54 protein-coding genes and 2 tRNA genes (1 of these 56 running past the window's edge) are annotated in these 54,758 nt (G+C 60.3%); 31 read left to right on the plus strand and 25 right to left on the minus strand.

The window, feature by feature from the left end:
• Window positions 1–328: 328 nt before the first annotated feature.
• Window positions 329–405 (plus strand) — tRNA-Met (locus JJQ51_RS31510).
• Window positions 406–421: 16 nt separating this feature from the next.
• Here JJQ51_RS31510 and JJQ51_RS31515 read toward each other — a convergent pair.
• Window positions 422–1,261 carry a class I SAM-dependent methyltransferase gene (locus tag JJQ51_RS31515; protein ID WP_269245801.1) on the minus strand — a complete coding sequence of 280 codons (840 nt, stop codon included), beginning with the start codon at window positions 1,259–1,261 and terminating at the stop codon, window positions 422–424.
• A gap of 205 nt (window positions 1,262–1,466) precedes the next feature.
• On the opposite strand from JJQ51_RS31515, the gene JJQ51_RS31520 reads away from it, so the two are divergent.
• Complete coding sequence (locus tag JJQ51_RS31520; RefSeq protein WP_269245749.1) at window positions 1,467–2,330, plus strand: alpha/beta fold hydrolase; 864 nt, start codon at window positions 1,467–1,469, stop codon at window positions 2,328–2,330.
• Between the two features lie 65 nt (window positions 2,331–2,395).
• Here JJQ51_RS31520 and JJQ51_RS31525 read toward each other — a convergent pair whose 3' ends face one another.
• From JJQ51_RS31525 to JJQ51_RS31535, 3 genes are all read right to left on the minus strand, one after another.
• Entirely contained in the window at window positions 2,396–4,957 is a 2,562-nt protein-coding gene (locus JJQ51_RS31525) for a GcvT family protein (RefSeq protein WP_269245750.1), read from the minus strand.
• A gap of 200 nt (window positions 4,958–5,157) precedes the next feature.
• The gene (locus JJQ51_RS31530; protein WP_269245751.1) at window positions 5,158–6,048 is read right to left on the minus strand and encodes an amino acid ABC transporter substrate-binding protein; all 891 of its coding nucleotides are present in this window, start codon (window positions 6,046–6,048) and stop codon (window positions 5,158–5,160) included.
• 144 nt (window positions 6,049–6,192) lie between these two features.
• A complete protein-coding gene (locus tag JJQ51_RS31535; RefSeq protein WP_269245752.1) occupies window positions 6,193–7,056 on the minus strand; it encodes a haloalkane dehalogenase in 864 nt (287 codons plus the stop codon).
• 76 nt (window positions 7,057–7,132) lie between these two features.
• On the opposite strand from JJQ51_RS31535, the gene JJQ51_RS31540 reads away from it, so the two are divergent.
• Window positions 7,133–7,615 (plus strand): MarR family winged helix-turn-helix transcriptional regulator, encoded by a 483-nt coding sequence (locus JJQ51_RS31540; RefSeq protein ID WP_269245753.1) that lies wholly within the window; start codon window positions 7,133–7,135, stop codon window positions 7,613–7,615.
• Between the two features lie 218 nt (window positions 7,616–7,833).
• Window positions 7,834–8,538: a cysteine hydrolase family protein gene (locus JJQ51_RS31545; RefSeq protein ID WP_269245754.1), complete on the plus strand. Its 705-nt coding sequence runs from the start codon at window positions 7,834–7,836 to the stop codon at window positions 8,536–8,538.
• Window positions 8,539–8,598: 60 nt separating this feature from the next.
• On the opposite strand, the gene JJQ51_RS31550 is transcribed toward JJQ51_RS31545, so the two are convergent.
• Window positions 8,599–9,330, minus strand: a complete 732-nt coding sequence (locus JJQ51_RS31550; protein ID WP_269245755.1) for a dienelactone hydrolase family protein — start codon at window positions 9,328–9,330, stop codon at window positions 8,599–8,601.
• Between the two features lie 208 nt (window positions 9,331–9,538).
• Here JJQ51_RS31550 and JJQ51_RS31555 point away from each other — a divergent pair, with 208 nt between their 5' ends.
• Window positions 9,539–11,068, plus strand: a complete 1,530-nt coding sequence (locus JJQ51_RS31555; protein ID WP_269245756.1) for a S10 family peptidase — start codon at window positions 9,539–9,541, stop codon at window positions 11,066–11,068.
• Between the two features lie 46 nt (window positions 11,069–11,114).
• On the opposite strand, the gene JJQ51_RS31560 is transcribed toward JJQ51_RS31555, so the two are convergent.
• On the minus strand, window positions 11,115–11,720 hold the full coding sequence (locus JJQ51_RS31560; protein WP_269245757.1) for a TetR/AcrR family transcriptional regulator: 606 nt from the start codon (window positions 11,718–11,720) through the stop codon (window positions 11,115–11,117).
• Window positions 11,721–11,799: 79 nt separating this feature from the next.
• Between JJQ51_RS31560 and JJQ51_RS31565 the strand changes: the two genes are divergently transcribed.
• A complete protein-coding gene (locus JJQ51_RS31565) occupies window positions 11,800–12,417 on the plus strand; it encodes an NAD(P)H-dependent oxidoreductase (protein WP_269245758.1) in 618 nt (205 codons plus the stop codon).
• On the opposite strand, the gene JJQ51_RS31570 is transcribed toward JJQ51_RS31565, so the two are convergent.
• A complete protein-coding gene (locus tag JJQ51_RS31570) occupies window positions 12,414–13,928 on the minus strand; it encodes a mechanosensitive ion channel family protein (protein ID WP_269245759.1) in 1,515 nt (504 codons plus the stop codon). The two genes, JJQ51_RS31565 and JJQ51_RS31570, sit on opposite strands and share 4 nt — an antisense overlap.
• A 222-nt stretch (window positions 13,929–14,150) precedes the next feature.
• Here JJQ51_RS31570 and JJQ51_RS31575 point away from each other — a divergent pair, with 222 nt between their 5' ends.
• Window positions 14,151–15,731, plus strand: a complete 1,581-nt coding sequence (locus JJQ51_RS31575) for an aldehyde dehydrogenase (NADP(+)) (protein WP_269245760.1) — start codon at window positions 14,151–14,153, stop codon at window positions 15,729–15,731.
• A gap of 243 nt (window positions 15,732–15,974) precedes the next feature.
• On the opposite strand, the gene JJQ51_RS31580 is transcribed toward JJQ51_RS31575, so the two are convergent.
• Complete coding sequence (locus JJQ51_RS31580; RefSeq protein WP_113389325.1) at window positions 15,975–16,889, minus strand: YncE family protein; 915 nt, start codon at window positions 16,887–16,889, stop codon at window positions 15,975–15,977.
• 251 nt (window positions 16,890–17,140) lie between these two features.
• Between JJQ51_RS31580 and JJQ51_RS31585 the strand changes: the two genes are divergently transcribed.
• On the plus strand, window positions 17,141–18,124 hold the full coding sequence (locus JJQ51_RS31585) for a LacI family DNA-binding transcriptional regulator (RefSeq protein ID WP_269245761.1): 984 nt from the start codon (window positions 17,141–17,143) through the stop codon (window positions 18,122–18,124).
• 71 nt (window positions 18,125–18,195) lie between these two features.
• On the opposite strand, the gene JJQ51_RS31590 is transcribed toward JJQ51_RS31585, so the two are convergent.
• Genes JJQ51_RS31590 through JJQ51_RS31610 form a run of 5 tightly spaced genes read right to left on the minus strand, consistent with a single transcriptional unit; the run spans window position 18,196 to window position 23,236 of the window.
• On the minus strand, window positions 18,196–19,461 hold the full coding sequence (locus JJQ51_RS31590) for an ABC transporter substrate-binding protein (RefSeq protein ID WP_145636584.1): 1,266 nt from the start codon (window positions 19,459–19,461) through the stop codon (window positions 18,196–18,198).
• A 32-nt stretch (window positions 19,462–19,493) separates the two neighbouring features.
• Window positions 19,494–20,330: a carbohydrate ABC transporter permease gene (locus tag JJQ51_RS31595; protein WP_113396080.1), complete on the minus strand. Its 837-nt coding sequence runs from the start codon at window positions 20,328–20,330 to the stop codon at window positions 19,494–19,496.
• Complete coding sequence (locus JJQ51_RS31600; RefSeq protein ID WP_269245762.1) at window positions 20,327–21,250, minus strand: carbohydrate ABC transporter permease; 924 nt, start codon at window positions 21,248–21,250, stop codon at window positions 20,327–20,329. The genes JJQ51_RS31595 and JJQ51_RS31600 overlap by 4 nt, the downstream gene beginning before the upstream one ends.
• Window positions 21,243–22,406 (minus strand): ABC transporter ATP-binding protein, encoded by a 1,164-nt coding sequence (locus JJQ51_RS31605; RefSeq protein WP_269245763.1) that lies wholly within the window; start codon window positions 22,404–22,406, stop codon window positions 21,243–21,245. The genes JJQ51_RS31600 and JJQ51_RS31605 overlap by 8 nt, the downstream gene beginning before the upstream one ends.
• Window positions 22,403–23,236, minus strand: a complete 834-nt coding sequence (locus tag JJQ51_RS31610) for a metallophosphoesterase family protein (protein WP_113389273.1) — start codon at window positions 23,234–23,236, stop codon at window positions 22,403–22,405. Before JJQ51_RS31610 ends, JJQ51_RS31605 begins: the two co-directional genes overlap by 4 nt.
• 234 nt (window positions 23,237–23,470) lie before the next feature.
• Between JJQ51_RS31610 and JJQ51_RS31615 the strand changes: the two genes are divergently transcribed.
• The 6 genes from JJQ51_RS31615 to JJQ51_RS31640 all read left to right on the plus strand — a co-directional run bounded on the left by JJQ51_RS31615 (window position 23,471) and on the right by JJQ51_RS31640 (window position 27,704).
• Complete coding sequence (locus JJQ51_RS31615) at window positions 23,471–23,680, plus strand: SlyX family protein (protein WP_069615920.1); 210 nt, start codon at window positions 23,471–23,473, stop codon at window positions 23,678–23,680.
• Between the two features lie 120 nt (window positions 23,681–23,800).
• Window positions 23,801–24,550 carry a peptide-methionine (S)-S-oxide reductase MsrA gene (gene msrA, locus JJQ51_RS31620; RefSeq protein WP_113389272.1) on the plus strand — a complete coding sequence of 250 codons (750 nt, stop codon included), beginning with the start codon at window positions 23,801–23,803 and terminating at the stop codon, window positions 24,548–24,550.
• 130 nt (window positions 24,551–24,680) lie between these two features.
• Complete coding sequence (locus tag JJQ51_RS31625; RefSeq protein WP_269245764.1) at window positions 24,681–25,604, plus strand: bestrophin family protein; 924 nt, start codon at window positions 24,681–24,683, stop codon at window positions 25,602–25,604.
• Between the two features lie 64 nt (window positions 25,605–25,668).
• On the plus strand, window positions 25,669–26,208 hold the full coding sequence (locus JJQ51_RS31630; RefSeq protein ID WP_269245765.1) for a sigma-70 family RNA polymerase sigma factor: 540 nt from the start codon (window positions 25,669–25,671) through the stop codon (window positions 26,206–26,208).
• A complete protein-coding gene (locus JJQ51_RS31635; RefSeq protein WP_269245766.1) occupies window positions 26,195–26,965 on the plus strand; it encodes an anti-sigma factor family protein in 771 nt (256 codons plus the stop codon). The genes JJQ51_RS31630 and JJQ51_RS31635 overlap by 14 nt, the downstream gene beginning before the upstream one ends.
• A gap of 22 nt (window positions 26,966–26,987) precedes the next feature.
• On the plus strand, window positions 26,988–27,704 hold the full coding sequence (locus JJQ51_RS31640; protein WP_112341769.1) for a Bax inhibitor-1/YccA family protein: 717 nt from the start codon (window positions 26,988–26,990) through the stop codon (window positions 27,702–27,704).
• Between the two features lie 325 nt (window positions 27,705–28,029).
• On the opposite strand, the gene dgoD is transcribed toward JJQ51_RS31640, so the two are convergent.
• Both dgoD and JJQ51_RS31650 read right to left on the minus strand, forming a co-directional pair.
• Window positions 28,030–29,178, minus strand: coding sequence for a galactonate dehydratase (gene dgoD, locus JJQ51_RS31645; RefSeq protein WP_112722531.1), 1,149 nt, complete (start codon window positions 29,176–29,178; stop codon window positions 28,030–28,032).
• A gap of 30 nt (window positions 29,179–29,208) precedes the next feature.
• Window positions 29,209–30,003, minus strand: a complete 795-nt coding sequence (locus JJQ51_RS31650; RefSeq protein ID WP_269245767.1) for a FadR/GntR family transcriptional regulator — start codon at window positions 30,001–30,003, stop codon at window positions 29,209–29,211.
• Window positions 30,004–30,359: 356 nt separating this feature from the next.
• Here JJQ51_RS31650 and JJQ51_RS31655 point away from each other — a divergent pair, with 356 nt between their 5' ends.
• The 5 genes from JJQ51_RS31655 to JJQ51_RS31675 all read left to right on the plus strand — a co-directional run bounded on the left by JJQ51_RS31655 (window position 30,360) and on the right by JJQ51_RS31675 (window position 36,616).
• Window positions 30,360–30,791: an OsmC family protein gene (locus tag JJQ51_RS31655; RefSeq protein ID WP_004117925.1), complete on the plus strand. Its 432-nt coding sequence runs from the start codon at window positions 30,360–30,362 to the stop codon at window positions 30,789–30,791.
• Window positions 30,792–30,908: 117 nt separating this feature from the next.
• Window positions 30,909–31,388: a hypothetical protein gene (locus JJQ51_RS31660; RefSeq protein ID WP_113389269.1), complete on the plus strand. Its 480-nt coding sequence runs from the start codon at window positions 30,909–30,911 to the stop codon at window positions 31,386–31,388.
• A 228-nt stretch (window positions 31,389–31,616) separates the two neighbouring features.
• The gene (locus tag JJQ51_RS31665) at window positions 31,617–32,225 is read left to right on the plus strand and encodes a TetR family transcriptional regulator (protein WP_113389268.1); all 609 of its coding nucleotides are present in this window, start codon (window positions 31,617–31,619) and stop codon (window positions 32,223–32,225) included.
• Between the two features lie 60 nt (window positions 32,226–32,285).
• Window positions 32,286–33,434 carry an efflux RND transporter periplasmic adaptor subunit gene (locus tag JJQ51_RS31670; RefSeq protein WP_113332468.1) on the plus strand — a complete coding sequence of 383 codons (1,149 nt, stop codon included), beginning with the start codon at window positions 32,286–32,288 and terminating at the stop codon, window positions 33,432–33,434.
• A 23-nt stretch (window positions 33,435–33,457) separates the two neighbouring features.
• A complete protein-coding gene (locus JJQ51_RS31675) occupies window positions 33,458–36,616 on the plus strand; it encodes an efflux RND transporter permease subunit (protein WP_269245768.1) in 3,159 nt (1,052 codons plus the stop codon).
• Window positions 36,617–36,672: 56 nt separating this feature from the next.
• Here JJQ51_RS31675 and JJQ51_RS31680 read toward each other — a convergent pair whose 3' ends face one another.
• From JJQ51_RS31680 to JJQ51_RS31690, 3 genes are all read right to left on the minus strand, one after another.
• A complete protein-coding gene (locus tag JJQ51_RS31680; protein ID WP_269245769.1) occupies window positions 36,673–37,416 on the minus strand; it encodes a metallophosphoesterase family protein in 744 nt (247 codons plus the stop codon).
• Between the two features lie 228 nt (window positions 37,417–37,644).
• Window positions 37,645–38,118 (minus strand): VOC family protein, encoded by a 474-nt coding sequence (locus tag JJQ51_RS31685; RefSeq protein WP_269245770.1) that lies wholly within the window; start codon window positions 38,116–38,118, stop codon window positions 37,645–37,647.
• Window positions 38,119–38,217: 99 nt separating this feature from the next.
• The gene (locus JJQ51_RS31690; RefSeq protein ID WP_269245771.1) at window positions 38,218–38,964 is read right to left on the minus strand and encodes an SDR family oxidoreductase; all 747 of its coding nucleotides are present in this window, start codon (window positions 38,962–38,964) and stop codon (window positions 38,218–38,220) included.
• 112 nt (window positions 38,965–39,076) lie between these two features.
• Here JJQ51_RS31690 and JJQ51_RS31695 point away from each other — a divergent pair, with 112 nt between their 5' ends.
• Window positions 39,077–39,991 carry a LysR family transcriptional regulator gene (locus JJQ51_RS31695; protein WP_269245772.1) on the plus strand — a complete coding sequence of 305 codons (915 nt, stop codon included), beginning with the start codon at window positions 39,077–39,079 and terminating at the stop codon, window positions 39,989–39,991.
• Between the two features lie 8 nt (window positions 39,992–39,999).
• On the opposite strand, the gene pdxA is transcribed toward JJQ51_RS31695, so the two are convergent.
• The 3 genes from pdxA to JJQ51_RS31710 form a co-directional block, all read right to left on the minus strand.
• Entirely contained in the window at window positions 40,000–41,013 is a 1,014-nt protein-coding gene (gene pdxA, locus JJQ51_RS31700; RefSeq protein WP_269245773.1) for a 4-hydroxythreonine-4-phosphate dehydrogenase PdxA, read from the minus strand.
• Complete coding sequence (locus JJQ51_RS31705) at window positions 41,010–42,194, minus strand: four-carbon acid sugar kinase family protein (RefSeq protein ID WP_269245774.1); 1,185 nt, start codon at window positions 42,192–42,194, stop codon at window positions 41,010–41,012. The genes pdxA and JJQ51_RS31705 overlap by 4 nt, the downstream gene beginning before the upstream one ends.
• 199 nt (window positions 42,195–42,393) lie before the next feature.
• Window positions 42,394–43,245 carry an oxidoreductase gene (locus JJQ51_RS31710; protein ID WP_269245775.1) on the minus strand — a complete coding sequence of 284 codons (852 nt, stop codon included), beginning with the start codon at window positions 43,243–43,245 and terminating at the stop codon, window positions 42,394–42,396.
• A 182-nt stretch (window positions 43,246–43,427) separates the two neighbouring features.
• Between JJQ51_RS31710 and JJQ51_RS31715 the strand changes: the two genes are divergently transcribed.
• Together JJQ51_RS31715 and JJQ51_RS31720 are read left to right on the plus strand one after the other, a co-directional pair.
• The gene (locus JJQ51_RS31715) at window positions 43,428–44,306 is read left to right on the plus strand and encodes an AraC family transcriptional regulator (protein ID WP_269245776.1); all 879 of its coding nucleotides are present in this window, start codon (window positions 43,428–43,430) and stop codon (window positions 44,304–44,306) included.
• 119 nt (window positions 44,307–44,425) lie between these two features.
• Window positions 44,426–44,773: a CAP-Gly domain protein gene (locus tag JJQ51_RS31720; protein WP_113332530.1), complete on the plus strand. Its 348-nt coding sequence runs from the start codon at window positions 44,426–44,428 to the stop codon at window positions 44,771–44,773.
• 35 nt (window positions 44,774–44,808) lie between these two features.
• Here the strand turns inward: JJQ51_RS31720 and JJQ51_RS31725 are convergent, their stop codons facing one another.
• The 3 genes from JJQ51_RS31725 to JJQ51_RS31735 all read right to left on the minus strand — a co-directional run bounded on the left by JJQ51_RS31725 (window position 44,809) and on the right by JJQ51_RS31735 (window position 47,116).
• Window positions 44,809–45,873: a D-alanine--D-alanine ligase family protein gene (locus tag JJQ51_RS31725; RefSeq protein ID WP_269245777.1), complete on the minus strand. Its 1,065-nt coding sequence runs from the start codon at window positions 45,871–45,873 to the stop codon at window positions 44,809–44,811.
• 126 nt (window positions 45,874–45,999) lie between these two features.
• Entirely contained in the window at window positions 46,000–46,554 is a 555-nt protein-coding gene (locus tag JJQ51_RS31730) for a hypothetical protein (protein WP_269245778.1), read from the minus strand.
• Window positions 46,555–46,921: 367 nt separating this feature from the next.
• Window positions 46,922–47,116 (minus strand): hypothetical protein, encoded by a 195-nt coding sequence (locus JJQ51_RS31735; RefSeq protein WP_331275834.1) that lies wholly within the window; start codon window positions 47,114–47,116, stop codon window positions 46,922–46,924.
• Window positions 47,117–47,376: 260 nt separating this feature from the next.
• On the opposite strand from JJQ51_RS31735, the gene JJQ51_RS31740 reads away from it, so the two are divergent.
• Window positions 47,377–48,444, plus strand: a complete 1,068-nt coding sequence (locus tag JJQ51_RS31740; protein ID WP_269245779.1) for an SDH family Clp fold serine proteinase — start codon at window positions 47,377–47,379, stop codon at window positions 48,442–48,444.
• Between the two features lie 446 nt (window positions 48,445–48,890).
• Here JJQ51_RS31740 and JJQ51_RS31745 read toward each other — a convergent pair.
• Window positions 48,891–48,965 (minus strand) — tRNA-Thr (locus JJQ51_RS31745).
• Window positions 48,966–49,120: 155 nt separating this feature from the next.
• Between JJQ51_RS31745 and JJQ51_RS31750 the strand changes: the two genes are divergently transcribed.
• From JJQ51_RS31750 to JJQ51_RS31785, 8 genes are all read left to right on the plus strand, one after another.
• Window positions 49,121–49,405 (plus strand): hypothetical protein, encoded by a 285-nt coding sequence (locus JJQ51_RS31750; protein WP_269245780.1) that lies wholly within the window; start codon window positions 49,121–49,123, stop codon window positions 49,403–49,405.
• Window positions 49,406–49,545: 140 nt separating this feature from the next.
• Window positions 49,546–50,838 carry a UDP-N-acetylglucosamine 1-carboxyvinyltransferase gene (gene murA, locus JJQ51_RS31755; protein WP_269245781.1) on the plus strand — a complete coding sequence of 431 codons (1,293 nt, stop codon included), beginning with the start codon at window positions 49,546–49,548 and terminating at the stop codon, window positions 50,836–50,838.
• A gap of 443 nt (window positions 50,839–51,281) precedes the next feature.
• Window positions 51,282–51,725, plus strand: coding sequence for a DUF2948 family protein (locus JJQ51_RS31760; protein ID WP_269245782.1), 444 nt, complete (start codon window positions 51,282–51,284; stop codon window positions 51,723–51,725).
• 58 nt (window positions 51,726–51,783) lie between these two features.
• Complete coding sequence (hisD, locus tag JJQ51_RS31765; RefSeq protein ID WP_269245783.1) at window positions 51,784–53,082, plus strand: histidinol dehydrogenase; 1,299 nt, start codon at window positions 51,784–51,786, stop codon at window positions 53,080–53,082.
• Window positions 53,083–53,085: 3 nt separating this feature from the next.
• Window positions 53,086–53,559 carry a UPF0262 family protein gene (locus tag JJQ51_RS31770; protein WP_106998999.1) on the plus strand — a complete coding sequence of 158 codons (474 nt, stop codon included), beginning with the start codon at window positions 53,086–53,088 and terminating at the stop codon, window positions 53,557–53,559.
• Between the two features lie 5 nt (window positions 53,560–53,564).
• Window positions 53,565–54,047 (plus strand): arsenate-mycothiol transferase ArsC, encoded by a 483-nt coding sequence (locus JJQ51_RS31775; protein ID WP_269245784.1) that lies wholly within the window; start codon window positions 53,565–53,567, stop codon window positions 54,045–54,047.
• Window positions 54,048–54,189: 142 nt separating this feature from the next.
• Entirely contained in the window at window positions 54,190–54,408 is a 219-nt protein-coding gene (gene infA / locus JJQ51_RS31780; protein WP_004117876.1) for a translation initiation factor IF-1, read from the plus strand.
• An 89-nt stretch (window positions 54,409–54,497) separates the two neighbouring features.
• A protein-coding gene (locus JJQ51_RS31785) for a Maf-like protein (protein ID WP_095435914.1) crosses the window boundary here: on the plus strand, window positions 54,498–54,758 show its beginning. The gene runs 360 nt beyond the window's last position; only the first 261 of its 621 coding nucleotides appear in the window; its start codon is at window positions 54,498–54,500; the stop codon falls past the right edge of the window.

Here is a 54,758-nt window from a genome sequence, read left to right on the forward strand (position 1 = left end):
CTGCTAATCGCAACTCCACGCTAAACCGCTTCAGCGGCTTATGCCTCACAAAATCTTCTCGTCACACTCCGAAATACGGCCAGGCCGTGTTACAATAGGCCGCTAACGCGGCCTTTGTCGCTTCTGATAACGACTTCTTCTTCGAGAACCTGGAATAACAGGCATCTCGAAAGCAGGTGCGCTCCAAAAGGTGCCCACCTAACACGCGATAAACCCCTCGGGTTTACGCTGGAAACACACGATAAACCGCTCCGCGGTTTACGTGGATGACGCAAGTCGGCTCCGCCGGCTTGCTACTCGCGACAAACCGCGCAGCGGTTTGCGATGGCGCGGGGTGGAGCAGCCCGGTAGCTCGTCAGGCTCATAACCTGAAGGCCGCAGGTTCAAATCCTGCCCCCGCAACCAATCTCTCCAAAATACATTAGATAGCGCTCGCGCGAAGACTGCTGCTCAGTGAACGGACTCGCTCGGCAGTGATGATCCATGCGCGGGAGTCGAAGAGCACGCCTTCGCAGGTCATGTGCGCTTCCAGCAAATTACGCAGCCGCTGCAGTGGTTGGTCGGGTGCCTCGTTGGTGTACATGAGTGCGTCCTTGACCATATAGAGGCCGGCAAGGGCATCGAGGGCGGCCTCGACATTTGCTCCATAAAACACTGGTTCCTTCACCTCGGTGAAGTCGATCGAGGTGAAGCCGGCGGCGTTTAGCAGCTCTTTGGCCATGGTGGGATCGCCAAGCGAGAACGGCTTGCCGGCATTTTCTGGAATTGCGCTTCCCGGAGCCAGCGCATGCCTGATGGCGCCAGACCATTCGTTGCGCTCCTGGCTTTGCCATACCATCCAGGCGATGCGTCCACCCGGGCGGATTGCTTGGGCGATGTTGGCGAATGCCACCGGCGGATCGGCAAAGAACATAACGCCGAACCGGCTGATGCATAGGTCGAAGCCGGCTGCTGGGAAGTTGTGGTTTTGTGCGTCACCCAGCTCGAAGCTGACGTTGCGCAACCCTGCCTCAGCGCTACGTTGGCGGGCAATCTCCAGCATCTCGGCGGAGGTGTCCACGCCGACCGCGCTGCCTTGTGTTGCGGCAAGAGCTGCTTCGCGGGTAGTCTGCCCAGCGCCGCAGCCGATATCGAGTATCCGCTCATGCGTCCGGACGCGGGCGGCGGCTCGCAAATGCCGGTTATGCCGTGATAGTTCAGCGTCGTAAAAATCAGCACATTGCAGCACTACAAGCCCCCCCTGTCTCGCCTCGATCTCCATCGGGCGCAGTTCTTGCAAGATCTTCCAACAGCTCCAACGGCATTATTCCCACGCAATTCCGAATGGAAAACTGCTGAGCGCTTTTCTGGAACTGTTCTGACGGACGTCGATGACCGTGTTGCAGCTTCCTCATAAACTGATTGCATAATAATATCAGTTATGCAATATCAATCCAGTTGCGATTTGCAATCGGATGGATTCTGTCATGGAAGAAACGAGATCATTCATCGCCACCGAGACGTCAATCGAGGTCAAGGGAGCGAAACTTCAGACCCAGGCTTTCGGTGATCCCTCCAGCCCGCCCATCATATTGATCATGGGGATGATGGCTTCGATGCTGTGGTGGCCGGACAGGTTCTGCGAGGCGCTTGCCGCCCGTCAACGCTATGTGATCCGATATGACCAGCGCGATACAGGCCTTTCGACGCATTATCCGCAAGGTGAGCCGTCTTATTTGTTCAGCGACCTTGCCGACGATGCCATCGCCATTCTCGACGGCTATGGATTGGAAACAGCGCATGTGGTGGGCAAGTCGATGGGCGGCGTCGTTGCGCAGGAAGTCTCGTTGCGCCACCCTCGACGTGTTCGGACCCTCACGCTGATCAGCACATCACCGCTCGGCGTCGAGGGCTTGCCTTCCTCGACAAAGGCCTATCAAGAGCATTCCAGGTCTGCCGAAGCAATCGACTGGTCGAACCTCGAGGCCATTGCCGATTTTTTGCGTCGCGATACGGCCATGCTTGCCGGCACCCGGCACCCGCATGATCATGACGCTGCAAATGCCCTGATCGCCCGTGACATGGCCCGGGCACCGTCATTTGCGAGTGCCACGAACCATTTCACGCTCGTGAGCGAGGAAAGGCCCGAAAGACTTCAAGCTTCCGATATCAAGCTGCCGGTGCTTGCGATCCATGGCACGGCCGATCCGCTGTTTCCTATAGGACACGGTGAGGCCTTCACCAAGGTCGTGCGAGATGCCCGGCTGCACCGGGTCGAGGGTGGCGGGCACGAAATCCACGAGCGCGATATTGACGAGATTGCGCAGGCCATCATCGATCACACGGCCTGACGGACGTCCGGCCCGACAGACAACCGGAAAGCGAGGCATGACCTCGCTTTCCGGTCTGTTGGAGATCAGCTTCTCGGCTTCACATTCTCCGCGTCGTAAAGCGGCTTGTAGCCGACGCCGGCGACTTCTACCGGGTAGGTCTCGCCGAAATATTCGACCTGCAGCTTACGGCCTTCCTGGGCATAGGACCAGGGGAGATAGGCGAGGGCGATGTTCTTGCCGATGGTCGGGCCGTAGGCGATCGAAGTGGTGAAGGAGCGGCGGCCGAGCTCGTCGATCAGGGTTTCGCCGGTTTCGGGATCCATGACCGGCAAGATGCCGACGGGGTAGCGGGCAACGCCGCTGGAGTCGATATTGTCGGTCATCACAAGCGTGCAGAGCATGGCCGGTTGGTGCTCGCGGGCGCGGTATTCGAGGTGCTTCGCCTTGCCCCGGAAATCGGCGTCCTTGACTTTCGGGCGGGCGAGATCGGCTTCGAGCAGATTATATTCCGTCAGTAGGTCGGCATTCTGCAGGCGCAGGCTTTTTTCCATGCGGCGGCTGTTTGCATAGGTCTCGACGCCGACGGCAATGGCGCCCGTCGAACGCAGCGCATCCCAGACTGCCAGCGCGTCGCCATAGGCCATGTGCAGTTCCCAACCCTGTTCGCCGACATAGGAGATGCGGAATGCGGTGACGTTCTTGCCGGCGATGCGGATCTGCTTGATTGCGGCGAAGGGGAAGTTTTCGTGCGAAAGGCTTTCCGGGTTTTCGACGACCTTCTGCAGGTTGGTGCGGGCATTCGGTCCCCAGATACCGATCGTGACATAGCGTTCGGTGACGTCGGTGATGGTGACGTCAAAGCCCTTGTCCTCGGCAACGCGGCGCATGTAGTGGAAATCGCGCGGGCCGGCATCGGCGCCGTCGATCAGGCGGCAACGGTCGGCCATGCGGATGACGGTAAAATCGGCCCGCACCATGCCCTCGTCGTCGAGGAAGTGGGTGTAGATGCCCTTGCCGATATTGGCATCGCCACCGATCTTGGCCGCACAGAGCCATTCCAGCAGCTCGACATGATCGGGGCCTTCGATGTCGTACATTGCGAAATGCGAGAGGTTGATGATGCCGCAATCTTCGCTGAGCGCCAGATGCTCGGCATTGGAGACGCGCCAGAAATGGCGGTTATCCCATTCGTTTTCGCGCACGGGGATGCGATCGCCATATTTTTCCAGCAGGTGCTCGTTGGCGGCATAGCCATGCGCACGCTCCCAGCCGCCAAGCTCCATGAAGTAGCCGCCGAGCTCCTTTTCGCGCTCATAGAAGGGCGAGCGGCGGATGTTGCGGCCGGTCGCGTAGGGCTCGCGCGGATGGACAGCGGGATTGTAGATCTTCTGCGCGGCCTCGGTGCAGCGGCCTTCGATGAATTTCTCTTCCAGCATATGCGGGTAGAAGCGGGAATAATCGATCCTGTTGTGATCGATCGGCGTGCGGCCGTCGGTCATCCAGTCGGCGACCAGTTTGCCGAAGCCCGGGCCGTCCTTCACCCAGATGGCGACGCAATACCAGAGGCCGCGGACCTTCTGGCTTTCGCCGACAGATGGGCCGCCATCGGTCGTGACCTGCAGGAGGCCGTTGAAGGAATGGCCCTCATTATAGCCGAGTTCGCCGAGGATTGGCGTCAGTTCCATGGCGCGCTCGAGCGGCTCGATGATCTGCTCCATGTCGAGATCGCGTTGTGAAGGGGAGAGGCGGGCCTCGTGCTTTTCAAGGAGATCGCGGGGATGGCAGAGGCGCGGGTTCTTCTCTTCGTAGTAGCCCCATTCGATCTGGCCGCCTTCGGCGGTCTTCGGGTCGCCGGTGTCGCGCATATAGGCGGAGTTGCCCTGGTCGCGCATCAGCGGGAAGCCGATTTCCTTGCCGGTATTGGCGAATTCATTGTAGGGGCCGAAGAAGGTCAGCGGATGGTCGACCGGCATGACCGGCAGGTCCTCGCCGACCATTTCGGCGATCAGGCGGCCCCAGAGACCGGCGCAGACGATCACATATTCGGCTTCGATCGTGCCGCGATGGGTGACGACGCCGCTGATGCGGCCATCCTTAACGATCAGTGACTGGGCCGGCGTATTGGCGAAGGATTGCAGCTTACCGCTCTTCTCGCCCTGGTCGATCAGCTTGCCGGCAACGGTCTGCGAACGGGGAATGACGAGGCCGGCATCCGGGTCCCACATGCCGCCCTGAACCATGCTTTCCTCGATCAGCGGGAATTTTTCCTTGATCTCGGCAGGCTCGATCAGGCGGGCGCGTGTGCCGAAGGCCTTGCCCGAGGTGACCTTGCGCTTGATTTCGGCCATGCGGTCATCATCGCCGACGCGCGCAACTTCCAGGCCGCCGACGCGGGCATAGTGGCCGAGCTTATCGTAGAAATCGATGGAATAGAGGGTCGTCCAGCAGGAAAGGAAATCATGGCTCGTCGTGTAGCAGAAGTCGGAGGCGTGCGCCGTCGAGCCGATATCCGTCGGGATGCCTGATTTGTCGATGCCGACAATATCGTCCCAGCCGCGCTCGATCAGATGGTGGGCGATCGATGCGCCGACGATACCGCCGAGACCGATGATGACGACCTTCGCCTTTTGAGGAAATACTGCCATTGCGTGCGACCCTGATTGATATTGAAGACGGATTTTATGACGTGTGCGGCGGCGACCAGAGCCTGTCTACGACATATTGAAGATGCTTGCACGACGACCGTCACGCTGTCCCGTCCGGAATGGTTGGGTTTGTTGGCGACATGTGATCAGGAGAATTGTCGCAAAGGCGACTTTGTGACAACCGGAGAGTTGTTGCCGCATTATTGCGGGATCGATTGCATCATGATCTCGCGGCGCAGGATCGGGCCTTCCTGGCCGAAATAGCTGGTCAGCAGCTTGGCGAAATCATCCGACTGGTAGGTCTCGGTCAGCGTCTGGTCGACGAGCAGGCGGAAGGCGGAGTCATCCTGCCGGAGTGCGATGCCATAGGGCTCATGCGTGAAGAGGCGGTTGCCGATGGCAAGCGTGGACGGATCATGCGCATGGGAAGCGAGATCGAAGAGCAGGGCGCGATCGGCGAAATAGGCATCAATTTTGTGGTTTTCGAGCGCGACCAGACCGTCCTGATGCGTGGCGAACTCGGCGATCCGCGTCTTCGGCACATCGGAGCCTAGCGCCTCGCGCAGGGTCGCGCCCGTTGTCGTGTCGGCGCGAACACCGATCGTGCTCGTTGCAGGGGCGGGCTTGGCGGAGACTTGCGCCAGCCGCTTGTCGAGGAACAAAGCCATCAGATAATCGGGCGAATCCTTGCGCAGCAGGGCGCTTGCGCCGGTGATGAAGATCGGCTGCGAGAAATCGACGCTTTGGCGTCGCCCGAGATTGATGGTGATGGCGCCGCAGAGAAGATCGACCTGGCCGTTTTTGACTGCATCGAAGCCATCGGCAAGCGTGGTTTCGACATAGTCCCGCTTCAGATTGGCGACCTTGGTACCGACAGCATCGGCAATCTTGCCGCAGAGGTCGATGGCATATCCCGTGGGGTTGCCGTCCTTCTTCTTGAAGGAGAAGGGTTCTTCGTCGCTAATATAGCCGATGCGGATCGTGCCCTTTTGCGCGATAGCGTCGAGTGTCTGTGCGGCGGCTGTCGTATAGGCAGATATGCCTAGGAGAATGCCTGCCAGAACCAGTCGTCTCATGCAGTTTGCCGGCATGATCCCGATCTCCAAAAGAAAAATGGGCAATCGCAAGGGCTTAGGCGCAGATTATGGGCTGGCAGGTTTTTGTCAACGATGGATTGTTCCCGATGGTTAGCGATCGAGCAGGAGTGGCGCAAGGCTCTCGCTCGATTACAAGGCCTATCTGGAGAAGGCGTGACGATCCGCCCACTCGGAAATCGCTGACGCGATGGCCTCCGGCTGATCTTCCGGCGCATTGTGCCTGGCCGGCCCGCAATTCCTGATCTCGAGGCCGGCTATGTTCTCCCGGCACCAGGCGGTCATCACCTCGCCGATCAGCAATGTCTCTGCCGGTCCTTCGAAGGTCAGCAGCAGCTTCGGGACATCAGCGCTTTCTGCCAGCCAGGCGTCATAGGCTTCGATGCGCATGATCACGTCGGCCGGTTCTCCTTCGATTGGCATCGAGCGGGGCCAGGCGAGCAGCGGCCGTCGGCTGTCGCGCGTCAGATAGGGTGCCGCGTAGACGGTATGATCCTCTTCGCTGAGGCCGTTGAGAACGGTAACCTTCAATGCCTGCTCGATGAAGAAATTCTCGTCCAGCACTTTGGTCTCACCGATACCAGGCGACCGGAGAGCTTCAAAGCGAGGACGCGCGCCCGGAAAATCGTCCCAGGTCATCGGCCGGACGATCGTTTCCATGAAGGCGATGCCGCGCACACGCTCTGGATGGCGAGCTGCCCAATCGAAGCCGAGCGCGCCGCCCCAATCGTGGCCGACGAGCACGACATCGTTCAGCGCCAGGGCGTCGAACCAGGCGTCGAGATAGCGGGCGTGATCGTGGAAGCTGTAGGTAATATCCGGTTTGCCGGAGCGGCCCATGCCGATGAGGTCAGGCGCCAGACGACGGCCCGACGTGGTGACGCCAGGCGACACATTTCGCCAGAGGTAAGATGAGGTGGGATTACCATGTAGGAAGACGAAAGGCGTTCCCGTTCCCGTGTCCTGATAGAAAATGGTTGAATCCAGCACGTTAAGCGAGGGCATGTGGATATCCTTTCCTTGGTAAGAATGGTAAGGTACCTGTCTATCTACCATAATAGTCAGGCGCCTGTCTATATTCATGAAAGAACCTATTTCCCCCCATCTGTCGCTGGGCCTGCTTTTGCGGCTCGTTCATCAGCATTATGCGCAAGCTGTCGATGCCGCGCTGGAGGAGGCCGGCTTTCGTGACATCCGCCCGCCGCATTCCAACGTCTTCACCTTCGCGCGTCCGGAAGGCATCCAGGTGAGCGAACTCACCAAGCTCGCCCATGTGCGCAAGCAGACGATGACCCAGGCGGTGGAGGAGCTGGAGCGCCTGGGTTATGTCGAACGGCAACCGGATCCGAACGACCGGCGTGCGCGGCTGGTGTTTCTGACCGAGCGCGGCAAGGGTGTGCGGCCGGTCGCCATGGCCGCCGGCAAGATGGTGGAGCAGCGTTGGTCCGACATGGCCGGTTCGGGCGAAATCGAAGTGATCAGGCAGGGATTGCAAAATCTGCTGGAGACGCTGCGTGGTGGCGAAAAAGGTAGCGAACAGCCGTCCGACGATGCCGGCGCCTAAAGCAATTGCGGGAAAAGTGCGCAGCGGTTTTCCGTCCGGGATTGCGTGAAAACAAAGGGATAGAGCGGCTCAGAGATTCCGTGGAAAACTGAACCGCTCTAGCGGCTCCCTGTCGCTCGCCGTGATCTGGGCGGGCAGCGCATCACGAAGAGTTTCGGTGCCCTGTCGGAATTTATGGCCTATCTCTCTTCCACCACCGTCAATCCAAGAGGACGTCGATGCAGGAGAGGAACTCGATCAGAAAAACAAGCGGCAGGGTTGGCAAGACAAGCTTTGCATTCGGTGCGGGTTTTGCAATCCTATGCATAGGCTTCAGTTCTGCGCTGGCCTCGCCGGCAGCCGCCCAGACGATCATCGATGACTGGCAGAAGGTGAAGCCGCCGGCGGCGCCGGAGCTGAAGGAGGTTACCGTCGATCCGAAGACGACGGCGCTTCTGATCCTTGATTTCAATGGCGCACAGGACCCGACCAAAGGGCCGTGCAATGCAAAAATCAAGCCGCGTTGTCTGGCGTCCGTCCCCAAGGTCAAAACTCTGCTCGATCAGGCGCGCGCCAAGGAGATGCTCGTCGTCTTCAGTCTGGCCGGCGCTGGCGAGGCGCAGGATATCGCAACGGCGCTGGCGCCTCTGGCGAGCGAACCGATCGTCAAATCCGGCCCGGACAAGTTTATCGGCACCAACCTGCGCAGCATTCTTTCCGACAAAGGCATGAAGACCGTCATCGTCACGGGTACGGCCTCTGAGGGCGCGGTGCTCGATACGGCAACGGATGCCGCATTGAATGGTATGAATATCGTGCTGCCCGTCGACGGCATGTCATCGACAGAGCTCTATGGCGAGCAATATGTGGCCTGGCACATGGTCAATGCGCCCGGCGTCTCCCAGAAGACGACGCTGACCAGCATCGACAGGATCAAGTTCTGATCTCTGGATCGGATAGCGGCATCCCGCTCGTGATGCCAACGGGATGCCGTCATCGATCGATTACACCAGGGCTTCCTCGAACAGGTTCAGCAGCCGCTTCCAATGCCTTTCGGCGCCGGTCTCGTCATAGACGCCATGATCCGGCACGGTCCATCCATGCGCCATTCCGACATAGTTTTCGATGGTGTGATCGACGCCGCCAGTGCGGAGCGCCTCGGCAAGACGCGCCGATTGTTCCGGCGGAAAGCTGTTGTCGACGCCGGCGACACCGATATAGGCGCGCGCCTTGATATTGGCGGCGAGCCGGTGCGGGCTGTCTTCCGCGTCGCTCGCAAGATTGCCGCCGTGGAAGCTTGCGGCTGCCGCGATGCGATCGGGATAAGAGGCAGCGGCAGTCAGCGCGCGGCCCCCGCCCATGCAATAGCCTACAACGCCGGCCGCGCCTTTGGCTCCGGCAGCTGAGAGAGCGTCGAGGAAGGTGGCACTATCGACTTTGGTCATTTCCTGCGTCGTGCCGCGCAGCATCGTCATGATCGTTTCACGGGAGGCCGGATTGCCAAAGGCACCGCCGTCGAAGGGGCCATAGGCGCCGAAGCGATAGAAGAGATCGGGAAGCAGCACGATATAGCCGGCATCAGCCAGCCGCTGCGCCATGCCATCGAGCGCCGCGCGCGGACCCATGGCATCCATATAGAGTATCACGCCATGCTCGGCTGACGCGCCATTCTCGGGGCGGAATATGGCGGCTTTGGCGGTGCCGTCGGCCGTCTTGATTTCGATATCCTGTTTCATCGTCGTTTCCCTTGCGATCTCATTATGGGCTGATGTCCCCGCGGCACATACCACTTTGGCAAACGATATATAGACCCTCAAGATCATGGTTCTTCGAAAAGGCTGAGACCATCAATCAACATCTCTTGAGTTTCGGCGCTTGTCGTCTGTGACATAGTATCGCCAGTAATGACGTCTATGCGACGATCCCCTTGGAGGATGTGATTTCATGTCTTTTCGCCAGATGGTTCCCGGCCTGGCGCTGGCCCTTTCGCTGCTATCGGCAACAGCGTCCGCCGCTCCGCCCGAGCAAGGTCATGGCACGCCTGCAAGCGCCGGTGGCGTGCTCTCGCTCCTGCCGCCTGATGCGGTGAGCGATCATGTGCTGAATGCCGATGGCAAGACCATTCCCTACACGGCGACAGCCGGAACGCTCGATCTTTTCGGCCAGGATGGTCAGCGCAGTGCCGCGATCTTCTACACTGCCTATGTCGCCAAGAACCGGGATACGAGCCGCCCCGTGACCTTCGTGTTCAATGGCGGGCCGGGCGCGGCTTCGGCCTTCCTCAATCTCGGGCTCGTCGGCCCACGCATCGTCGATTTCGGCGCGGACGGGCGCGATGGCGCCCATGCCAAGCTGGTCGACAATCCGCAAAGCTGGCTCGAATTTACCGATCTCGTGCTGATCGATCCGATCGGTACCGGTTGGAGCCGCACTGCCAAGCCCGATGATCAGAATGATTTCTATAGCGTCGACAGCGATGCCGAAAGCCTTGCCAAGGCGATTGCCCTCTACGTCGCCCATAACAGCCGGGCGGCATCGCCGAAATATATTCTCGGGGAGAGCTATGGCGGATTTCGTTCGATTAAGGTTGCCAACAGCCTGCGCGAGGATCAGGGCATTCTGATTTCCGGCGTCGTGATGCTGTCGCCCCTGCTGGAGGGCCGGTTTGTCTTTGGCGGCGGTGAGGATGCGCTTGGCGCAGCCTTGCAACTGCCGTCGCTGGCGGCGGCCGAGCTGGAACGGCAAAATGCCTTCAGCGAGAAGGCGGTTCAGGATGCCGAGGCGTTTGCCCTAAACGAATATCTGCCAATTCTTGCAGGGCGTCCGCCCTCGGGAGATGCCGGCCAAGCCTTCTACGGGCGCGTGGCGAAGCTGACCGGCATACAGCAGGATGTCGTCGCCAAGAACCAGGGCTTTCTCGGCGGGGTCTATCGCAAGCATTCCGATGGCGATGGGGCGGATGTGGCGAGCGCTTATGATGCTTCCTTCCTGGCGCCCGACCCCTATCCGCAGTCGGAGGCCGAGCATGGCGGCGATCCGGTTCTGGATGGCTTCGTCCGCGCCTATGGTGGTGCCTTTTCCGGCTATGCCCGTGACGAGTTGGGCTTCCATACCGACATGACCTACACACTGCTGTCCTCATCCGTGAACAGGGAATGGAAATGGGGTGGGCGCAATGGCGGCTCGCGCGGGACCGCCGGTGTTGGCGACGATCTCAAGGAGCTGCTGTCGCTCTCGCCATCATTCCGGGTGATGATTGGGCAGGGTTACAGCGATCTCGTCATTCCCTTCGGCGTGAACAAATATGTGCTCGACCATATGCCACCCGCTTTTGCGGATCGCATGGAGATGAAGCTCTATCGCGGCGGCCATATGTTCTACACGCGGCCAGCGTCGCGCGAGCAGTTCACGGGCGATGCCAAGTCGTTTTATACGGGGCAGGTCAAGGCGGTGCCGACACCGCAATCGAACTGACCGCCATGCGGGGCTCTACCTGGAATGCGGCGGCGTTGGCTGGCCTTCATCTGTTTCTCGCAACCATGGCCTTGATGGTTTCAAAGAGTTCGTCCTTTGCCTGCTGCGGGCTGATATCCCCCGTCGTCGCGGCATAGGACAGGGCTTCGGCCGCACCCAGCATCGCCCAGAGGCCTGCCGATGCAATGGAACCGGTAGTAGCGAAGGGAGCAAGCAACGCACGGCACTTCTCGAGGAAGGCCGTTTCATATTCGCGCTTGATTTTTTCAAGCTCCGGCGAGCCCGCGAGCGCGGCGATAATGCCGGGTATTTCGCGCCCCTGCAGCAGCACGCAATCGACATAGGAGGCCGCTATCACCTCCGCCCGACCTGCCAGTGTCGGGGTACTTGCATCAAGCGCCTTGTCCATCACCTCCGTCTGCCTGATATCGAACTCGCGATAGAGCGCAGCCAGCAGGCCGGAACGGGTCGCGAAGTGGTCGTAGACCACAGGTTTCGTCACGCCGGCACGCTCAGAAAGCCGGCCCAATGTCAGGGCTTCCGTTCCCTCTTCGCCGATGATTTGCCAGGCAACCTGAATGAGCTGCCGGTAGCGCTCCTCCCGCGTCAGCCGGCTGCGGGACTCCGGTTTCTTTGTCTGCATGCTTGACATCGCTATATACCAAAAGTAACTTACTAAAAGTATATAAAACTGAGCCGCCGCTCACAATGTGTCAGCAGGAGTTTTTCACATGCACGCGCTTATCGTCGTCTCCAATCCGAATTCGGCTTCGGCTTCTTTCAGCCACTGCGTCGCGGCCAAAGTCGCCGAGGGTGTAACGGCTTCGGGCGCTACATTCGAAATCGCGGATCTTACGGCGGAAGGTTTTGATCCGAGGTTCAGCGCTGCCGATATCGCAGCCCATCTCAGAGAAGGTCCATCGCCCGAGGATGTCGTTGCCGAGCAGGCGCGGATCGATCGTGCGGATGCACTGGTACTCGTCTATCCCGTCTATTGGTGGTCCATGCCCGGACTTCTCAAGGGATGGATCGACCGGGTGTTCAGCAATGGCTGGGCCTATGACGACATACCGGGTAACGGAACGATCAAAAGGTTAGGCCATCTCCGCGTCCATCTGATCGCCATCGGCGGTGCGACCATGCGCACCTATGCGCGCCACGGCTATTTCGGCGCCATGAGGACGCAGATCGATCATGGAATTTTCGGTTATTGCGGCGCTCCCGTCGCGACCTCCGAATTGTTGCTGACGGAGACGCAGGATATGAGTTCCCATCTCGACACCGCCCGCGCCATCGGGCGAAATCTCTTTGCTGTTTCGCGATCGACGAAGGCAGCGGACGCGGCCTAATCGTGCTGCTGCAGTTGAAAGAGATGCTTGATGCGCGAGCTTAGCGAGGTCACGTGAGTGCCATGGCCGAGCATATCGGCATTGGCGAAGAGATGCTGCTCCGCCTCGATGCGTTTTGCTAGAATGGCGCCGAGCTCTTCGGCAAGGGTCGGCCGATCGTGCAATAGCGGCGCCAGACATTCCTCGCCGATTTCGTAGGTGACGACGAAGGTCAGGGCGCGAACCGTCCCGACTTCACCCGACCCCATCAGCAGCCCGTTCTCCCCGAAATAATCCCCTGGCGCAAGGCGCGTCAGCTCGATCTGGCGATGTCCTTCGCGGCGGGTGATGCTGACGACGCCCGAGCGGACGATCGTGAGTGCCCTCATGCGGGCATCCTGTTCGGCGATGACGGCATCCTTGCGATAGGTCCGGCGCTGCATATGTGACGCCAGATGTTCCTTTTCATCCTCGGTCAGCGAAGAGAACAGGGGGATATTGCTGACCAATCGCCAGGGCGTTCCGGGTGCATGTTGCTTCTCGTCGGCCGCCTCGGGTTTTTGCTCCATCGGAAGCATGATCGTGCCGGGGGGATCGGCGAATTTCAAGTTTGCCGCCTTGGCGTGACGAAATAGCAGATCATAGATCTCGTTCTTCGCGGCTTGGGTCAGCGACATGTCGCGCACGCGAAAAGACAGCTGCAGTTCGATCGCTTGCCCATCGATGGAATTGATGGCGACATTGGGTTCCGGGTTCTTCTGGATCGAATTGCAGCTGATCAAGACGTTCTGCATCACATCCGCGATGATGCGCGGTAGAGTGGTGGGCTGAATCCGAACGGTGACGGTGGCGCCATGGCTCTCATCGGGCGCGGAAAGATTGGTCAGCCGCGTCTTGGCAAGGATACTGTTCGGAATGACGACCAGATCGTTGGTGCCGCTCAGCAATTGCGTGGCGCGCCAATTGGTTTCGACGACGCGGCCCTGGACATCATTTTCGAGCACGATCCAGTCGCCGACGGAGTAGGGGCGGCCGAGATTGAGAGCGATGCCGGAGAAGACGTCGCTCAGGGTGCTCTGCAAGGCAAGGCCGAGAATGATGGCGAAGACGCCCGATGTCGCGATCAAGGTGCCGATGGGCACACTGAAAACATCGCCGACGATGGAGAGAATGGCCCCGAGATAGATGACACCGACGATCAGATCCTGCAGCAGCCGGCCTTCGCGGGGCTTGCGCTCGAAAATCAGGAACAGCCGCACGCAGGCGATCAGTACCCAGGCACCATTGACCCACCAGACGATCTTGGCAAAGCCCGTGAAGGTGCGCAGCGTCACCGAGTCCTGTGGCGGGCTCGGCTCATAGGGCACGATGCCGTGATAGAACAAAAGTGCGGTCAGGCAGACGAAAAAGGCGACCTGACCGATCAGGCGGCCGGCCCGCTGACGACGCAGCATGACGCGGCTGACGAACGTGCCGACGACAACCAGAATGAAGAACTGGACGATCGGATCGCCAAGAAGTGCAATGGACATGGGGACTTGGTCGCACTCGGTCTTTCGGATGGGCGCTAAATTGGCACGAAAGAGGCCGCAGCGCCATATCTGGAAAAAGTATGATTAATTGACGCAGACGCCTTGATCTCAGGACTTGTACCTTGATAATTAGATGACGATTATCATCTTATATCTGTCATCCCGTCCTGCTATCTGCTCTCGCAGCGCCACCTAGCGCTCCGACATCGTTAAGGAATACCCATGACACAGTCTTTCGAGATTCGCGGCGATCTGCTGATCGGCTCAGATTCTACCGGCGGCAACAGAACCGTGCGTGCCATCAACCCGGCAACCGGCGCAAGCCTGGAGCCGGCTTTTGCGATCGCCGGCGAGAGCGACGTTGCCAAAGCGTGCGAACTGGCGGCGCAGGCATTTGACGTTTACCGTGCGACCAGCCCCGAGCAGCGCGCAGTATTCCTCGAAAAGATTGCCGACAATATCATGGAAATCGGCGATGCACTGATTGAGCGGGCGACGGAAGAGACCGGCCTGCCGGTGGCGCGTCTGCAGGGTGAGCGCGCCCGCACCGTCGGCCAGTTGCGGCTCTTCGCACAGGTGGTCCGTGCCGGCGAGTGGCTCGATCTGCGCGTCGATCCGGCCTTGCCGGAGCGCAAGCCGCTGCCTCGGCCGGACCTGCGCCTGCGCCAGATCCCGCTTGGCCCGGTCGCCGTTTTCGGCGCCAGCAATTTCCCGCTCGCCTTCTCGGTTGCCGGTGGTGATACGGCTTCGGCTCTTGCCGCCGGTTGCCCCGTCGTCGTCAAGGGCCATCTTGCCCATCCGGGGACGGGCGAGCTTGTCGGCCGCGCCATTCGCGCCGCCGTCGCCGCTTGTGGTCTGCCGGAAGGCACATTCTCGCTGCTGACCGGCGCCAACGAGACGGGTGCGGCGCTGGTGCGCGATCCCCGCATCAAGGCAGTCGGCTTCACCGGCTCGCGCGGCGGCGGTCTGGCGCTTGGCGCCATTGCCGCTGCCCGGCCGGAACCTATCCCGGTCTATGCCGAGATGAGCAGCGTCAATCCCGTCTTCCTCTTCCCGGCAGCACTTGCCGCGCGCGCCGAGGCGATCGGCACAGGTTTCATCGATTCCCTGACACTCGGTGCCGGTCAGTTCTGCACCAATCCTGGTCTGCTTTTCGCGATCGAAAGCCCCGATCTCGACCGCTTCGTCCAGGCCGCCGGCGATGCGCTGAGCGGCCGTGCGCCCGCACCGATGCTGACACCAGGCATTCACGCCGCCTTCGACAAGGGCGTTGCGGCATTGGCAGAACATGAGGCTGTCAAGACCGTCGCTCACGGTGCCCCGACCGAAGGCGTCAACCGGAGCCCGGGCATCTTCTTCGAGACAGAAGCGGAGGAGTTCCTCGCCGACGAGCGTCTGGGCCACGAAGTTTTCGGCGCAGCAAGCCTTCTCGTGCGTTGCAAAGACGTCGATCAGATGATCGCCGTTGCGGAAAAGCTCGAGGGCCAGCTGACCGCGACGCTGCAGGTCGAAGCGGAAGATTATGCGACGGCCGCCAAGCTGGTGCCGGTGCTGGAGCGCAAGGCTGGGCGCATCCTCGCCAATGGCTGGCCGACCGGTGTCGAAGTCTCCCATGCCATGGTGCATGGCGGGCCTTTCCCGGCGACCTCGGACAGCCGCACGACCTCGGTCGGCACGCTCGCCATCCGCCGCTTCCTGCGCCCGGTCTCCTATCAGGATCTGCCAGAAGGATTGCTGCCGGCTGAGCTGTGTGACGATGGAGTAAAGTCGCTGCCGCATCTGCTGGATGGCGTGCGCAAGTAACTGATCAGAGCCTCATCCGCCCTCGCCCTTCGAGGGGTCCTTCGGACCCTCCTCAGGGTGAGGGCTACTCTCTTCCACCAAACGCACCAAATAAAAATAGCTTCAGCATCATTGCTTCAGGCGAGCGGCTTGTTCCGCCCTCATCCTGAGGCGGGAGCGACTGAGCTTGGCGAAGGAGTGCCCCTCGAAGGACGAGGGTCGGCCCCAAAGCGCCACGCTAGGCACACAAAGCATATTCCAACCTCAAATCTCCGCGTAAACAATCCCTGTGAACGAGCCGGCATGATGCAGCAGTTCTCGCTCGCCCGAACCATCGAGGCTGGCGGAATAGAGATTGCCGCCGATGTCCGTGAAGAACATGCGGTTGTTGGGGAGATCGAGCGAAAGGCCGATGCCTTCGTCCAGGCCCTCGAGGACGACTTCGGAGGTTGCGGCGATATCGTTCATCGCTGCGCGGTTGACGGTATTGCCGCGGGGGAGATTGCCACGGTCGGTCCAGTAGATCGTGCGGGTGGCGAGATCCAGTTCTAGGTCGATCGGTTCCGGCAGTTTGTCGAGCAGGGTTTCGATGTCGCTGCGGCTTGTTGCGGTTTCGCCGGCGGGAATATTGATGCCGGCACGGAAGATGCGGCCGAGACCGGCATCCGGCGGTCCTTTCTGGGTCCAATAGATCTGCCCGAGTGGCAGATCGAGGGCAATGCCGACGCACCAGCGTTCAATATCGGCACTATCTTCCGGGCTGTCGCCGTTCTGCACAAGGGTTTCGATATCGCTGCCGTCGATATTGGCGCGCATGACGCGCATGCCTTCGCGGTCGCACCAATAGAGCTTGCCGTTGTCGCGGTCGAGCTGGATCTGCTTCGGCGTGACGAGCGTGCTGCCCGGCGGGATCAGCGTGATGTGGTTGCCGCCGTCGAGGTCCATGCGCTCAATGGAGCCATCATGGGCGTTGTAGTCGTTGCCCATCTCCGTCCAGTAGATCCAGCCGTTCTCGCTGTCGACGAGAATGCCGTCTGGGCTGCGGCCCTGCCGCTGGACGATGAGCTTCAAATCGGTGCCGTCGATGGCGGAGGAGAGGATTCGTCCGTCGTTGATATCGAGGAAAAACAGTCTTTCGATCTTGTCGGTGGTGGAGGCAGGCGTCCGTGCTTCTGACATGAGAGCATCCTTTCGAGGGGCGGATCTGCGGATCACAGCGCGGCAATCATGGCATCGGTTGATGACAGCATCATTGGCGGCTGCGAGCGGGACGAGCATCTGCTGCGCTGCAGCAAAGATCAAGGGCCGGATTGTCGCGGTGCGCGCGGAGGGCTGTCAAATAAGTGTCATCGGCCTGATATAAATCCCCGACATTCCCTTAGGGCTGCAGCAGTCGAGAGCTGACACCGAAGCCGGAGGTGATTGATATCATGTCGACGCTCCAGCAGGTCGCCTTTCGCGCCGGTTGTTCCGTTGCGACCGCCAGCCGGGTGATGAATCGCACCGGTCCGGTCAGCGACGAGATGGTACGGCGCGTGCGCCGGGCGGCGGCAGAGCTTGGCTATCGCGCCGGCAGTCGCAGCGCCAATGGCCGGCCGGCGATCGGCGTGCTCATTCCCAGCATCACCAATCCGGTTTTCGCAGCTTCGCTCTCGAGTATCCAGAACCGAGCCCTTCACGCGGGGCATAGTGTGTTGATCGCGCAATCGAACTACGATCCAGCACAGGAGGTCGATGCCGTCGCCTCGCTGCTCCAACAGCAGCCGACTGGGTTGATCCTCACGCTCTGCGATCCCGAACGCAGTCTGGTCCTGTCATCCGCCCTCCCGCCGACCGTGCTGCTCGGAAATCTTCCGACCAGCCGCTTCACAGCTGCGGTCGCGACCGATAATTTCGGTGCAGGCCGGGACCTGACCGAGCACCTCCTGCAAAGGGGGCACCGCCGTATCCTGTTCATATCAGGCCACTTCGCGGCATCGGATCGAGCCAAGCTACGCTATCTCGGCTATATCAGGGCGATGGAGGCGGCGGGGCAACAGCCTCTCGATGCCTTGGAGATTTCCTTCGTGAATAGTCTGGAACAGCTCGATCTTTCGGATGCCGTTTCCCGGTTCGGTCCGACGGCGATCATTGCCTCCAACGATCTTCTGGCGCTCGGCGTCATGGGCGCGCTCCGGCGTCAGGGTCTTTCGATCCCGCGCGATATTTCCGTCGCCGGCTTCGACGGGATTTCCCTCGGTTTTCTGGGTGAGGTGTCCCTGACGACGGTGGAAATTCCGGATGGAACCATGGGTGCCGCTGCCGCCTCGCTGCTGCTCGATATGGCTGAGAATGCCGCGCCGCCGCGTCATCTGACCGTGCCCTATCGGCTGCGTTCCGGCGGAACGGTGCGCAATCTCCCCCTCCAATCCTGACATACCTTTGCATATGAAAACGCCGCCTCTCGTTAAGAGGCGGCGCGGATGTTTCAGATGGGTTCGAAAGATCAGCTGCGTGGCAGCAGGCCCTCGACGTCGGAAGCGGCGTCGTCGAGCGCTTCCTTCGGCTCTGCCGAGCCATCGACGATGCGCGAGAGGTTGTCGACGATAGTCTGCGTGACCTTGACGCCGTTGGAGCCCGGGAAGGCGTACCAGGGAACCATGATCGACATCTGGCTGAGGCCGGCCTGGAACAGCGGGTTCTTCTTGTAGAAGTCGCCGAGATATTCGGCCGACTTGGCAGCAAGCTCATTGTTCGGAACATAGCCGGTACCGGGAACGACGACAGAGGCGCCATAGGGGCCAGCGGCAAACTTGGCGAATTTCCAGGCAGCTTCTTCCTTGACCGGATCATGGGTCAGGATGACGACGGCGTTGCCGCCCGTCGGCAGGCGGCCGTTGACCGGGTCGATCAGCGGCAGCTTGGCGGTGCGCAGGTCGAACTTGGCGCCGACATTCTTGATGGTGTTGACGAGAGCACCGGTCGTCTGGAATTCGAAGCCGACCTTGCCGGCTGCAAAGGCCTGTTCGCCGGCAGCCTTGGTGAAGACCGGCATGCCGCCTTCCTTGACGAAGCGCTGGATCAGTTCGACGGCCTTCTGGCCCTCGGGACCGTTGAAGGCGACCTTCGTCTCGTCGTCGCTCAGCATCTTGCCGCCGGCGCCGAAGAGGAGGGCGGAGAACATCCAGTCGTCACCCTGCCAGCGGAAGTCCATGCCGTCGACGCCATTGCCGAGCGCCTTGATCTTGCCGGCAAGCGCGATGACCTCGTCCCAGGTCTTCGGCGGGTTGTCCGGGTTGCCGCCGGCAGCCTTCACCAGGTCGGCGTTGTAATACATGATCGGGTTGGACGTCGCGAAGGCGAGGCCGACCTGCTTGCCCTTGACCTGGGCGAGCTTCAGGATCGTGTCCGAAAAGCCTTGCTCGGCCATATTGCCCTCTTTCTTGACGAGGGGACCGAGGTCGACGGCGACATTGCGCTCGTCGATCATGCGCAGGCGGTTGAGGCCGATGAAGGTGACATCGGGCATCTCGCTGGTGCCGGCCTGGCGCAGGATGGTCTGGATGCCTTCCTCATAGGTGGCCGAAGGAGCGGCGAACTGGATCTTGATGTCGGGATTTTCTTCCATGAACTTCTTCGAGATCGTGTCCATCACGTTCTTGAAGAAGCCCGGCATGGGATAGTGAACCGTCAGGGTTGTTTCGGCGTAGGCCGGGACCGACACGACCATCGAAATGACCGCGGCGGCGAGAATCTGGGTGATATGCTTCATCGCTCGTTCTCCGTTTTCGAATTTCGAACCGGTCAGCCTTTGAGACCGGTCATGGTGATGCCCTCGACGAAACGCTTCTGTGCCAGAAGGAATGCCGCGACGAGGGGAAGGGTGATGATGAGGGTTGCAGCCATCAGCGCGCCGTAGTCGTCGCCGGCTTCGGCGGCGCGGAAATACATGAGACCCAGCGGCGGCGTGAAATATTCCTGCTTGGTGATGACGATCAGCGGCCAGTAGAGATCGTTCCAGTGCGCGACCACCGAAAAGATCGCGAAAGCCGTGACTGCCGGCCAGGCATTCGGCACGATGACGCGGGCGACGATGCCGATTTCAGACATGCCATCGAGGCGGGCGGCATGGATCAGATCGTCAGGCATGGCGCGGAAGAACTGCAGGAACATGAAGATCGCGAAGACCGAGATCGAGAAGGGTGCGACCAGGGCGGCATAGCTGTTCAGCAGCGACAGGCTGTTGAAGCCGACATAGAGCGGCAGCGCCGTCGCATGGATCGGGATCAGCAGCCCGAGCATGACCAGCACCATCATGGTGCGTGCGGCCGGGAATTTCAGCTTCGCCATGGCATAGGCGCAGGGGATGGCGATCAGCACCTGGAAGAAGAAGATCAGGCCGCAGACCAGGACGCCGTTGAACAGCAGCGTGCCCATCGAAACCTTGCTCAGCGCCTTCGCGATATTCTCGACGTAATAGAAATGCGTCGGGATCAGCTTCAGCGCCGAGGTGAAGATATCGTCCTGCGCCTTGCCGGCGGTCGAGATCATGAAGATGTAGGGCGCCAGGAAGATGAGCGAACCAAGGATCAGGATCGCGAGGCGCAGGATGCGGCCGGGAGTGAAGCCTGTCGAGGTCATGTGTAATGCACCTGCCGGTCTTGGACGCGATATTGCAGGAAGGTCAGCACCACGAGGATGGCGAGGAAGACCGTGGTCATCGCCGAGGCGTAGCCGACGCGCAGATAGACGAAGCCTTCCTGGTAGATGGTGAAGAGCAGGACCTCGGAGGCATGGTTCGGACCGCCGTCGGTCAGGGCCTTTACGGTGTCGAAGACCTTCACCGCATTGATGATGCTGATTGTGGTCACAAACAGCGTCGTCGGTCCGAGCATCGGCCAGGTGACGAGCCAAAAGCGGTCGAAGGACGATTTCGCACCATCGACTTCGGCTGCGGCGTAGAGTTCTCGCGGGATGGCGGTGAGGCCTGCGAGAAACAGCACCATGTTGAAGCCGACCGATTGCCAGACGCCGATGATCGACAGGCTGTAGAGCGCGGTCGCCGAGGCGCCGAGCCAGTTCGGGCCACGCACGCCGATCTCGCCGAGCAGCGCGTTGATCGGGCCGATCGTCGGGTGGAAGAGATATTGCCAAACGGTCGCCATCGCGACGATCAGCGAGGCGACGGGAAGGAAGTAGGCCGTGCGGAAGAAGCTGCGGCCGATGCCTTCGCTCTCGATCAGCAGCGCGACGCCGAGGCCGAGCACGATCGAGACGGGTGCCACGATGGCGGTATAGGTCGCCGTATTCCAGAGCGATTTCTGGAAGGCGCGGTCGCGAAGCAGATGCGCGTAGTTCTCAAAAGCCACGAAACGCAGGCTCTTGTCGCCGAGCTGGAAATCCGTGAAGCCGAGTACGACGACGGCGACGATCGGCACGATGATGAAGAGCACGATCAGGATGATGGCGGGCAGGGCGAAGAGCAGCGCAGTTCGGGCTTCGCTGCGTTCGCGTGCCGCGGCCGTCCTCATCGGTACGGATGTGGCGGCAATGCTAGCCATGCGCCTTCTCCCGTGTGGCGTCGACGGTCGTTGGGCTCGCGCGCAGGCGGCGGCCATCTTCGGCGAAGACCATGGCCTGTTCGGCTGCAAGCGTCAGCGCAACCGGCATGCCGGCGGATAGGCCTGCAACTTCTGCCGGTGCGAGCTTGACGACCATGGTTTCGCCGATGGCGTCGAGCTTGGCATAGAGGATGACTTCGGAGCCGAGGAATTCCATGCGCTCGATATGGGCGGCGAGCGCATCCTGGCGGTCCTGGGAGAGCTGCACGAATTCCGGGCGAATGCCGAGGGTCACATTCCTGCCGGCAAAGCTGCTGTCGTCGAGCGCCAGCCGGATGCCACCGAAGGCGACGGTGCCGTTTTCGGCGAGCGCCGGCAGCAGATTGATGCGCGGCTGCCCGACAAAACGGGCGACTTCCACATGGGCCGGGTCGTCATAGATCGTCTGGGGAGAGGCGAGCTGCAGCAGCTGGCCGCCGATCATGACGGCGACGCGGTCGGCCATCGACAGCGCCTCGGCCTGGTCATGCGTGACGTAGACAGTCGGCACGCCCGCGCGGCGGTGCAGATCGACGATCTCGCCGCGGGCATGGACACGCAAATTGGCATCGAGATTGGAAAGCGGCTCGTCCATGAGGAAGACGGCGGGACGGCGGACCATGGCGCGGGCCAGCGCCACGCGCTGGCGCTGGCCGCCCGACATCTGGCCCGGCTTGCGGTCGAGCAGGTGATCGATCTTCAGCGAGACGGCCATGTCGCGGACATCGCGGATGATGCCGGCGCGAGCTGCGCGCTGGCCGGGGATGAGCGAGCCGATGAAGGGCAGGCGCTGGACGCGCGACAGGCGGCGCATGGCGAGCGGCACGGCGATGTTTTCCGAGGCTGTCAGATGCGGATAGAGCGCGTAGGACTGAAAGACCATGGCGATGTTGCGGTCTGCTGCCGCTACGCCGGAAACGTCGCTACCGCCGAGGATGATTTCGCCGTTGTCGGCATGGTGGAGGCCGGCGAGGATGCGCAAGAGCGTGCTCTTGCCGCAGCCCGAGGGGCCGACGAGGGCGATGAATTCGCCGGGCTGGACGTCGAGATCGACGCCCTTGAGGATGGCGTTGCCGCCGAAGGATTTGGCGATGCCGCGAAGCGAAAGCGCACTCATTCGGTCGGCTCCTTTGCCTTGGGGGCGGCCTGCGGATAGACTTCCATGACGACATCATCGAGGAAGTAGGCAGTCATGCCGGGTACGGCGACGAGCTCCGTCGAGACCGTTTCGCCAAGTTCATGGATCGCTGCGCCGATCAGCCGTTCGCCGGGCATTTCGCGCTCCATCTTGTCGAGGATGAAGGCGCCGGGCGGCGCCCAGACTAGGTTGGTGTCGTTGAAGCGGCCTCCCCAGCTCCAGTGCAGGTGGCCACTGCCGAAGAGAGCCACGTCATGGGCTGCGATCAGATCGTAGAGCCTGCGGCGCTGGGCCGGGCGTACGCTCCAGTAGCCGGTATCGCCCTCATCGGGCGTATCCACGAAGAGCGGCTTGTGGGCAAAGAGGGCAATGCGACGCTCGCCACGGCTTTCGAGCATCTCCTGCAGCCAGTCGAACTGCTTCTGCTCCTCGGCATCCTCGAAGCCCATCAGCAGGCTGTTGAGGCCGATCAGCCGCCAGTTGCCGACATCCTTCGCCCAATAATCCGGGCCGACGAGGCGGCGCCAGCGGTCCAGCCGTTCGGGATTGACGGGCTGATAGGAGCCGGGCAGGTGGCCGACATCGTGGTTGCCGGGGACGATGAGCATTGGCACGGAGACCTGCCGCATCATCTCCATGGAGAAGACGAGATCTTCATCCCTATCGGCGCCGTCAACGCTGAGATCGCCGGTATGAACGACGAGATCGGCGCCGCTTGCCTCGATCCATTTCGCCAGCGGCTCCCAATTGCCGTTGAAATGTGGCTTGTTGGGGCTCAAATGGGTGTCGGTGATCTGGATGATCTTCACGGCGCTTCTCCGAGGTCTTCAGAATGGTGCGCCTGTGGAAGGGATTGCCTTCAAATGGGCGCGTCTATGCGCTCTCTTTAGAAGGCGTCCATGTCAGTCAGGTAACAGGTCTTTTCAGCTGTTTTTCAGTTTTGTCATATCGCCGTCAAACGGCGCCGGTGTTCGCTTCGTGCCAAATGGAAGCACTGTACGCGGCGATGTCGGTGCTATAGATCCTTGCGAAAGGGGTCCGCTATGTCAGACGAAGAGAGCCGCATCACCAAACTCGAGGAGACGGTCGCCCATCAGGCCAAGACGATCGAGGAGCTGTCCGACCAGATTGCCGAGCAATGGAAGGTCGTCGAACAGACCAGGCAGAAGCTTGACCGGCTGACCGAACGGTTTTTGACGCTGGAGGAACAATCGCTCGAAGCGCCGGCCATTACCAAGCCGCCGCATTATTGAATCAGGTCACAGCGTCATTCACGTTTCGGTGTTACACGCGGGCGTGTGTAACAAAAGAGCCTGTCTTCCCGTATTTCTTTGTGACCGGAGCATTTGCATCGCGGTCGAGAGGAAATCACCATGAAGATTTTATCGACGGACATGATCCGATTCCGTTCAGCACGCTTTGTTCGTTTCGCCGGCCTGACGGCGGCAGTGTTGCTTGGCGGCGTTGCGTTGCAATTTGTCGGCCGTGCTTCGGCCGAGGACGCACGTGTCATTCCCGCGCCGAGCATGGACGAGAAGGCAGCCTCCGCCAACACGGAGACGGCGGTGCTTGCCGGCGGCTGCTTCTGGGGCGTGCAGGGCGTCTTCCAGCACGTCAATGGCGTCATCAGCGCGACGTCGGGCTATACCGGTGGCAGCAAGGATGCTGCGCATTATGAAATGGTGAGCGGTGGCGACACTGGCCATGCCGAATCCGTGCGCATCGTTTTCGATCCGCACAAGATCAGCTATGGCCATCTGCTGCAGATCTATTTCTCAGTGGCGCATGATCCGACGGAGCTGAACTATCAGGGGCCGGATACCGGGACGCAATATCGTTCGGCTATCTTCCCGACCAGCCAGTCACAGGCCGATATCGCCAAGGCCTATATCGATCAGCTCAACCATGCCAAGGTCTTCGACGCCATGATCGTCACCAAGATCGAGCCGGCGCGGCAATTCTATGCCGCCGAGAGCTATCATCAGGATTTTCTGACGACGCATCCGACGTATCCGTACATCGTCATCAACGATCTGCCGAAGATTAAGAACCTCGAGCATCTCTTTCCTAGGGATTATCGCCCCGACCCGGTTCTGGTGACCGCGAGCGTCGGCGCGAACTGACCGATAGCCGATGAGCTAACCGGCGAGCGATGCCCGCCGGTCACGGCCGCCTTGCAAGAAATGCTCATTACTCTCAGCGCGTCTGGTGTATTGCTGCGCCACCTGACATTCATCGAGAGTGCGCTTCGCCATGATCGTCCGCGACCGGCCGAATCTTTTCCAGCTTTTCTTCATCCTTCGTGGGTCGATCATCCGGCGTATCCTGCCACAGATCATTGCCATCTTTCTGCTGTCAGCATTGATCGTCTGGGGCCATGAGGAGCGGCCGAACCTCATCGTCTCCTTCAACGGCTCGGCGCTATCGCTGCTCGGTATCGCGCTTTCGATCTTCCTCGGTTTTCGCAACAATGCCTGCTACGACCGTTGGTGGGAGGGGCGGCGCGACTGGGGGCAGCTCGTCAATCTCGCGCGTGGCTTCGCCCGGCAGACGCTGGTGCTGGAGAGCGCGGGCGAGCCGGGCGCCGAGGCGCGCAAGAACCTGCTGCGCCTGACCATGGCGTTTGCACAGGCGCTGGTCTGTCTTCTGCGGCCCGGCAGCGACGAGGCCAAGGTGCTCCGCCTGCTCACTCCGAGCGAGGCGGAGTTTTACCATGCGGCCCGCAACAAGCCCGATCTCATTCTGCGCCTCATGTCTGCCGATCTGGCGCGATTGAAGGCACTGGGCACGATTTCGGATATCCAGTATCAGATGCTGGATATCAGCATCGGGCAGATGGGCGCGGCCCAGGCCGCTTGCGAGCGGCTGCGCAATACGCCGCTGCCTTTCGGCTATACGCTGCTTCTGCATCGGACCGCCTATCTCTTCTGCTTCCTGCTGCCTTTCGGCTATGTCGATACGCTCGGCTGGGGCTCGCCCTTCGTGACGGCCCTGATCGCCTATACCTTCTTTGGCCTGGATGCGCTGGGCGACGAACTGGAAGACCCTTTCGGCCATCGCCCCAATGCGCTCGCCATCGGTGCGCTTGCGGATACGATCGAGATCAATCTGCGCGAAGCGCTGGGAGAAACCGACCTGCCGCCGCTACCGCAGCCCAAGGATTTCCTGCTGATGTGAAAATCGGCAAAAAATATTCGCTGGGCGATGGAATAGAATCCGGAGTGCTTCCGTATATAGGTGTATGGAACGCAAAGGACGCACATTCGATGTTTTAGGGCAGCTCGGTTCGCTGAGACGTTATGCCCGCTCGCTCGTGCGCAATGCGGACGAGGCCGAGGATCTGGTGCACGACGCGCTGGTCAAGGCCTATGAGCGCAAGGCTTCTTTCAGGCGCGACGGCAATCTGCGCACCTGGCTGCTATCGATCCTGCACAATGTGCATATCGACCGCCTGCGCCAGAAGAAGTCGTTGAACCGCCGTCACGAGGAGGCTGCGGCCGACCTCGAAACGGCATTGCCGGCATCGCAGGATCACACGGTTCGCCTGAACCAGGTCCGCGAAGCCTTCTTCAGCCTGCCCGAAGAGCAGCGTGAGGCGCTGCATCTCGTCGCGATCGAGGATCTCTCCTATCAGGAGGCGGCTTCAGCGCTTGGCATTCCCGTGGGCACGCTGATGTCCCGCATTGCCCGGGCAAGGGCGAGCCTGCGCAATTTCGAGGAGGCGACCTCCAAGGTTTCACATCTCAGGCTTATCGAGGGAGGCGGCAATGAAAATCGTTGATCCGATCATCGATACCGATCTCGACGCCTATGTCGACGGCGAACTGACGCTTGCGCGCCGTGTCGAGGTGGAATCCTATCTCTCGGAGCATCCGGAGATCGCCGCCAAGGTAATGGCCGATATGAGCATCCGCGGTGAGCTGCGCATGGCCCTGGCCGGAGAAGGCCATGTGGTTCGGGTGGAAACGCGTGAGGCCGCACGGCGGCTGGAGCGCGGGCTGGTCTGCGGCCGTATGCTGGGTTCTTTCCAGCGTGTTGCGGCCGTTGCCGTGCTGGTCACGACCGGCTGGGTTGCGCATACGTCCTTCGGCGCCTTTACGGCGAGCGAGGTCAGCGCGTCGACACGGCCGCCAGCCTTCGTCGACGATGCGGTGCGCGCCTACAAGACCACGGCCGTGCGCGAAGAAATCAAGCCGCAGTCGGCGGCTGCAAATTACAATCCGGATGAAATCCGCGCATCGACGGCAATCATTTTGCCGCAGCTGCCGGGCGACTGGCGTGTCACCGATGCGCAAATCTATCCGTCCGAATTCGGTCCGAGCGTCGAAATGATGGTCGATGCCGGCGAAGACGGACATTTGTCACTGTTTGCCGTCCGTCCGGGCAATTTCGCCGTGCAGGATGTCAGTCACATCAAGCGTGACGATGTCCAGGCTGCCTATTGGCAGATCGGGGAAGTCGCCTATGCGCTGATCGGCAACGGCAAGGCCGGTCAACTTGACGGCGATGCCGAAAAGCTTGCCCGCAGCCTCTACTAGTTTGGATTAAAGGAGAACGACCATGAACCCGACCAATCCGCGATACGGCTACGGAGCCGCCGCCGGCTCTCAGGCGCTCTTCGACGAGGGGCTGCGCCGGCACATGCTGCGCGTCTACAACTACATGGGTATCGGCCTTGTCGTGACGGGTATCGTCGCGCTGATCGTCGGCACGACGCCGGCGCTCTATGTGCCGATCTTCCAGAGCCCGCTGAAGTGGGTCGTCATGCTGGCGCCGCTTGCCTTCGTGTTCTTCTTCTCGTTCCGCATCCAGTCGATGTCGGCCAGCACGGCGCAGATGATGTTCTGGGCCTTCTGTGCCGTCATGGGCCTGTCGCTGGCCTCCGTCTTCCTGGTTTTCACCGGCACGAGCATCGCGCGTACCTTCTTCATCGCCGCGACCATGTTCGGCGCGACCAGCCTCTACGGCTATACGACGAAGCGTGATCTCTCGAACATCGGCTCGTTCCTGATGATGGGTCTGTTCGGTGTCATCATCGCCAGCATCGTCAATATCTTTCTGGGTTCGAGCGCACTGCAGTTCGCCATCTCGATCATCGGTATCGTCGTCTTCGTCGGCCTGACCGCCTGGGATACGCAGAACATCAAGGAGCAGTATGCCGAAAACTACGATCAGGAATCGCAGCAGAAGCTCGCCGTCTTCGGTGCCCTGTCGCTCTACCTGAACTTCGTCAACATCTTCCAGCTGCTGCTGAACTTCACCGGCGAGCGGGAGTAGTTTGAAATTGCCTGCTTGAGCATGGTCAGAGCTAAAGGGCACTCCACGCCTTTGGTGATCATGCTCCGGTAATGCGTCTCCCTGGGGGCTTGTTGAGACGCATGACGCGCCTGCAGTATCTGCGCCGATACTGCAGGCGCAACTTTTTTTGGGAGAACGGCACACGGGATGTGCAGCGATATTCGCCGCCACGCGGCAAAGGGGAAGGTGCCGGATTAAGAGAGCACCGTCTAAAGAAAAGGCCCGATAGCGCAGATCTGCTGCCATCGGGCCTTTCATCATTGGAGATATGCGGTTTCTCGTCCGTCAGGTGACGAGCGTGGTCTTACCACTCAGCGACACTGCCATCTTCATGGCGCCAGACGGGGTTGCGCCAGCGATGGCCTTCCTTGGCACGCTCGATGACATAGGCTTCGTCGACTTCGATGCCGAGGCCGGGACCTTGCGGGATCGAAACGAAGCCGTCGGCATATTGGAACACTTCCTTGTTGGAGATGTAGTCGAGGATGTCGTTGCCCTTGTTGTAGTGGATGCCGAGGCTCTGTTCCTGGATGAAGGCATTGTAGCTGACGGCGTCGACCTGCAGGCAGGCGGCAAGCGCGATCGGGCCGAGCGGGCAATGCGGGGCGAGGGCCACGTCATAGGCTTCGGCCATGGCCGCGATCTTGCGGCATTCGGTGATGCCGCCTGCGTGGGAGAGATCGGGCTGAAGAATGTCGACATAACCGTCAGACAGGACCGACTTGAAGTCCCAGCGCGAATAGAGACGCTCACCCAAGGCGATCGGCGTCGAGCAATGATTGGCGATTTCCTTCAGCGCCTCGCGGTTTTCCGACAGCACCGGCTCTTCGATGAACAGCAGCTTATAGGGTTCCAGCTCCTTGGCAAGCACCTTGGCCATCGGACGATGGACGCGGCCGTGGAAATCGACGCCGATGCCGATATAGGGGCCGATTGCCTCGCGGATGGTGGCGATGGTCTCAACGGCCTTCTCCACTTTGTCATAGGTATCGACGATCTGCATTTCCTCGCAGCCGTTGAGCTTGATCGCCTTGAAGCCGCGGGCAACCACATCCTTGGCATTGTTGGCGACGTCGGAGGGGCGGTCGCCGCCGATCCAGGAATAGACTTTGATCTTGTCACGCACCTGACCGCCGAGCAGCGAATGGATCGGCTGACCCAGCGCCTTACCCTTGATGTCCCAGAGAGCCTGGTCGATGCCGGCCAGCGCCGACATGTGAACGGCGCCGCCGCGGTAGAAACCGGCGCGGTACATGACGGTCCAGTGATCCTCGATCAGGAAGGGGTCTTTGCCGATCAGATAGTCTTCCAGTTCGTGCACGGCGGCCTGTACGGTCAGCGCACGGCCCTCGACCACGGGCTCACCCCAGCCGACGATGCCTTCATCGGTCTCGATCTTCAGGAACAGCCAGCGCGGGGGAACGATATAGGTCGTCAGCTTGGTGATTTTCATGGGAATAATTCCGTTTGGCTTTGGGTTGTGTCAGCGGCGCGAGGCCGCAGATCTCCGGGTTTCGAGATTGGTTATCCGGCCTTCGTCCAGCCGTCGTTCGACAGCGAGATCGCGGGCGGCAAGATCGAGCATGCGATGGGCACAGGCACGTGCGGCATCGCGGTCGCGCAGGCGCAGTGCCTCGACAAGTTCGCCGTGAACGGCAATCGCTTCGTCGCGGCTATCGGCGGCGACGTTGGAGGCGTGCAGAGCATATTTCAGGCCGGCATGCATGGCGCTGGAGAGGCGCCGGAACACCTGGTTGTGACTGGCGCTCAGAAGTACGCTGTGGAAGGTCACGTCGGCTTCGGTAAAGCCTTCCGGATCATCGCCGCTGTCGCGCATCTGCTGCCATGCACTCTCCAGGTCGGCAATTTCGCGGGCCGTGGCGCGCTCGGCCGCATATTCTGCAGCGGCGGGCTCTATGGTGCGGCGCGCTTCGAGAATGGAGCCGAGAATATCGAAATCGGCGATATAGGGACCCATCCATGCCAGCACGTCCTGGTCAAGAATGTTCCAATCGTCCTTGTCGCAAACGGTGGTGCCGATGCGCGGCTTGCCACGCACGAGCCCCTTGGACTCCAGCACCTTGAGGGATTCGCGGATGACCGTGCGGCTGACGCCGTATATTTCGCAGAGATCGTTTTCGCGCGGCAGGGTCGAGCCGGAAGGATAGCGTTCGGCGCAGATGTCTTCGGCGATCGCCGCCGTCACGTTTCTGCGCACGCGCGGACGACGCCCGGGCTGAGCCGATGAGTCGTGCCCCTGTCTTTCGAGCGATTCCACCCTATCTCCTCCACACCGTTTCGCATGTTTTCCCGAACACCTTCTCTTTCGACGAGAGGGGCTTCCATGCGGGCGATGCCTTATCGCGCTTCGCGACCATGTGAACGCGATGATATGGCAATCATCATACATTGGCAATATGCTTGTATGATGATTTAAAAAGGCTTCGATGAGGCTATCCGGGAACAATCCCTCGTCCCATGCTTTTCGAAATCGGCCTCGCTGCTGTTACGGCGGCGTCGTCTTGGGCGGATAGAAGGACTATGGTGACGATGCAGGCGGTCAAGCCGCTTGCCGTCGATCATCAACGGGAGGCGGTTCCGCTCCCGAATTCATTCAACGACAAGGAGGACGACATGCAGATCAATCGCACAGGTTCGGCTCAATGGTCCGGTGGCTTGAAGGACGGCAAGGGTCAGATCTCGACGCAGAGCGGCGCGCTCAATCACTATCCTTACGGTTTTGCCAGCCGCTTCGAAGGCGTTGCCGGCACCAATCCGGAAGAGCTGATCGGCGCGGCGCATGCCGGCTGCTTCACCATGGCCCTGTCGCTGATCCTCAATGAAGCCGGTTTCACCGCCGAAAGCATGGAGACGACGGCCAAGGTGACGCTTGAAAGCGTCGAAGGCGGCTTCGCCATCACCGCAATCCACCTGACGCTGACCGGCAAGGTGCCCGGCGCCGATGAAGCGACCTTCACCGAGCTTGCCAATAAGGCGAAAGCCGGCTGCCCGGTTTCCAAGGCGCTTGCCTCCGTTCCGATCTCTCTGGAAGTTCACGCCGCCTAAGCGGCCTCTAAGGCCTTCGCGTCGCGCTGGCTGGCGCGGCGCGTTTCGTATATATTCCGCATTCGGGGCATTGGGCTGTCATTTCCATCGAAATGCAATGCTCACTTGGAGGGGCGAATGTCTGGAATTCTCTTGATTCACGTCGTCATCAGCTTGGTCGCCATCATCAGCGGCATCGTGGTAGCCTACGGCTTTCTCACCGCCGACCGTCATAATCGTTCGACGCTCGTCTACATGCTGACGACGGCTCTCACCAGCTTGACGGGTTTTCTGTTCCCGTTTCATGGCGTGACGCCGGCGATCATCGTCGGCATTATCTGTCTGCTGATCTTCATTCCGACGGCGCTGGCGCGCTACACATTCCACCTTGCCGGCATATGGCGTGCCGTTTTCGTGATCGGCGCGCTCGTGTTGTTGTTCTTCAACTGTCTGGTGCTCATCATTCAATCGTTCCAGAAGATACCGGCGCTCAATGCGCTGGCGCCCACCGGAAACGAGCCGCCGATTCTCGCGGCGCAGGTCGCGCTTTTGCTGGTCATCGTCTTCGTCGGCTTTTTCAGCCTTCGACGTTTTCATCCGACACTCTTGAGCGCCTGACAACGCAGCGGCCGTGCCGCGATAAAATTTCGGACACTTTCGGCTTCGCCCCGCGAGGCTGTTGTCGATCGTTTAACTGTTGCTTCAAGTAGTTCGGCGCATTCTCGGTTTATTGAATAGCATCTAAAAGCCGCCCAAGTTGTGGTCGGCTTCATTGACATCGGCGCTCTGATGGTTTACGAGTGACGAAAATTGAAAATCGTCACTCGTAAACCATCAGGCCTGCTTATGCTCGATCTTTCCGACGTTAGCGCCGATCCTGCCCGCCAGGAAAACATCACGCGCATTCTCGATGCCGCCGAAAAGCTGTTTCGCCACTATGGCTACAGCAAGACGAACGTCGCCGATATCGCCCGGGATCTCGGCATGTCGACGGCAAATATCTACCGGTTCTTCGGCTCTAAGACGGAAATCCACCAGGCTCTTTGCGGGCGCATGCTCGGCCAGAGCTATCAGATGGCTCTTGGTATCCGTAATCAGCCGATCAGCGCGACCGAGCGGCTACGGGCTTACGCGCTATCTCAGTACAAGATGATATTGGAGACCATGCTGGATGAGCAGAAGGTTCACGAGATGGTCATCGTCGCCATCGAGCGCGACTGGCATGTCATCGAAAAGCATATCGAGCGTACGCAGGCGCTGGTCGCCGAAATCATCGCGGAGGGGATTGCTGCCGGTGAATTCGCCGAACAGGACCCGCATCTTGCCGCCAAATGCTTCGCTGCGACGACCGTCGATCTCTGTCATCCGCAAATGGTGGCCCAGTGCCTTGCCAAATCCTACCAGGCGGATCCCGAAGATATCATCGCATTCGTCATCAGGGCTTTGAAGAAATAGCAATGCGCGCACCGGATGGCCGGCGTGTTTCCACTTTTTGTTCGATTTTAGGAGAGCGACATGGTTTCGCTGACGACCAACACTCTACGGGCCGCTGCCGGTGCGGTTCTACTTGCAGCCTTGGGGCTCGGGCTTTCCGGCTGCAATGAGAAGAAAGAGGAGACGGCGGAGGTGATCCGGCCGGTCAAGGTCGTCGAAATCGCCCAGGCTGATACGACACGCAAGCTCGACTATTCCGGCGCCGTTCGCGCGCGGACGGAAATGAATCTCGGCTTTCGTGTCAACGGCAAGATCATCGAGCGCAAGGTGGATATCGGCCAGAGAGTAAAACCCGGCGATGTGATCGCCCGCATAGATGCCACCGACTATATCCTCGCCGTGCGCCGCTCGCAGGCCGATCTGGATGCGGCCGAAAAGCAGGTACAGACGACCGAGCTTGCCCGCACGCGTGCACAGACGCTCTTTAACAAGAATGTCACCTCGAAGTCGCAGCTCGAGCAGGCGGAGCTTTCCTATGAGCAGGCCGTTTCGACGCGCGATTCCGCGGTGTCGGCATTGACCGAGGCGAAGAATCAGGTCGCCTATGCTGACCTGACCTCCGACATGAATGGTATCGTGACCGCAATCAATGCCGATGTCGGCCAGGTGGTCAGTTCCGGCACACCCGTCATCACAGTTGCCGTCGATGGCGAGAAGGAAGTGCAGGTCGCTGTCCCGGAAATGGACATCGCCCAGTTCAAGGTCGGCAAGGACGTCAAGGCGCGCTTCTGGTCCGACGCGGCGCTCGTGCTGGATGGAAAGGTGCGGGAAGTGTCCGGGAGTGCCGATCAGTCGCGCACCTTCGCGGTGCGTGTGAGCGTGCCGAACGATCCGCGCGTTCTGCTTGGCATGACCGCGACGATCGAGGCGCTTGCCGACAATACGCAGCCCTATGTTTCCATTCCGCTGAGCGCGCTTGCGCAGAGGGACGGGCAGCAGATCGTCTGGCTTGTCGACCGCAGTGCCGGCACCGTGCATTCCCGGACCATCAAGGTCGCGGACTTTTCCGATGACGGCGTGCGCGTGGCCGATGGCCTCAAGACCGGTGATGTCGTCGTTGCAGCCGGCACCCAGTTCATGAGCGAAAACATGAAGGTCAAGCTTCCGAGCGCCGGTGCTCAGCAAGCCTCCGCAGACACCAAAGCCGCTTCGGCGGATATCGTACGCTGATCCGGATAGAGGGGGACGACGTCATGTCCATCAACAGCACCTCCGGCGAGAGGAAGCGTTTCAACCTGTCGCGCTGGGCGATCGCCCATCCAAGCATCGCGCGGTTCCTGTTCGGGCTCATCATCATCGCTGGCGCACTCGGCCTGACCCATATGGGTCAGAAGGAAGATCCGGATTTCACCTTCCGCGTCATGGTCGTGCAGACCGTCTGGCCCGGCGCCTCCCTGCAGGACATGGAAGACCAGGTGGTCAACAAGATCGAGCGCAAGCTGCAGGAAACGCCGCATCTCGATTGGGTCAAATCCTACACCCGCGCCGGTTTTGCCATCACCACCATCCAGATCAAGGGCGACACCAACACCGCCGAGGTGAAGGACGCCTTCTACCAGATCCGCAAGAAGGTCGGCGATATCGGCAACGAGCTGCCGTCCGGCCTGCTCGGTCCCTATTTCAACGATGAATTCGGCGATACCTTCATTACGCTGCATTCGATCAGCGGCGACGGCTACACCTATCCGGAGCTGAAGAAATTCGCCATCCAAGCCCGTGACATGCTGCTTTCGACGCCTGGCGTCGAGAAGGCCACCATCATCGGCGATCAGGCGGAGCAGATTTATATCGACGTCTCCTCCAAGGTTCTGGCCGAGCGCGGGCTGACGCTCAACGATCTGAAGAACGCCGTTGTCGGCCAGAACAATGTCGATCCGGCCGGCAATGTCGATACGAGCACGCGCTCGGTACGCATCTCGGTCGAGGGTGACGTCAACAAGATCGAGGATATCAAGAACCTGCGGCTCAACGCCGGCGGCCAGGTGACTCGTCTCGGCGATATCGCTACCGTCACCGCCGGTCTGCAGGATCCCTATACGGCCAAGTTTCTCTACAATGGCCATCCGAGTGTTCAGCTCGGCGTCGTCATGGCTCCAGGCTTCAAGGTGACCGATGTTGGTAAGTCGGTTGAGGAAACCTATAAGCGCTTCGAAGCCTCGCTGCCGGTCGGCGTTCAGGTCGATCAGATCGCCAACCAGCCTGATGTCGTCACCGACGCGATCAGCGAGTTCATGCATGCGCTGGGCGAAGCTCTCGTCATCGTGCTGATCGTCTCGTTCCTGTCGATCGGCTGGCGTTCCGGCCTGGTGATCGCAATCGCCATTCCGCTGGTGCTGGCCGCCACCTTCGCCATCATGTACGAGTTCGGCATCGACCTGCAGCGCATTTCGCTCGGCGCGCTCATCATTGCGCTCGGCCTGCTGGTCGACGACGCCATGATCGTGGTCGAGCTCATGGAGCGCAAACTGGAAGAGGGGCTCGTCAAGCTCGATGCCGCCAGCTTCGCCTATTCCTCGACTGCCTTCCCGATGCTGACGGGCACGCTGATTACGACAGCCGGCTTTATCCCCGTGGGCTTTGCTGCATCGACGGCCGGCGAATATGTCCGCACGCTCTTCTACGTCGTTGGCATCGCGCTCGTCGTTTCCTGGTTCGTGGCCGTCTATTTCACACCATGGCTTGGCTACATGATCCTCAAGCAGCGCCACCATGCCGGCGAGCATCATGATGTATTCGATACGCGCTTCTATCGCCGTCTGCACTCCTCGGTCGCCTGGGCCGTACGCCATCGTGTCATCGTTCTGCTGCTGACGCTTGCCGCCTTTGTCGGCAGCCTTTGGTCCTTCCAGTTCATTCCGCAGAACTTCTTTCCCCAGTCGTCGCGTCCGGAAATCCTGGTCGATCTCTGGCTGCCTGAGGGCACCAGCATCAAGGAGGTCGAGCGCCAGGCTCAAGCGCTGGAAGCCCGCATGGCCGATGATCCGGACAAGCGCTTCATCGCCACCTATGTCGGGCAGGGTGCGCCGCGCTTCTTCCTGCCGCTCGATCAGCAGCTCACCAATCCGAACTATGCCCAGATGCTTGTCATGGCCAAGGACGAGCCGGCACGCGAGCGGCTGATTGCCAAGATGCGCGGCATCCTGGCGGCGGATTTCCCCTCCGTCCGCGGCAAGGTCGACCGCCTGTTCCTCGGCCCGCCCACCGGCTGGCCCGTGCAGCTGCGCGTCATGGGTCCTGACCGGCAGGAGGTTCGCCGGATTGCCGACCAGGTGAAGCAGCGCTTCACCCAGAATCCGCTGCTCGGCGCCATCCATGACGACTGGCTCGAGCCGGTGCCGGCGATGAAGCTGGTAATCGATCAGGATCGCGCCCGCGCTCTCGGCGTTACCTCGCAGCGCATCCGCCAGATGCTGCAGGCCTCGATGTCCGGCTTCACGCTCGACAATTATCGCGAGGGTGAGGAAACCGTAGGGATCGTTGCCCGCGAGCCGGAGGCAAGCCGTCATCTGCTGACCTCGGTCAACTCCGTCTATATCCCGACCGACTCGGGCGGGTTCGTGCCGTTGTCGCAAGTCGCCAAGATCGTGCCCGTCATGGAGCAGAGCATCGAATGGCGCCGCGATCGTCTGCCGACCATCTCAGTGCGGGCAACCTTGCCTGATAACGTGCAGTCGAACGACGTGACGGCCAAGCTCTACAACGATATGGCTGATCTGAGGAGCAGCCTGCCGGCCGGCTACAAGATCGAGATCCAGGGCGGCGCCGAGGACAGCGCCGAGAGCCAGGCCTCGATCGCCGCCAAGGCGCCGATCATGCTCGTCATCATCGTCGTGCTGTTGATGGCGCAACTGCAGCACTTCGGCAAGGCAATGCTGGTGCTGGCGACCGGTCCGCTCGGCATTATCGGTGCAGCAGGGGCTCTGCTCATCAGCGGTGCACCCTTCGGCTTCGTCGCGATCCTCGGCGTCATCGCTCTGCTCGGCATCATCATCCGCAACTCGATCATCCTCGTCGACCAGATTGACCAGGATATCGCGGCCGGGATGGATAGGAAGGAGGCGATCATCGGCTCGGCCGTGCGTCGTTTCCGCCCGATCATGCTGACGGCGCTGACGGCCGTGCTGGCGCTGATCCCGATCTCGCGCGGCGTCTTCTGGGGCCCGCTCGCCTATGCCATGATGGGCGGCATTCTGGTCGCGACCGTGCTGACGATCTTCGTCCTGCCTGCCGGCTACGCCCTGTTCTTCGGCCGCGAGCCCAAGAGCAAGTCGGTCGAACCGCCGGCCAAGGAGCAGGCCGATGAGGAGGAGCGGAATACGGTCCAGCTGCCGCCGGCCGTGGCGGCGGAGTAAGGCACCTGAAAGAAACAAATATCCCGGCTTCGAGCCGGGATATTTGTTTGAACCGTTCAGATCGATGGCAGGATCGTCTGTTTACCTTCGGCGATCTTGAGGATCGTCAGAGTTCCGCCCATCGAAACGGCCGTATCGATACCGATGCGGCTGAGACCAAAAACGGGATGCGAACCTGGTGTGTGGCCGTGGACCACCAGCAGCGGCAATTGCGGTCCGCCCGACAGGAACGGCTCACGAATCCACATCAGATCTTCATCCGTCTGCTCACTGAGAGGAAGGCCGGGTATGATGCCGGCATGGACGAAGAGTATCGAGCCGTAAGTGACAGCTATAGTTAGCGAACGCAGCAGGTCGACATGCGCTGCCGGCATTGCCTTAAGCGTCATGTCGCGCAGCTCCGCGACGCTGTAGCCTAGGTCGAAGAGCATATGTCTGGCGTCGATGCCGTAGGATGCGAGCGTCGGCAGGGCACCGAACTCCAGCCAATGGATGTTGGTATCGGGATCGTCCAGAAAGCGCAGGAACACGTCGTCATGATTGCCGCAAAGCGCATAGCGATCAAAGCCTTTAGGCGGCGGCGCGCTAAGATGCGCCAGGACATCGCTGGAACGTGGGCCGCGATCGACATAATCGCCGAGAAACAGCAGAAGCTTTCGGCCGGGAAGGGTGCGCGCATCCGCGATGATGCGCCTTTCGGCCTCCATCATCTCATCATAACAGCCATGGATGTCGCTGAGCGCGTAGATCGCCGTGTAATCACGTCCGGTGAGATCGATGCGGTCTCGTTGATGCTGCATGAAATCGACCGTTTCCTGCCGGGTCGCACCTGAACGGCCGCGGCAGTCCAATTGCTTGACATGGTGTCGAGAAACCCGCCTGTAGCGAGCCTATATGGACGGTATTCCAAGCATCGATCCGCCGCAAGTCTTACGGGCGCAGGCATTGGTCTGAACCGCTGAAATTGCAGCGAATTTCAGAACATCTTCGGCGGAGCTCGCTCGTGACGCGATCCCCAGAACAGTCGCTCAGTCGCGATAGGCGGCTTCGAGCCCGGCAATGTCGAGCTTGACCATGCCCATCCAGGCTCGCATGACGCGAGCGGCCTTGGCCGGATCCGGATCGGCGATATATTTGCGGAGCACCGCCGGCACGACCTGCCAGTAGACGCCGTAGCGATCCGTAACCCAACCGCATTCCACCGGCGCGCCGCCATCGACAAGGCCATCCCAAAGGCGGTCGACCTCAGCCTGGTCGGCGCAATCCACCTCCAGCGAGATCGCATGATTATATTCGATGCGGTCGCCGCCGTTCAGTGCCATGAAGGGCTGACCGGCGAGCGTGAAAGTAACGACCAGAACCTCATCGGGCTTGCCGGAGGGCATGTCGACAATGTTCTTCTGTACGTGATCGATCCGGGAATCGGGGAAGAGCGAAACATAGAAATTCGCTGCCTCCTCGGCTTCGCGCGCAAACCACAGGCATGGGGCAATCTTGGACATCGGGTGCTCCTCTCTCGTTGGATACCCCAAGGACGAAAGAGGAGCGGCAAAGCCGACAGGATTGCGGAATTTTTCGAGTTCGTGCCGACAGTCGAGCGGCTAGACCAAGCGGCCGCCACCATCGATATGCAAGATCTCTCCCGTCACAAAGCGGTTGGCCATCAGGAAGAGGATCGCCTGCGCGATATCTTCCGGCCGGCCGATATTGCGGCTCGGCAGGGTCGAGGCGGTCTGTTCGAGCACCTGCCGCTTGGCCTCGCCCATCAGGCCATCGAGCAGCGGGGTATCCACCCATCCCGGCGAAACCGCGTTGATGCGCATTGGCGACAATTCAATGGCGAGGGCGCGAACCGTGCTTTCGACCGCGGAAACGGCGGCCGCCACGACCGCACCGATGGCGGCGGGACGGGAGGCTAACTGCCCGGAGGTCATGGTGATCGAGCTTGCAGGATGCAGCAGGGGAAGAGCAGCCTTGATGGCGAGTAAGGGCCCGATCAGCCGTTCGTTCATGACCTTCGAGAGATCAGCCTCGGACTGATCCTTCAGCGACTGCAGGTGCACGGTCCCCGCCGTGATCAGCAGATGGTCGATTCTTTCGATCCCCACAAACATCGCCGGCTGCGGGGCGGCAATATCAGAGACGATCTGGACTGCGCCACCGATCGCCCCGGCGGCTTCCCGAAGACGCTCAGGGTTGCGGGATAGCAGAAAGAGATTCGCGCCGGCTTCCTTGGCCTGTCTGGCCGTTGCCAAGCCGATCCCCGAGGAGCCGCCGATGATGACGATGTTCTGACCTTGGAACGATTGAGGCTGCGGATTGCCCGTTTGAATGGTGCTGGTCTGCAAGACTGGTTCTCCGATTGGGTTGTTGACCGGCCGGAAGATCGTCGATCGGCATATGCTCGGGAAGAAAGCGAATAGCGATGTCATTTATCGTAAAAGACGATAAGATGTGGTCATGGATATGCTTTCCGCCATGCGCATCTTTACCCGCGTCGTGGAACGCGGCAGCCTTTCGGCCGCCGCGCGCGATCTTGGCCTTGGCCAGCCCACCGTCAGCGAGCGTGTCGAAAAGCTGGAGAAGCATCTGGGGGCGCGGCTCCTTTACCGCACGACGCGTTCTGTGCAGGCGACCGATGCCGGTGCGCGCTTCTATGATTATGCCAAGCGCGCGATCGAAGCAGCCGAAGAGGCTGAGGCTTCCGTCGCCTCGGCCGAGACATCGCTGACCGGAACGTTCCGGATCGCCGCGCCGCATGGGCTTGGAGAGATGACATTACCGAGGCTGCTCATCGAATTTCAGACGCGGCATCCAGCTTTGGCCATCGATGTGATCCTGAACGATCGCTTCGTCGATCCGATGACCGAAGGCGTGGATCTCTCCATCCGCATCGGTGAGGTTGGCAGCGGCAATTTCATCGCCCGCCGACTGGGGACTATGCAGCGACTCATGCTGGCCGCTTCCGGCTATATCGAGCGGCATGGGTTGCCGCGCGAACCGGCAGAGTTGGCAGCCCACCCCTTCATTCGTTTCCCAGGCTTCGCGGCGGATGAGCGGCTGCATCTGACCGGTCCCGACGGCGGCCCGGTGGAGGTGCCCATCCGCACCGCGTGGCGCGTCAACCACTGGCGGCCCCTTATGGAGGCGGTATTGGCGGAAAGGGGAATAGGCGCTCTGTTCACATTTGTCTGCGGCCGGGAGATCGCCGATGGCAAGTTGGTGCCCGTACTTCCTTCCTACGAGTTCAGGCGAGTGAGTGTCCATGCCATCTATCCGCCTGGACCGCGACCGGCCGCCCGGACAAAGGCCTTCCTTGCGTTACTCGCCGAGCGGATCGATCTCCTCCTTGGCGAGGCACATGAGCCTTCTTGAAGGACCTATCAACCGCCTGCCAACCTCTCCGCGAATTCGATCGCCTCTATCAGGCTGCGCTCATTGGCAATGCCCTTGCCGGCAATGTCGAAGGCGGTGCCGTGGTCGACGGAGGTGCGCACGATCGGCAGGCCGAGGGTGATGTTGACGCCGGAAAGATCCATCCATTTTCCCGTTACCGGATCGATCTCGAAACCGAGCAGCTTGACCGGTATATGCCCCTGATCATGATACATGGCGATGACCGCGTCATACTGGCCGGCGCGCAGCTTGACGAAAACCGTATCGCCGGGAACGGGACCGACGATATCGAGCCCGTCGGACACCGCCTTGGCAATGGTGGGCGTGGAGATATCGATATCCTGCCGGCCGAAGAGGCCGCCTTCGCCGGCATGCGGGTTGAGCGCCGCCACCGCGATCTTCGGGCTGGCGATGCCGAGATTTCTGAGCGCCTTGTCGGTGAGGTCGATGACGAGCCGCAGCCGCTCGGGCTTTAGCCGCTTCGGCACGTCTTCCAGCGCGACATGGGTGGTGACGTGGCTGACGCGCATATTGCCATGGGCGAGCATCATCACGGAGCCGCGCGCGCCGGTGAGCTCGGCCAAAAGTTCGGTATGGCCGGCATAATGGAAGCCGGCCTTGTTCAGCGCTTCCTTGTTCAGTGGTGCGGTGACGATGCCGCCGACCTTGCCTGACAGCGCCAGCTGAACGCCCTTTTCGATCGCCTTGAAGGCCATGCGGCCGCCATCGGCGGAAAGCCGGCCCGGCAGGATCGGCTCTCCCTCAGTATCGGCCTGGATGAAGCAGAGATTCGGCCAGTCGCCCTCCATCTCAGTCTCTGGAATCTCGATATCGAGGCCAAGCTGTTTTTCGGCAAGCCGCAGGGCAGGGCCGCTGCCGATAATGGTTAGTTTTAACTTACCTTCGTCGAGCCTGCCCTTCAAGCGGGCGGCAGCCTTGACGATGATTTCCGGGCCGATACCGGCGGGGTCGCCCATGGTGATTGCAAGATGCCGCGTCATGGTTCTTCTCCTCCGGCAATCAGCCCGTTTTCACTCAAGAGATCGCGCCATAGGGTGGGGCCGCCGAATGCGCCTGATTTCGAGATGACCGTCGTGCCTTCCCAGGAACCGCCGACGATCGTCGAGCGCGGCAGGCCGGGTGCTGCCTGGCCGGTGATGCTGAGGGCTGACACATCGAGCGCCGAACAGAGATTGCGCAGGGTCTCGCCGCCCGCGACGATCAATGTCCCTGGGGCGGGCAGTGCCTTGACCATGCCGCCGAAGCTCGCCGCTATCCGCCTTGCAGCATCATCGCGTTCAAGCCCCGTCGGCAGGTCGAGGCTGACCATGGCGACGCCGCTTTGCCGGATTTGATGATCGATAGTATCGGCATCAGCGCCTTCGCCAAGCTTCAGCCAATTGGGGCCACAGGCCTGGAGCTGCGCCAGCGTGATCGGCTGATCCGAGCCGAACAGGCCGAGCACCGGCCGTTGCAGCCTGCGCGAAATAGGGACTGATGGCGCCGGATGGTGTTCGCCTTTGTCATTTTTGGCGCGGAGCAGATGGTGAGTTGCCAGCTCGATATTGCGAGAGAGAGCGCGGGCAAGGCCGCCGGTGCCGCTCCAAAGGACGGATCCTTCCAGCTCAGATGAGACCCATGCAATGATGGCATCGAGATCCTCGTCCGTATGCGCATCGAAAACATGGATGCCATCCGGGATGGACTGGCCTTCGAGCCCATTAAGCGGTGTGTTGAAGGCCGGCAAACCCTCGGCGCGCAAATGCGCTGTTATATCGCCGCTAATGTCGCGCCAGGCGTCCTTACCGGCATAAAGCACCTGTCGTCCGCCCCGCGTGTGCCGCCCGTGATGCGGGAATGCCGGCGCGAGGATGCAGTGCCGCCAATGGCCGAGCCGGAAGCAGGCGGCAAGCTCCACCGCCCACGGGCCGCGAAACAGGCTGTCCACCTTCTTGAAGGCGAGATCGGCGCCCTGCAGCAACGGCGCGATGCCGCCGACGATCACTTCTGCTTCGGCGGCCGTCTTCTCGCGGGTACCGCTGTCGATCGCGAGACAATCCGGCAGGTTCTCGGAAAGCGCATCGCTGCGCTCCACGTCGATCGGCCCGTAGACGCCGACGAATTCGACGGCGGTATCGAGTGCGCCGGTCAAGTCGTCGGCAATGAGGCGGAGGGTGGGCATGAACTCAACGAGCCTTGCGGGTATGGGATATGGAAGCAAGGCCTTACGGCTGCTTGAACGAAGCGCAATCTTCAGCCTTCCAGGGGCCTTGTCAACGCTTGCTTTGTCATCGTTTCATTGATCGGGACCGTGACAATCATCGTGTTCTCGCAGGCGCCTAACCGAGTGTCGCTAACGACGGCTCGCGCCTGCGAGAAAGTCAGTCCTTCCGCAAGTCAGGAAAGTCGGCGCTCAGCGTAACATCCTTCCAGGCATCGAAATTCGCTTTCAGCGCTTCGAGGCGCTTGTAGGCGATATCGAGTGCCGGAGCACCCAGCAGCAATCGAAGCGGCGGCGCCTCGGCTTCGACCGCCTTTATGATGGCGGCCGCGGCACGCGAGGGATCGCCCGGCTGATTGCCGGAGGATGCCTTCGTGGACTGGCGGCGCTTTCCGGCGGTGTCGTCATAATCCTCGATCCGGATCGGAGACTCGACCATCGAGCTTCCGGCCCAATTGGTGCGAAACGCGCCCGGCTCGACAATCGTCACCTTCAAGCCAAGTGGCGCAACCTCATAGGACAGGGATTCCGAGATCGCTTCCACGGCAAACTTCGTCGCGTGATAATAGCCTGTGGCCGCGAATGCGACCAGGCCGCCCAATGAAGAGATATTGACGATATGGCCCTTTCTGCGGGCGCGCATCCCGGGCAATACTTCCTTGGTAACATTGATCAGGCCGAACAGATTGGTTTCGAACTGTTTGCGCACGCCCTCATCGTCACCTTCCTCGATGGCGGCGAGATAGCCATAGCCTGCATTGTTGACGAGCACGTCGATCCTGCCAAAAGCGGCGATGGAAGCGGCCACGGCCGCGCGGATCGTGGAGATGTCGCTGACATCGAGGCGCAGCGCCAAAGCGCGTCCTTCGTGTTCCGCGACAAGGGTTTCCAGTTTCTCAGGCTGCCTTGCCGTTACGACGGCCCGCCAGCCCCGCTCGAGTACGGATTTTGCAAGTTCATATCCAAGGCCGGCGGAGGATCCGGTGATAAACCATACGGGTGTGTCGCTCATGGTCTGCTCCTTTGTTTGCATGTTTTGGCAGCCTTCTGTCGAAGGATCGCCTTGAGCAAATCTAGGGGCGACTGATGCCCAGGCGTTAGGGCAGGAGGACCAGAGTTTCATACGATCCTTCCAATTTTGCCTGTTGGCGATATCATGTGTAGGAAATGCCGCCATCATCGAAAGCCGGATTTATGGACCCGTCGACACAGCTGCGAGAGCTGATCAGCCGCCACGCCGCCGTTCCGAAGCAGGCAACCGAAGTACAGGGGCTGACGCTTTATAGAGTTGAGCAGCCGACGCTGCCGACGGATACCGTCTACAGTCCGAGAATCTGCATGGTATTGCAGGGGACGAAGACGATCCGGCTCGGAGAGCGGGTTTTCAGCATCGATTCCTCGCAATATTTCATCGCGACGGTCAATCTGCCGGTGTCTGCGCGGATCGAGCAGGCCGATCCTGCCAGCCCGCACCAGGCGCTTTCCTTCGAGCTGGAGAGGGAGGAAATCGCAAAGCTCCTTGCGGAGGCTCCGGTGGCCCATGTGGTGGAGCCTCGCGATCACGCCGGAATTGCGGTGTCGCAGCAGACGCCGGAGATCGTGAGCGCCGCATTGCGCCTTGTCTCCTGCCTGGATACACCTGACGATATCGACATGATGGCAAGGCTTGCCAAACTTGAACTCTATTACCGGCTGCTGCGCGGTGAACTCGGGCCTATGCTGCGGCAGCTTGCTACCCACGGAACGAATCTGGCGCAGATCGGCCGCGTCACCGACTGGATCAAGGGCCATTTCGCCGAGGCCATGAGCATCGGCAAGCTGGCTGATATGGCGGGAATGAGCCAGACATCGCTGCATCGGCATTTCAAGGCCGTGACATTGATGACGCCGTTGCAATATCGGGCGCTCATCCGGCTGCAGGAAGCGCGTCGCCGACTGCTTCTTCGCGAGGGCAATGCACGGGAGATCGGATTTGAGGTCGGCTATGACAGCCAGACGCAGTTCACGCGCGAATACCGCAAATTGTTCGGCCGGCCGCCGGCGACGGACGCAGCCTTTCTCAGCGGCAGATGAACTTGACTCGCCGGATGATTTGTTCTGGAGAGTGAAGCGCACCGGGTTTGCCGATATCTGGCCATGTTCCTGCCCTAGCGGCAGAAGCCATAATGTTTCGTCGCCTCAAGGAGGGCAGGGTGAGCTACGATTTCCATGTGGGCCAGAAGGTCGTCTGCATCGACGATACGTTCAAGCATGTCAGCATCGATCAGCTGATCCGCAAGGGAACGATCTACACCATCCGCTGGGTTGGCGAATACACGCATTATGTCGACGGCACCTTCATCGGCGTGAAGCTGGAGGAAATCCATCGTGGCAATGATGACGGCCCGGAAGGCTATGGCGCGGCCGACATGCCCTATCGCGCCAGCCGCTTCCGCCCGCTGGTGAAGGATAAGATCGCCTCGCTCAGAAAGCTGCTCGCGCCGACGCCGGATGCGCCCGCCGAGCCGAAGGTGAAGACCAAGAAGACCGAAAAGGTCTGACGGCAGGCGGCATCGAGGCTTGCCGCCCCTCTGGGTTACACCTGCCGCGCCCGGGCAAACCCGTGCTCGATCAGCCGGCTGACGAGCTCCGGATAGGAAATGCCCGAGGCATCCATGGCCTTAGGATACATGCTGATATTGGTGAAGCCGGGCATGGTGTTGATCTCGTTGATGACGACACTGCCATCCGGCCGCAGAAAGAAATCGACGCGCGCCAGCCCTTCGCATCCGAGCGCGCGAAAGCCATCCGCCGCCATGCGCTTCAACCCCTCCGCCGTCTCAGCCGCAATATCCGCCGGCACGGTGACGACTGCGCCGTTCTGATCGATATATTTCGCCTCGTAGGAATAGAAGCCGTGGGTTGCTGATGTCGCGATCTCGCCCGGTACGGAGACGAAGAGCGAGCCGTCAGGCTCTTCCAGCACGGCGCACTCGATCTCTCGGGCGCGCACGAATTCTTCCACCAGCACCTTGCGGTCATGCCGGAAGGCCTCGGCCAGCGCGTTCTCGAACGCTTTGGCATCCTGCACCTTGCTGACGCCGACCGACGAGCCCTGGCGCGTCGGCTTGACGAAGACGGGCGAGCCGAGCGTCGCCGCGATCTCATCGAAAACAGGCTTGTCGCCGCGCGTCAGCGTTAGGGAGCGCGCCACCGGCAGGCCGGCCTCGCGCAGCAGGCGTTTTGCCATATCCTTGTCGATCGCATTGGCCGAGCCCAGAATGCCGCAGCCGACGAGAGGCAGGCCGACGATCTGGGCAAGGCCCTGAATAGAGCCATCCTCGCCGTTCAGCCCATGCAGCACCGGAAACAGCACATCGACCGCAGGCAGCTCACGTGCGCCAGACCCTTCCAGCGCCATCAGCCGGCCCTTGCCGCCCGGAACCAGGCACACCTCCGTGCCCTCATAGGCAATCGGCTCCGCCAGCGCGCCGCCCTTTTCCTCCACCAGCAGCCAGCGCCCGCCGCGATCGATCAGGATCGGCACGATCTCATATCTGCCGCCATCGATCGCCTTGACGACATTGCGGGCCGACATGACGGAAACCTCATGCTCGGTGGACTGACCGCCAAACAGAACGGCGACGCGTAGTTTCGGCATTGAGGCTTTTCTCCCGGGCCAAGAAGGATGTGATGGGAGAAGGGTTTAAACGGGGGATTGCAGCGGAATTGGGGAGGGATGAGGTGTGCTGTCACAAGAACAGATTTGTACGTGCCGGAGTTCGTATCATGCCAGGGCGCGCAGCTCCCCATCTGCATTGTCCAATTTGGGGAAAGGCAGAGCCTGATCGAAGACCGGCCACAATTCGTTGAGGAGGATTTTCGTTGCGCCATCGAAGTGGTTTAGACCAAGCGGCACGGGGAAGTGCAGAATGAAATCAATATCTGCGAGGTCGCCACAGAAGGTGGTCTCGATCGGATTAAGATTATCGTACATCAGGACGATGCCGACGTTTCGCGGTTGGTAGTTCCGCGCAAGCTCGACGAGATCGATCTGCATGGGTGCGTAGGTGTCAATATAGTCCTTTGCGAGCACGATGGGATCCTGTCCAAGTCGCGCACCTTGCCAGCGGCTTTCCAGCGTCGCCCTTTCGATGCGGGCGAACAATTCAGGCCGAAAGCCGGTTTGGGGATTGACCGCGAAAGAGAGGATCGTGGCGTTGCTGCCGCCATGCTTAAGCCGTCGATCGAGCAGCAACCCCATTCTGATCGCCGCGTATCCGCCGGCGCTGGAGCCAATCATTTTGATCGCCGTAATGTCATGTTCGACGATGTAGCGCATGAGGACGTCGAGGATGCGGTCCTGATGCTCAAGATACCAGGAACCCTTCTCTTCCACGAACCAGATGGCATGCGCATCGTAACGGATGACTTTTCGATAATTCTGGAACCTTGTTCCGAACGGCCTGCCGGGCTGTTTGCCGGGGCGGTTTTCCACGCCGTAGGAATTGAAATAGACGATCAGGTTGTTGGATCGATTTTGCCGGACAACCGAAAGCAGTTCTCCCTTTTGCGGAGCCGTCGTCTCAAAAATCGCTCGAAGTCCTCCGCCAATCATGATCGAATTCTATCCTCGGCCACAACGAATCTGATTGGTGTATTATGGCGCAAACGCCAAGTTCAGGTAACGAGCAATTTTACGCTCCAGCTTAGCAATCGGCTTCGGCAACGCGGCGCCCCTTCTCCTCCACAAGCAACCAACGCCCGCCGCGATTAATGAGGATCGGCACGATCTCATATCTTGCGCCATCGATCGCCTTGACGACATTGCGGGCCGACATGACGGAAACCTCATGCTCGGTGGACTGACCGCCAAACAGAAGGGCGACGCGTAGTTTCGACATTGAGGCTTTTCTCCTGGACCAGGATGGATGTGATGGGAGGAGGGTTTGAACGGGAGGTTGCGGCGGAATTGGGGAGGGGCGAGGCCAATCCGTTGATAGCGGTTTTCTATACTTAGATGATGGTGCGCAGACGTCAGACATCGTTCCTAACAGTTATTTTTGCATTGTTATTGCCCTTATTTCATCAATGGTGGATTTATTGTCTGTTGCCACTATAAGATGTCAGAAAGAATCGAGATGACCTACTCTAGGAGAAGTAAGTGGCATATCAGGACCGGCTTGCAATTATTGATCAGATCGAGCGTCTTCGCGGTTCTAAGGTAATTTGTTATTTGACCAGCGTACGTTCTAATCTAGGAGCGAATATTTCTCAGGATGCGGTCAGGATCTTTTTCGACCATCTTCGTCTCCTGCCAGAGCGGCCAATAAAAAAGATTGATCTATTTATTTGCAGCAATGGTGGAGATGGGACGGTTCCGTGGAGGATAATTTCACTTTTAAGAGAGTATGCAGAGACGGTTGGAGTAATTCTGCCGTACAGGGCTTATAGCGCGGCAACCATGCTTGCGCTGGGGGCGGATGAAATTGTCATGCATCCGTTTGCTGAAATGGGTCCGATCGATCCTACGGTTACGAATGGATACAATCCGATAGATCCACAAACTAATCAGCGCATCGGCATTAGCGTTGAAGATGTTAAAGCTTATATTTCTTTCGTAAAAGATACCGTTGGGATTCGACACGAAGACGAACTGATTAAGGCTGTGGAGATACTGTCAGACAAAGTTCATCCATTAGCCATCGGAAACGTGGAGCGATTTATTTCCCAAAGTCGAATGATCGCGCGTAAAATTCTTTTAACACATATGTCTGAGGAGACAAGCAAACATAAGATTGATGAGATTATAGAGACTCTCGCGTCCAAGCTTTATTTCCATGGGCATCCCATTAACAGGAAAGAAGCGAAAGATCTGGGGCTTCAAGTTGCAGAGCATCCCGCGCCGGAGTTGGAAGAACTTATTTGGAATCTTTATCTCGACTACGAAATCGAATTTAAAAATAATGAAATCTACGATCCTGTTGGGCAGTTGTTTGCGAACAGCCCTGCTCCACAGCCCGTACCTGCAGGACCTGTGCCTATTCCAGCTATTCCTTTGGGAACTGCAGTCACAAATGATTTGAGGCTTGCATCTGTCGAGTCAATGAAACTGTCTAGCATTTTCGACGTCAGGAAGAGGCTAGTAGTGGTAGGTCATCAGAGCTTGTTTGAACCCGTTATACGGGAAGAGCAACTTAGCGTACGGTGGAGCCATACAGAGGCACCCTGACAGTATCTCTATCAGTGGTTGTGTGATCTACAGGCAGCTCTTGCCCCGGTTCGTTCTTGGTCCTGCGGCTCGGAATTGCTGTCCCAATACCAGCGGGAATGGAGCGAGTTCCGCCCATTTGGGTCCCAGGAACCATTTCCAGCACAGTCACTTTTTGCTTCGTAAATATCGCTGGCGTTGCAATCGCATACTTAGGGCTGTTGAAGGTGGTGCTCATATTTATCTCCGAAAGCCACATTTCACCCTAGCTCAAAACGGCCGCTCTTTATGGGAATATTGCCGCTTATAGTTAATGCAGATTTAATCTGTCACCATAATGGCACTAGTCAAGTGACGGTTGTGTAATTTGATAAATAAAATTTGAAGCATGCCTGAAGCTTTCGCGCTGTGTAAAAGCTCTCGTTCGGCACGATCTACTTCTAAATTGAACAATTCCCAAGGAAAACTGGTGCTGCTAGAGAGATTTGAACTCTCGGCCTCTCCCTTACCAAGGGAGTGCTCTACCCCTGAGCTATAGCAGCATTCCGTGGCGCGATTGAGTGCGCCGTATTGGGCGAGGCGGCTATTGCCATAGGTCGGGGCGGAGTGCAAGCCGCAAATTGCAAGTTCTGTGAAAGTTCGTTGGAAAAAATGTGTCGGTCTTTTGAAGGCCAGGGTTTTCGGCTATGGGAAAACCATGGCTGCGGACAAGACGAAAATCGATGAAGGGCAGGCTTTGCAGGGCGGTTCGGCCCCCAGCGGGGTCGGCGGCGAGGCGGTCGCGCGGGCGGATGCCAGGCAGGTCACGGAGGCGGACCGTCGGCGCGAGCGTGCTGCGCAGAAGCTGCGGGAGAATCTGGCGCGGCGCAAGCAGCAGGTCAGGGCGCGGCGTGCCGGCCAGGCCGACGAGACGGATGGGCTGCCGGGCGCAAAGCCTGGGGATAGTGCTGAAACCGCCGCAAAAAGGGACGAATCGCAATGATTGATGTCGCCCATCATCAATCGAATTGATGCGTTAATCTATTTCGTCTAAAGAGCGCCTTTTACCAGGTGCACGAAACCTGGCGCTGACATTGGCGCCCGGAACTATCAGGAAAGGCGGGCCTCGCCCGTATTGCTTATATGGATCGTATCAGGATTGTCGGCGGCAATGAGCTCAACGGTATCATTCCGATCTCCGGCGCCAAGAATGCCGCCCTGCCGCTGATGATCGCCTCGCTGCTGACAAGCGATACCCTGACCCTCGAAAACGTGCCGCATCTCGCCGATGTCGAGCTTTTGATGCGCATCCTCGGCAATCACGGCGTCGATGTCGCCGTCAATGGCCGGCGCGAGCGCCAAGAAGACGGCTATTCCCGCACCATCCATTTCACCTGCCGCACCATCGTCGATACGACCGCGCCCTATGAGCTCGTCGCCAAGATGCGCGCGAGCTTCTGGGTCATCGGGCCGCTGCTCGCCCGCGAGGGCCAGGCGCGCGTGTCGCTGCCCGGCGGCTGCGCCATTGGCACACGCCCGGTCGATCTCTTCATTGAGGGCTTGCAGGCGCTCGGCGCCACCATGGAAATCGACGGCGGCTATATCAATGCCACCGCACCGAAGGGCGGCCTCATCGGCGCGCGCTATGACTTCCCGAAGGTTTCCGTTGGTGCGACGCATGTGATGATGATGGCGGCCACGCTTGCCCGCGGCACCACCGTCATCGGCAATGCGGCCCGCGAGCCAGAAATCGTCGATCTCGCCAATTGCCTGATCGCCATGGGCGCCAAGATTTCCGGCGCCGGCACCAGCACGATCACCATCGAGGGCGTCACCTCACTGTCAGGCGCGCGCCACCGCGTGCTGCCCGACCGTATCGAGACCGGCACCTATGCCATGGCCGTTGCCATGGCCGGCGGCGACGTCACGCTTGAGAATACCAATGTCGCGCTGCTCGACAACGCTCTCGAAAGCCTGCGCCGCGCCGGCGCCACGGTTTCTCCGACCAATAACGGCATCCGCGTCATGCGCAATGGCGGCGGCATCCAGCCGGTCGATGTCGTCACCGATCCGTTCCCCGGCTTCCCGACGGACCTGCAGGCGCAGTTCATGGCGCTGATGACCCGCTCGTCGGGTGTATCGCATATCACCGAGACCATCTTCGAAAACCGTTTCATGCATGTGCAGGAGCTCGCCCGCCTCGGCGCGAAGATTTCGCTTTCCGGGCAGACCGCCCGCATCGAGGGCGTCGAGAAGCTGAAGGGCGCGCCCGTGATGGCGACCGACCTTCGCGCCTCCGTCTCGCTCGTCATCGCCGGCCTTGCGGCCGAGGGCGAGACGGTGGTGTCGCGCATCTATCACCTCGATCGCGGCTTCGAGCGGCTGGAAGACAAGCTGACGCGCTGCGGCGCCGTGGTCGAGCGCATCAGCGACTAAGGCTCATCGCTGCCCCCCACAATCGCATATGGTGGGATCATCTTCGGAAACTCCTTCTCCCCTCGGGGAGAAGGTGGCCCGAAGGGTCGGATGAGGGGGCTGACTGATTTGAATTCACGAGTTTTCGTACTCCTGGCAGGCACCCCCTCATCCGCCTGATGGCACCTTCTCCCGAGGGGAGAAGGGGTGGCGGTAACGATTTCAGCTCATATGCGATTGTCCTGCCTCCCGGGCAGTCCTCCGGTTTTTGCATTCCGCTGTCGCAAAAGCGCGACAGCATTTTGGATGATCGGGCTTATTTCCATCCATCGGCGCGAAGAGAGCGGGCCAGCCCGCTTTCTTCGGTTGCGTCTTTTGCGCTCCCATCCTATGTCCAGAATGAAGGAACGCCGGCAACAATGCTTGCCGGGGGTTCCAATGGCGCGATCAGGGATAAAGGACGAATGAGCGATCTCAAGCTAATGGCACTCGACACCGAGGACCTGGATGTCATCTCTGCCTATATGCAGGATAGCGTCTTCAAGGTCGGCGACATGTCCTATGCGCCGAAGCAAGAGCAGTTTTCGCTCGCGGCCAACCGTTTCGTCTGGGAACAATCGGACCAGCGCAGCAAGCCTTATGAACGCCATCGTTCCGCGCTGGTCTTCAAGCGCGTTCAGGGCGTGCGCTCCAACGGCTTCGACCGGCGCAAGCGCGACGAGGTTCTCTCGCTGCTCGCCATCCGCTTCGAGCAGAAGGGCGAGGGGCCAGACGGCACGATCGAGCTTGCCCTTGCCGCCAACGCCACCATCGCACTCGATGTCGAATGCATCGAGGCCCAGCTTGCGGATATCGGCGGGGCATGGGAAACGGCCCACAAACCCCGACATCCCGACGCGGGCGAATAGGCAGCGACGGTTGGATTTTTGCCGCCGCGGGCGGCCGCAGTGAAAGAGGAATATCAGTTTGGCTATCTGGTTGGATCAGGCGTCGGAAGGGTTCGAGCAGCAGTTCGCCGCATTCCTGACGACCAAGCGGGAAGTGTCCGAGGATGTGAATGCCGTCGTGCGCGGCATCATCGATGATGTGCGGGCGCGCGGCGATGCCGCCCTTGCAGATTATTCCAAAAAGTTCGACGGCGTCGATTTCGCCATAACGCCGATGCGCGTCAGCGAAGCGGAGATCGATGCGGCGATCGCGGCCGTTCCGGCAGAGGTTTTGGGCGCGCTGAAGGTCGCCGCCACCCGCATCGAATCGCATCACCGCCGGCAATTGCCGAAGGATGATATCTATGAAGACGATCTCGGCGTTGGCCTCGGATCGCGCTGGACGGCGATCGAAGCGGTCGGTCTGTATGTGCCCGGCGGTACGGCGAGCTATCCGAGCTCGGTGCTGATGAATGCCGTGCCGGCCAAGGTCGCCGGTGTCGATCGCGTCGTCATCGCCGTGCCGGCGACGGGCGGTGCCGTCAATCCGGCCGTGCTTGCTGCGGCGCGCATGGCCGGCGTCGAGGAGATCTATCGCATTGGTGGCGCGCAGGCGATCGCGGCACTTGCCTATGGTACGGAGACGATCAAGCCGGTCTATAAGATCACCGGCCCCGGCAATGCCTATGTGGCGGCAGCCAAGCGCCAGGTGTTCGGCACTGTTGGTATCGACATGATTGCCGGCCCGTCGGAAGTGCTCGTCATCGCCGACAAGAATAACGATCCGGACTGGATCGCCGCCGATCTGCTGGCGCAGGCGGAGCATGACGAAAGCGCGCAGGCGATCCTGATCACCGACGATGCCGAATTCGGCAGAGCCGTGGAAGCGGCGGTCGAGCGGCAGCTGAAGCAGCTCAGCCGCTCGCAGACGGCAGCGACGAGCTGGCGGGATTTCGGCGCGGTTATCCTAGTCGCCGAAGTGAAGCAGGCCATTCCGCTTGCCAACCGCATTGCGGCCGAGCATCTGGAGCTGGCGGTCGATGATCCCGAGCCGCTTTTGGCCGGTGTTCGCAATGCCGGCGCGATCTTCGTCGGCCGTCATACGCCCGAAGTGATCGGCGATTATGTCGGCGGCTCGAACCATGTGCTGCCGACTGCCCGCTCTGCACGCTTCTCCTCCGGGCTGTCGGTGCTCGATTTCGTCAAGCGCACCTCTATTCTCCGGCTGGGGTCGGAGCAGCTCCGCGCGCTCGGGCCAGCGGCGATCGCGCTTGCCAATTCCGAGGGGCTGGATGCGCATGCGCGGTCGGTTGCGATCCGCCTCAATCTCGAGGGGTAAGGCATGGCAAAGGGCGTCTTCCGACTGAGCGATGTGGTCCTGGACGACACGATCGGCCGCTCGACGCCTGATGTCGAGCACGAGCGCGCCGTCGCCATCTTCGACCTGATCGAGGAAAACAGCTTCACGCCTGTCGGGCATGAGGGCGGGCCTTATCTACTCAATCTTTCGCTGGTCGACCAGAAGCTGGTCTTCGACATCCGCATGGAAGATGGTGGCGTTGTCGCCACCCATATTCTGTCGCTCACCCCGTTTCGCCGGATCGTGAAGGATTATTTCATGATCTGCGAGAGCTATTACGAGGCGATCCGCTCGGCCACGCCAAGCCGCATCGAGGCGATCGACATGGGCCGGCGCGGCATTCACAACGAAGGCTCGCAGACGCTGATGGACCGGTTGAACGGCAAGATCAGCGTGGATTTCGATACGGCGCGGCGGCTCTTCACGCTCGTTTGCGTGCTCTACTGGCGCGGGTGATTGCCATGGATGAGCCGCAGGCGATCGAGCAGAATGGCAGGTCGGCCGGGGGCAAATCCCCCGGCGCCATCCTCTTCATGTGCGGCCTCAATGCCATCCGTTCGCCCATGGCCGAGGCGATGGCGCGCAGCATGCTGCCGCAGGGCACGTATATCGCCTCGGCCGGGGTACGCGCCGGCGAGCGCAATCCTTTCGTCGATGTGGTGCTTGCCGAGATCGGGCTTTCGCTTGGCCGCCGTCAGCCGCAGACCATGGAAGAGTTGGAGGATGATTTCTTCGATGTCATCATCACGCTGTCTCCTGAGGCGCATCATGCCGCGCTGGAACTGACGCGGGCGAACGCTGTCGACGTCATCTATTGGCCGACGATGGACCCGTCGGCGACGGATGGAACGCGTGAGCAGGTTCTGGATGCCTATCGCGCGGTGAGGGACTATCTTCTCGGCCTGATTGAGAGCAGGCTTGTGGAACATCGCGGCTCGCTTTAGAGCCGCAAATGAAACAAATGCAGAAACCCTTATCAACGTGGTTCACAAAACCGCGGCGATTGTGTAGTTTCCGCGCAAATTTCCGGCGACCCAGCCTTTTTAACAGGAGCGCCGGCCTCAACCGACAGGAAAAGAAGCTTTAATGCCGAAAGAAGAAGTCCTCGAATTTCCCGGTGTCGTCACCGAACTCCTGCCGAACGCGACCTTTCGCGTGAAGCTGGAAAACGAGCACGAGATCATCGCCCACACTGCGGGCCGCATGCGCAAGAACCGCATCCGCGTTCTGGCCGGCGACAAGGTGCTGGTGGAAATGACCCCTTACGACCTGACCAAGGGCCGCATCACCTACCGTTTCAAGTAATCCGCCGTTCGCTGGAGCCGGATGCCGCCGACATTTTCGGCATCATGCTCCGGACCGGCTCTCATTCCCGCATGACAGGTCGAGATCTGATGGCGTTGAAACACAAGCTGATACTGGCCTCCGGATCGCCGCGTCGCGTCGAGCTCCTGCATCAGTCAGGCATCGAGCCCGCGCGTCTCATGCCCATGGATATCGATGAGACGCCGAAGAAATCGGAGCATCCGCGCTCGCTGGCGCGGCGGCTTTCGGCTGAGAAGGGTGATGCCGCCTTTGCGGCCATCAAGAGCGACGCCGCCTGGCAGGGAAGCTATATCCTTTCGGCCGACACGGTCGTCGCCGTCGGGCGGCGC

This window comes from Rhizobium sp. AG207R, assembly GCF_027109195.1.
Classification (GTDB): domain Bacteria; phylum Pseudomonadota; class Alphaproteobacteria; order Rhizobiales; family Rhizobiaceae; genus Rhizobium; species Rhizobium dioscoreae.

What these genes read in the sequence shown, in the direction of transcription:
- JJQ51_RS31625 (WP_269245764.1), top strand. Translation starts at nt 24,681, where the DNA reads ATGATCGTCCGCGACCGGCCGAATCTTTTCCAGCTTTTCTTCATCCTT.
- JJQ51_RS31525 (WP_269245750.1), bottom strand. Translation starts at nt 4,957, where the DNA reads ATGGCAGTATTTCCTCAAAAGGCGAAGGTCGTCATCATCGGTCTCGGC.
- JJQ51_RS31680 (WP_269245769.1), bottom strand. Translation starts at nt 37,416, where the DNA reads ATGCAGCATCAACGAGACCGCATCGATCTCACCGGACGTGATTACACG.
- JJQ51_RS31615 (WP_069615920.1), top strand. Translation starts at nt 23,471, where the DNA reads ATGTCAGACGAAGAGAGCCGCATCACCAAACTCGAGGAGACGGTCGCC.
- JJQ51_RS31695 (WP_269245772.1), top strand. Translation starts at nt 39,077, where the DNA reads ATGGATATGCTTTCCGCCATGCGCATCTTTACCCGCGTCGTGGAACGC.
- JJQ51_RS31575 (WP_269245760.1), top strand. Translation starts at nt 14,151, where the DNA reads ATGACACAGTCTTTCGAGATTCGCGGCGATCTGCTGATCGGCTCAGAT.
- JJQ51_RS31710 (WP_269245775.1), bottom strand. Translation starts at nt 43,245, where the DNA reads ATGAGCGACACACCCGTATGGTTTATCACCGGATCCTCCGCCGGCCTT.
- JJQ51_RS31705 (WP_269245774.1), bottom strand. Translation starts at nt 42,194, where the DNA reads ATGCCCACCCTCCGCCTCATTGCCGACGACTTGACCGGCGCACTCGAT.
- JJQ51_RS31520 (WP_269245749.1), top strand. Translation starts at nt 1,467, where the DNA reads ATGGAAGAAACGAGATCATTCATCGCCACCGAGACGTCAATCGAGGTC.
- JJQ51_RS31715 (WP_269245776.1), top strand. Translation starts at nt 43,428, where the DNA reads ATGGACCCGTCGACACAGCTGCGAGAGCTGATCAGCCGCCACGCCGCC.
- JJQ51_RS31595 (WP_113396080.1), bottom strand. Translation starts at nt 20,330, where the DNA reads ATGACCTCGACAGGCTTCACTCCCGGCCGCATCCTGCGCCTCGCGATC.
- JJQ51_RS31640 (WP_112341769.1), top strand. Translation starts at nt 26,988, where the DNA reads ATGAACCCGACCAATCCGCGATACGGCTACGGAGCCGCCGCCGGCTCT.
- JJQ51_RS31770 (WP_106998999.1), top strand. Translation starts at nt 53,086, where the DNA reads ATGGCAAAGGGCGTCTTCCGACTGAGCGATGTGGTCCTGGACGACACG.
- JJQ51_RS31540 (WP_269245753.1), top strand. Translation starts at nt 7,133, where the DNA reads ATGAAAGAACCTATTTCCCCCCATCTGTCGCTGGGCCTGCTTTTGCGG.
- JJQ51_RS31585 (WP_269245761.1), top strand. Translation starts at nt 17,141, where the DNA reads ATGTCGACGCTCCAGCAGGTCGCCTTTCGCGCCGGTTGTTCCGTTGCG.
- JJQ51_RS31635 (WP_269245766.1), top strand. Translation starts at nt 26,195, where the DNA reads ATGAAAATCGTTGATCCGATCATCGATACCGATCTCGACGCCTATGTC.
- JJQ51_RS31515 (WP_269245801.1), bottom strand. Translation starts at nt 1,261, where the DNA reads ATGGAGATCGAGGCGAGACAGGGGGGGCTTGTAGTGCTGCAATGTGCT.
- JJQ51_RS31655 (WP_004117925.1), top strand. Translation starts at nt 30,360, where the DNA reads ATGCAGATCAATCGCACAGGTTCGGCTCAATGGTCCGGTGGCTTGAAG.
- JJQ51_RS31630 (WP_269245765.1), top strand. Translation starts at nt 25,669, where the DNA reads ATGGAACGCAAAGGACGCACATTCGATGTTTTAGGGCAGCTCGGTTCG.
- JJQ51_RS31685 (WP_269245770.1), bottom strand. Translation starts at nt 38,118, where the DNA reads ATGTCCAAGATTGCCCCATGCCTGTGGTTTGCGCGCGAAGCCGAGGAG.
- JJQ51_RS31670 (WP_113332468.1), top strand. Translation starts at nt 32,286, where the DNA reads ATGGTTTCGCTGACGACCAACACTCTACGGGCCGCTGCCGGTGCGGTT.
- JJQ51_RS31545 (WP_269245754.1), top strand. Translation starts at nt 7,834, where the DNA reads ATGCAGGAGAGGAACTCGATCAGAAAAACAAGCGGCAGGGTTGGCAAG.
- JJQ51_RS31735 (WP_331275834.1), bottom strand. Translation starts at nt 47,116, where the DNA reads ATGTCGAAACTACGCGTCGCCCTTCTGTTTGGCGGTCAGTCCACCGAG.
- JJQ51_RS31590 (WP_145636584.1), bottom strand. Translation starts at nt 19,461, where the DNA reads ATGAAGCATATCACCCAGATTCTCGCCGCCGCGGTCATTTCGATGGTC.
- JJQ51_RS31660 (WP_113389269.1), top strand. Translation starts at nt 30,909, where the DNA reads ATGTCTGGAATTCTCTTGATTCACGTCGTCATCAGCTTGGTCGCCATC.
- JJQ51_RS31560 (WP_269245757.1), bottom strand. Translation starts at nt 11,720, where the DNA reads ATGTCAAGCATGCAGACAAAGAAACCGGAGTCCCGCAGCCGGCTGACG.
- JJQ51_RS31550 (WP_269245755.1), bottom strand. Translation starts at nt 9,330, where the DNA reads ATGAAACAGGATATCGAAATCAAGACGGCCGACGGCACCGCCAAAGCC.
- JJQ51_RS31730 (WP_269245778.1), bottom strand. Translation starts at nt 46,554, where the DNA reads ATGCGCTACATCGTCGAACATGACATTACGGCGATCAAAATGATTGGC.
- JJQ51_RS31605 (WP_269245763.1), bottom strand. Translation starts at nt 22,406, where the DNA reads ATGAGTGCGCTTTCGCTTCGCGGCATCGCCAAATCCTTCGGCGGCAAC.
- JJQ51_RS31530 (WP_269245751.1), bottom strand. Translation starts at nt 6,048, where the DNA reads ATGCCGGCAAACTGCATGAGACGACTGGTTCTGGCAGGCATTCTCCTA.
- JJQ51_RS31760 (WP_269245782.1), top strand. Translation starts at nt 51,282, where the DNA reads ATGAGCGATCTCAAGCTAATGGCACTCGACACCGAGGACCTGGATGTC.
- JJQ51_RS31665 (WP_113389268.1), top strand. Translation starts at nt 31,617, where the DNA reads ATGCTCGATCTTTCCGACGTTAGCGCCGATCCTGCCCGCCAGGAAAAC.
- JJQ51_RS31570 (WP_269245759.1), bottom strand. Translation starts at nt 13,928, where the DNA reads ATGTCCATTGCACTTCTTGGCGATCCGATCGTCCAGTTCTTCATTCTG.
- JJQ51_RS31600 (WP_269245762.1), bottom strand. Translation starts at nt 21,250, where the DNA reads ATGGCTAGCATTGCCGCCACATCCGTACCGATGAGGACGGCCGCGGCA.
- JJQ51_RS31725 (WP_269245777.1), bottom strand. Translation starts at nt 45,873, where the DNA reads ATGCCGAAACTACGCGTCGCCGTTCTGTTTGGCGGTCAGTCCACCGAG.
- JJQ51_RS31555 (WP_269245756.1), top strand. Translation starts at nt 9,539, where the DNA reads ATGTCTTTTCGCCAGATGGTTCCCGGCCTGGCGCTGGCCCTTTCGCTG.
- dgoD (WP_112722531.1), bottom strand. Translation starts at nt 29,178, where the DNA reads ATGAAAATCACCAAGCTGACGACCTATATCGTTCCCCCGCGCTGGCTG.
- murA (WP_269245781.1), top strand. Translation starts at nt 49,546, where the DNA reads ATGGATCGTATCAGGATTGTCGGCGGCAATGAGCTCAACGGTATCATT.
- JJQ51_RS31675 (WP_269245768.1), top strand. Translation starts at nt 33,458, where the DNA reads ATGTCCATCAACAGCACCTCCGGCGAGAGGAAGCGTTTCAACCTGTCG.
- pdxA (WP_269245773.1), bottom strand. Translation starts at nt 41,013, where the DNA reads ATGACGCGGCATCTTGCAATCACCATGGGCGACCCCGCCGGTATCGGC.
- JJQ51_RS31775 (WP_269245784.1), top strand. Translation starts at nt 53,565, where the DNA reads ATGGATGAGCCGCAGGCGATCGAGCAGAATGGCAGGTCGGCCGGGGGC.
- JJQ51_RS31535 (WP_269245752.1), bottom strand. Translation starts at nt 7,056, where the DNA reads ATGCCCTCGCTTAACGTGCTGGATTCAACCATTTTCTATCAGGACACG.
- msrA (WP_113389272.1), top strand. Translation starts at nt 23,801, where the DNA reads ATGAAGATTTTATCGACGGACATGATCCGATTCCGTTCAGCACGCTTT.
- JJQ51_RS31750 (WP_269245780.1), top strand. Translation starts at nt 49,121, where the DNA reads ATGGCTGCGGACAAGACGAAAATCGATGAAGGGCAGGCTTTGCAGGGC.
- JJQ51_RS31565 (WP_269245758.1), top strand. Translation starts at nt 11,800, where the DNA reads ATGCACGCGCTTATCGTCGTCTCCAATCCGAATTCGGCTTCGGCTTCT.
- JJQ51_RS31580 (WP_113389325.1), bottom strand. Translation starts at nt 16,889, where the DNA reads ATGTCAGAAGCACGGACGCCTGCCTCCACCACCGACAAGATCGAAAGA.
- infA (WP_004117876.1), top strand. Translation starts at nt 54,190, where the DNA reads ATGCCGAAAGAAGAAGTCCTCGAATTTCCCGGTGTCGTCACCGAACTC.